Origin of the sequence: Flavobacterium sp., assembly GCF_031422135.1 — a bacterium.
In the GTDB taxonomy this organism is placed as follows: Bacteria; Bacteroidota; Bacteroidia; order Flavobacteriales; family Flavobacteriaceae; genus Flavobacterium.
Genome location: NZ_JANOQD010000006.1, coordinates 1 through 46144 on the forward strand (window position 1 = coordinate 1; position 46144 = coordinate 46144).

The following is a 46144-nucleotide window of genomic DNA, read 5'->3' on the forward strand; positions in this document are numbered from 1 at the left end:
AATAATAAAAAAGAATTTGTTGGAACAAAAGCCGGATTGATAGATATTGAACCAGCTAAATTTCAAGAAAAAATATACGGAGCAAGATTTGGTTTACCAATACTAAAAAATAAATTATTCTTTTTTGGAAATTTTGAAACAATTGACAACATTAGACCAGCTACAACTTGGACCACTAAAGATTCTAATGGGGCTCAAGTTTCAGATCCTACAACTGCTCAAATGCAGGGTTTATCAAACTTTTTGAGAGATGAATTTAAATACGTAACAGGTCCTTGGCAAAATTACGATGCTGTTGCGGAATCTAAAAAATTCTTAGCTAGATTGGACTGGAATATAAACGACAATCATAGATTAACGGCACGTTACATTCACCATGATTCTAATTCTGATGAGTTGATTTCTAATTCAGCTTCACTGGGTTTTGGTAACAGAAGAACTAACGAAAGATCATTGTCTTATAAAAATAGTGGATATGTAATTCAAGATAATTCAAGATCAATAGTTTTAGAAGTAGATAGTAAGTTTTCTGAAAAATGGCACAATAACTTTATTGCTGGTTATGATCTTCAAAACGAAGATAGAGCTTTGCAAGAAGGTTCAAAATTGTTTCCGACAATTGATATAAAAAATGGAATGGAAACATTTCCAGGTTCAGGATTGTACACAGTAAGTAATAATAGTTTTATTTCTGCTGGTTTGGATCCTTTTACTAACGGAAATAAATTAGACTATTCTACATTACACTTCACAGATAATGTAACAGGATATTTTGGTAAACACACCTTAGTTTTGGGAGCAAACTATGAGCGTTTTGTTTCAAACAACTCATTCTTCCCAGGATCTAATGGAGTTTTTACTTTCAATTCTCTTGATGAATTTTATGCGGCCGCGGATTCATCTATTACTAATGGAGGAGCACCATCAACAACTGCTTTGCCAATAAGAACACAGTTTAGATATTCTGCTTTAGCAGGTGGTGCAGAACCATTACAAGTTTTAAAAACACACAAATTTGATTTGTATGCTCAAGACGAATACAAAGCATCGGATAATTTGAAATTGACATTTGGTTTACGAGCTACAAGAGTTTCTCTTGAAGATACTGCATTAGAAAACACTGCAGTTACGGGTTTAACTTTTGCAAAAGGTCAAAAATTTAACACAGGCGATATGCCAGATACTCAATATCTTTTTGAGCCTAGATTTGGTTTTAATCTTGATGTAACAGGAGATTCAAGAACACAGGTGCGTGGTGGAACTGGAATATTCTCAGGAAGACCTCCAGCAGTTTTTCTATCAAATGCAATTGGAGGAAACGGAGTTTTAACTGGTTTTGATGATAAAAGTGGTGATGATTTAGTAAATGGTGGTTATGGATTTACAGCTAATCCAGCACAATATTTTATACCAAGCACACCTACATTACCTACTTCATTTGATTTAGCATTTACTGCGAAAGACTTTAAGTTTCCACAAGTTTGGAAAACTACGGTTGCAATAGATCAAAAATTACCATTTGGATTCATAGGTACTTTAGAAGGAATTTTTAGCAAAAATATCAATGCAATTAATTACTACAATGCAAATTTAGCAACTTCAGTTGGAACACTAAACGGTTCTGTTAGCGGAGATAATAGACCATTGTATGCTGGAAATGATAATGGTATTCGTATTAACAATAACGTATCTAATGCTATTGTATTGTCAAATACAAATCAAGGCTATTTTCATTCTACAACAGTTAAGTTAGAATATCCATACAAAAACGGTTTGTGGGGATCTGTAGCGTACACCCGTTCTGAAGCATTTGATTTAATGTCTGCTGGTAGTATTGCTGCAGGATCATGGACAGGAGCGAGATCTGTAAATGGAAATAATGATTTACCACTATCCGTTTCAAATAATAACACACCACATAGAGTAGTTGGTATCTTAGGATACAAAATTAATTATGGTAAAAATGCTGGAGGATCAACTACGATTAATTTAGGATACATTGGTGAACAATCAGGAGCCTTCTCTTATACCTACGCTGGTAATTTGAACGGAGACGGAGTTCAAGGAAACGACTTACTATATGTTCCTATCAAAGCTACGGATTTAAGTTTTGCTCCTATAACTCAAAATTTTGGTGGTACAACCACAGTGCTTTATAGTGAAGCGCAACAACAGGAAGCTTTTGATAAATATATTGATCAAGACGAGTATTTAAGAACACGTAGAGGTAAATATGCGGAGAGAAATAGTAATATCTTACCAATGTTGCATAAAATTGATTTGTCAGTAACTCAGGATTTTTATATTAAAATTTATGGTAAAAAGAACAGTTTTCAGTTTAGAGCTGATATCTTAAACTTTACAAACTTATTAAATAAAGATTGGGGAATTTCACAAAGACAATCAGTTGGTAATGTACTATCAGTTTCTCAAGCTCCTACAAGTGCAAATAATTTTACGCCAGTTTATGTAATGAATATTCAAACGGAAGCTAATGGTAAAAGAGTATTAGCAAAAGATACTTTCCAAAAAAATGCTTCTGTATTTGATGTTTGGCAAGCGCAGTTTACTCTAAGATATACCTTTGGTGGTAAATAATAATTAAACATTTTACAATACTAATTCTAAATAAAAATATTATGAAAATTAAAAATCAAATCTTAAGTTTTATATTTATAGCTTCAATTGCTTTAATAACCTTTTCTTGCTCTCAAGATGATGAGCCACAAGTTGTAAAACTAAAAAACATAGTAGAAATTGCAAGTGCAAATGCTGATTTAAGTATTTTAGTAGCTGCATTGAAAAAAACAAGCTTAGATGTAACGTTAAAAACTGCAGGTTCATACACTGTATTTGCACCTACAAATACAGCTTTTACAACAGCTGGTTACACAGAAGCTGGAATTGTTGCTTTAGATCCTTTAGTACCAGCAGATGTAACAACTATTAATACTTTGAAAAAAGTATTGCAATACCATGTATTGTCTATTGGAACTAGATCTAGTGACTTATTAGAAGTGGGGTATTCTAAAACTTTTGCTGCTGGTATTTCAACAGCAACAAACGGTTCATTGAGTATGTTTGTGAACAAAGTAGGTACAGATGTATTAATCAATGGCGGTTCAACAAATGGCGGTTCAAAAGTTGAAACAGCAGATATTGATGCTAGCAATGGTGTTATTCACATTATAAATAATGTTTTAGCATTGCCTAAAATTGTAAATCACGTAATAGCAAATCCAAAACTTTCAACTCTTTTAACAACAGTAACTAGTACTCCTCAAGCTTCAGTTTTAGCAGTTTTAAATGGTGCAGGAACAACAACTACAACTGCTATAACAGTTTATGCTCCAAGCAATGATGCATTTACAGCGGCTTCATTTATTGTTGGTGCATCAGATGCTAATGTAACAAAAGTGTTGCAGTATCATCTTGAAACAGGAAACAGAATTCCTGTTGTTGCTGGAACATCTTTTGCAACTACTGACATATTAGTATCTACAAGATTAGTTTCACCTACTCTACAAAGATTTACTATTGCTAAATCTACTGTTAAATTAGTAGACCAAGCTTTGAATGCAAGTTTTATAAAAAACATTAATGTTCAAGGAACAAATGGTGTTGTACATATTATTGACAAAGTATTAGTACCAGTTTTGTAATTTCTAAATCACAAATACAAAGCGCTTCAAAAGTAATTTTGAAGCGCTTTTTTTATTATATTTGTTTTTATAAAATCAAACAAAATGTATACAATTTTACAAAAAGCACATTCTGGCTGGGCGTATTTAGCTTTATTTTTATTGGTAATAGCAGTCATACTATCCGTAGCGGGGTATCTTTCAAAAAAGAGTTTACTTCAGGAAATAGAAAAATCGCCTTGTTTGCTTTAATAGCCGTTCACATTCAATTAGTAATAGGAATGTTTTTATATTTTCAATCACCAATTGGTTATGCAATGTTAGGCGAAATGAAAGATAAAGCATTACGACTAACATCTCTGGAACACCCGCTGATTAATATAATAGCTATAATCTTAATAACAATAGGTTGGTCAAAACATAAAAAGGGACTAGATAGTAATGCAAAGTTCAAATCAATAGCCTTGTTTTATTCCCTAGGATTGGTTTTAATACTAAGTAGAATTCCTTGGTCATTATGGTTTTAAAATAGTAAAAGCTTCTTCTAAGGAGCTTTTACTGTTTTAAAATTATATCCGTTTTATACAAAAAGAAAAAATAGTTGTTTGATTAAACGGTTTTAAAATCACTTTTGTCGAATTTATAAAGAATGTGGTATACTATTTGAATTTCAATGATAGAATGAGGTACTCTTACAGTCCATTCTCTTAAATAATATAAATTATGAAACAAAAAATAGGTTTATTAGCATTAGTGTCATTAATGTGTGTGATGCTTTTTAGTTTTTCCTTCCGCACTTTTGAAAAACAAAATTTCGAACAATACAACACAATACCAGACACCGTAAAAGTAGATTCTTTGGCATTAATTGACAGTTTAGCCATTGAGAAAAGCTACAATTACAAACTCTACAAACGCAACGCGCATGCATCGTATTATGCAAATAAATTCAACGGCAAAAAAACTGCTTCAGGGGCCCGTTTCGATAATAATAAACTTACAGCGGCTCATAAAAAATTTGCCTTTGGAACAAAACTTCGTATTACAAACGAACGCAACGGAAAATCAGTCATTGTAACTATAAACGATCGAGGTCCATTTGTTCGAGGGCGTGAAATCGATTTGTCAAGAAAAGCCTTTATGAGTGTCACTTCCAACAAAGGAGGGGGAGTAACAATGGTCAAAATTGAAGTCCAACAAAAAAAATAATTACCAATTCTTAAAAGGCCTATTGCTCAAATAAGCATTGTAATATTTCACATTACCAGTAACCTCTTTACCCAACCAGCTAGGTTTTTCAAAAGCCTCATTTTCTGAATTCAGTTCAATTTCAGCAATAACCAGCCCAAAGTTTTCACCCTCGAAAACATCCACTTCATACGTGTGCTTTCCTGAAGGAATTTCAAATCGTACTTTATCAATCACGCCACTTTCACATAGCGACAATAACTGTTCGGCTTCAGCAACAGGAATTTCACTTTCCCATTCCAGTCGTGTTGTTCCAGAATCGCTTCCTTTGCCTTTTATTGTCAAAAACCCTTTGTCTCCCTTTATTCTCACACGAACCGTTCGCTCCGGATTCGAGTTCAAATAGCCTTGCACAATTCTGTTTTTGGCAACAGCTACTGCTTCAAAATCGGTATTCAAAACCAAAAATTTACGTTCAATTTCTATCATTTTCTTTGGAGCTTTTTCCAGCTATCCGTTTCAATCTTGTGGTTTTTTAAAGAAAAAAACCACAAGGATTTCCACTACTATCTGGGCTATGGAGTTCGTACATTCAAAGATACATTTTTTTAAAATTAAACCTCAAAGTATCTCGGCTACTTGTTAGTGTCATTAGTCAAATAATTTTAAATTTGTACTATGTCTGAAAAACAAACACCCTTGCAACGTAAAATCATCCACGTCGATATGGATGCATTCTATGCATCGGTAGAACAAATGGATAATCCATCATTACAAGGCAAACCACTTGCCGTTGGCGGAAGCGAAGTGCGAGGTGTAGTTTCGGCCGCTAGCTACGAAGCAAGAAAATTTGGAGTTCGCAGCGCAATGAGTGGAGTGCAAGCCAAGCGGAATTGTCCCGATTTACTATTTGTACCGCCACGATTTGACCGTTACAAAGAAATATCTCAAAAAATTAGAAAAATTTTCTATGATTATACGGATTTAGTTGAGCCGCTATCGCTCGACGAAGCCTACCTTGATGTGACTCAAAACAAGAAAGGGAATCCAAGTGCTTCGCTCCTAGCCCAAGAAATCAGGAAACGTATTTTTGACGAAGTAGGATTAACCGCTTCAGCAGGCATTTCGGTCAATAAGTTTGTGGCTAAAATAGCTTCCGATTATAACAAACCCAACGGACAAAAAACCATCAATCCAGAAGAAGTCGAATCGTTTTTAGAAAATCTAGACATCAAAAAATTTTATGGAATAGGAAAAGTCACCACCGAAAAAATGTACCAACAAGGCATTTTTACGGGTAAAGATTTAAAATCAAGATCGCTAGAATATTTGGAACTGCATTTTGGAAAAAGCGGCACACACTATTATTATATTGTTCGTGGCATTCACAATAGTGAAGTCAAACCCGACAGAATAACTAAATCAGTAGCTGCTGAGCATACTTTTGACACCAACTTAACTTCCGAAATTTTTATGGAAGAGCGTCTAGAACAAATAGCCGCCGAATTGTCCCGAAGATTGCTAAAGCACAAAATATCCGGAAAAACAATCACATTAAAAATAAAATTTAGCGATTTCACACAACAAACCAGAAGCAAAACACTGCCCTATTTCATTTCAGACAAAGCCCTTATTTTTTCGAGTATCAAAGAACTTTTGTACCAAGAAAAAATGAAAGATTCGGTGCGACTTTTAGGGATTTCGCTTTCTAATTTGAATACCGAAATCAAGAAGGCAATTGTGGTACAATTGAAATTTGAGTTTTAAAAAAAATCCGTCTTATTTTAAAAAACAAAACGGATTTAAAGTATATGCTAACTTTTTTATTCTATTTCTGAAACTCTCAACGTATTGACCATTCCTTTTTCAGTGACTGGCATTGCAGCTAGATTGATAAGGAAATCCCCTTTGTCCACAAATCCTTTTTCACGAGCTATTTCATTGACATCTGTTACAGTATCATCAGTGCTAACAAATTTGTCATAGTAAAACGATTTGACACCCCAAAGTAAATTGAGTTGTGTCAAAATTCTCCGGTTGGATGTAAATACTAAAATATGTGCCGATGGTCTCCAAGCCGAGATTTGAAAAGCCGTGTAACCACTATTAGTCAAAGTACAAATAGCTTTTGCTTTAATGGTGTTTGCCATCATTGCGGCGTGGTGACAAATGGATTTGGTGATAAAACGCTTGGTGCGCACTTGTGGTGTGTTTTGTGGTACTTGAATAAGCGGAGAATCTTCCACTGCTTCGATAATCTGGGTCATTTTTTCAATAACTTGAACAGGATAATTTCCAACAGAAGTTTCCCCTGAAAGCATTACAGCATCAGCGCCATCCATAACAGAATTGGCAACATCATTCACTTCGGCACGAGTAGGTGTTAAACTTGTAATCATTGTTTCCATCATTTGAGTTGCAATAATTACAGGAATACGAGCTGTTTTGGCTCTGTTTACAAGTTTTTTCTGAATCAATGGCACTTCGTGCGCAGGAACTTCTACACCTAGATCACCACGAGCAACCATTAAACCATCGCAATACGCTACAATTTTATCAATGTTTTCGACACCTTCAGGTTTTTCTATTTTGGCAATAATTGGAATTTTATGATCGGAATGTTTTGAAATCAAGTCTTGCAATTCCATTAAATCCTCAGCTGTACGCACAAAAGATAGCGCTATCCAATCTACTTTTTGTTCAATAGCAAAAATGGCATCTTTAATGTCTTTTTTGGTCAATGCAGGAAGTGAAACCTTAGTGTTTGGTAAGTTTACTCCTTTTTTAGATTTTAAAGGACCTCCTTGAATTACTTTACAAACGACTTCAGTACTTCCGTTGGTTGAAATGGCTTCAAACATTAATTTTCCGTCGTCCAAAAGTATTTTTTCACCTGGATTTACATCTCTAGGAAACTCTTTGTAGTTCATATAAACTCTTTCAGCAGTTCCAGGAACATCTTCGGCAGTTTGAAATGTGATAATATCTCCAGGATTTACCACGACATCTTCTTTCATAACTCCTACACGAAGCTTTGGACCTTGCAAGTCGCCAAGAATGGCTGTGGTATATCCAAATTCCTCATTTAGACTGCGAATCATATGAATTTTTGATTTCACATCGTCGTAATCTGCATGCGAAAAGTTAACTCTAAAAACGTTAACTCCAGCTTTAATCATATCGTTCAATACTTCTCTTGTGCTACAGGCAGGACCAAGTGTGGCTACAATTTTAGTTTTCTTGTTTGTTGGCATTTTTTTTAAAAAATTAAATTGTTTTTAGATTTGATTTTATCGGTATTTATCTCGTAAACAGCACTTATCGAATCTATTTTATTAATGTTGTCTACTATATCGGTTATTTTGCATTGCGAATTGTATTCTATTTTCAAGAAATAATCTACTTTTTTAAGTTCAGAAACTAGAGCAACGCGTCTGGTTATGTTTTTATTTTCGAATAAATTCACTGTCGAAGTTTGTACAGGAAGTTGAATTTCTTGTTTGTTTTGAATGAGATCCCAAACCATCATTTTTTCTTCATCTTCAAAAGTAAAACGAGAAAAATAAGCTACTTTTTCTTGTACTTCAATGGGAATTTCAATACTGTTTTTAGAAAGTAGAATGTCTAAATTTTGATTTAATTTAAAAGCCAACTTGTAATCTTCGAGTGAAGAATATATGGCAATCAAATTGTAATCTATTTCATCAAAATCTTCTAAATGTAATTTATGAATTGCCATTTGAAACTATAATAAGTTGTAAATATAGTATTTCTAAGTCATACAAAATACCAAAAAATAAGTAGATTTTATTAAATTATTAACGATAACGTTATCGTTTTGTAAAAAAAACATTATTTGCCATCAATTATTGATTGAAAAACAAAATAGCCTCTTTTGGAAGCAATTTCTTCTGCTTTCTTTTTTGAGGTTGCTCTGGCTTTTGCAACAATTTTCCCATCAATACTTAATTTTACACCAAAATATTTTAATTTCCCAGCATCATCATCTTCATAAATATCAAAATGAAATTGTTTTTTTTCTTTTTGACACCATTCAATCAAAAGGCTTTTGTAACTTATCACTTTGCCTTCTAACCTATCAATATCAACATACGGTTTGATAACTTTTTTGTGGATGAATTTTTCGCAATATCCGAAACCACGATCCAAATAAATGGCACCAATAAAAGCTTCAAAAAGGTTACCATGGATATTTTCACCAAAATTTTGAACGGTAACTTTACTTTCCAAGAATTGAATCAAATTCAAATCTTTACCCAATTCGTTCAGATGATCACGACTCACAATTTTGGAGCGCATTTTAGTCAAATACCCTTCATCACCAGTAGGTACTTGATTGAACAAATGAGCAGCAATAACACTTCCTAGCATTGCATCGCCAAGAAACTCTAGCCTTTCGTAATTTAAGGCATTCCCTTTTTCATCAATTCTATTCATTGATCGATGTGTGAATGCTTTACGGAAATTAAGTAAATTGGTAGGTTTGAATCCTAAAATTCTTTCAATTTTATCAAAAAAAATCCCGTCTTCTGGAGAACGGGAATTGGAAAATATTTTTTTTATTATACTCATAAAATTATTATGAATCCATTTTTTTGAATAAAACACAAGCATTATGACCACCAAAACCAAAAGTGTTGCTCATTGCTACTTTGATGTCTCTTTTTTGTGCTTTGTTTAAAGTCAAATTTAAAGAAGGATCAATATTTTCATCTACGGTTTCGTGATTTATTGTTGGTGGAACAATTCCGTTTTCCATAGCTAGAATCACAGCAATGGCTTCAATTGCTCCAGCAGCACCAAGTAAATGGCCTGTCATCGATTTTGTGGAATTTATATTAATGTTTCTAGCGTGTGCGCCAAAAACGGCACTTATTGCTTTTAGTTCTGCCACGTCGCCAAGAGGAGTTGATGTTCCGTGTGTGTTAATATGATCTACATCTTCTGGTTGCATACCTGCATCACGAAGTGTGTTGTTCATTACTGCAATCACACCTATTCCTTCAGGGTGTGGAGCCGTTAAATGGTAGGCATCAGACGACATTCCGCCACCTCCAACTTCACAATATATTTTTGCACCACGTGCTTTTGCGTGTTCGTATTCCTCCAACACCAATGCACCCGCTCCTTCGCCCAAAACAAATCCATCACGATTAGCATCAAATGGTCTTGAAGCAGTTTCAGGACTCTCGTTTCTAGTGGATAAAGCTTGCATCGAATTAAATCCGCCCATGCCAGCAATAGTTACTGCGGCCTCTGATCCTCCAGTAATTATGACATCGCACATTCCCAATCGAATGTAATTGAATGCATCAATCATAGCATTTGCAGACGAAGCACAAGCAGAAACTGTAGTATAGTTTGGCCCCATAAATCCGTTTCGCATCGAAATGTGAGCCGGAGCAATGTCAGCAATCATTTTTGGAATAAAGAAAGGGTTGAAACGGGGTGTTCCATCACCTTTAGCGTAACTTAAAACTTCTTCTTGAAAGGTTTCTAATCCGCCAATTCCAGCACCCCAAATAACCCCAACTCTTTGTTTATCAACATTGGTCTGGGTTATTCCAGCATCTTTTATGGCTTCTTCACTTGCAGCAATGGCATATTGGGCAAATTTATCCATTCTGCGAGCTTCTTTGCGATCAATAAATTCTTCCACATTGAAGTTTTTTACTTCACAAGCAAACTTTGTTTTATGCTTTTCGGTGTCATAATAAGTTATGGGAGCAGCACCACTTTTTCCGCTTATTAAAGCATCCCAATATTCTTGAATGTTATTTCCAATTGGGGTTAATGCTCCTAATCCCGTTACTACTACTCGCTTTAATTGCATAAATTTTGGTTTTGTTTAATATGAAAAAACCCAAAGTACTTTTAATTATTACTAAAAGAAACATTGGGTATTACATAAATATTTTTATGATTGTAATACAATCAGTGTTTTTACAAATCTACAAAAGATTTTGAAAAGTACATAAAAAATAAAAAACATCTGCAAATTTGACTTTACAGATGTTTGAGAGTATTATTTTTTAGCTCCTTCGATATAAGAAATAGCTTGACCTACAGTAGCAATGTTTTCAGCTTGGTCGTCTGGAATTTGAATGTCAAATTCTTTTTCGAACTCCATAATTAGCTCAACAGTGTCTAATGAATCAGCTCCTAAATCGTTTGTGAAGCTTGCTTCTGTTACAACTTCGTTCTCGTCAACGCCTAATTTGTCTACGATAATCGCTTTTACTCTTGATGCAATGTCTGACATAATCTTTAATTTTAATTTTTAATTTGTTGGCAAAAGTAAAAAACTTTATCTTAAAACAACAATTTAGTTAATAAATATGAATACGAATTTAAAAAATTAATTTCATAAAGACCAATTATTTTTATTTATTATCATTTATTATTCTTTTTTTTGTGCAATACTAATTACAGGATAAATGAAAAGGATCGTAATATTTGCTTCTGGGTCGGGATCTAATGCCGAAAAAATTATATTACAATATAAAAACAACAGTCAAGGAAACGTATTCGGAATCTTTACTAACAATCCTAATGCCAAAGTTTTAGAAAAAGCAAAGAAGCATAACATTGAAAGTGTAATTTTCAGTAAAGACGACCTTTCCAATGGATTTGTTTTAGAAAAAATAAATGAAATAAAACCCGACTTAATTGTATTGGCAGGTTTTCTTTTGAAATTTCCAAAAGCAATTATCGAAAAATACCCTAATAAAATAATCAATATTCATCCTGCACTTTTACCAAAATATGGTGGAAAAGGAATGTACGGAATCAATGTTCATAAAGCAGTTTTAGAAAATAAGGAAACCGAAACTGGAATTACAATTCATTATGTCAACGAAAACTACGATGAGGGAGCTTTTATTTTCCAAAAAAGTGTTACTATTGAAAAATGTCATTCAGCAGAAGAAATTGCCGAAAAAGTATTGGAACTAGAACACCTATATTTCCCTCAAATTATTAAAGAAATCCTAAACTCTAAAATTTAAAAATTGAATCACGAAGTCCACATATATACTGATGGCGCAGCAAAAGGCAATCCTGGAAACGGAGGTTACGGAGTTGTTATGGAATTAGTTGGCACTACTTTCAAAAAAGAATTCTATGAAGGGTTTCGGCATACCACCAACAACCGTATGGAACTTTTGGCAGTAATTGTTGGATTAGAAAAGCTAAAAAATACAAATACAAAAGTTTTGGTAGTTTCCGATTCTAAATATGTAGTGGATTCTGTGGAAAAAAAATGGGTTTTTGGTTGGGAGAAAAAAGGATTTAAAGACAGGAAAAATTCAGATTTATGGAAGCGTTTTTTGATTATTTACAGAAAACACGAAGTCGATTTCAAATGGATAAAAGGACACAACAACCACAAACAAAATGAACGTTGTGATGAATTGGCAGTATATGCATCTGGTTTAAAAGAACTTTCAATTGATGCTTTTTATGAAAAAGAAGTTGATAAATTATTTTAAAAACTTTGCGACGCTGAAATTTTGCAACTCTGCGACTTAAAACTTATCTTTGCACTTTAATTTGAAATTCAAAAAATGAACAAACTTTTAATCGTAGGAACAGTTGCTTTCGATGCTATTGAAACACCATTCGGAAAAACTGACAAAATTTTAGGAGGCGCAGGAACCTATATTGGTTTGTCTGCCGCAAATTTTAATTTACAATCTGCAATAGTTTCAATAGTTGGAGATGATTTTCCACAAGAATATCTAGATTTGTTAACTTCAAGAAACATTGACATATCAGGGATCGAAGTAGTTAAAGGCGGAAAAACATTTTTTTGGAGTGGCAAATACCACAACGATATGAATTCTCGCGATACTTTGGTAACAGAATTAAATGTTTTGGCAGATTTCAACCCAGTTGTTCCTCAAAACTTTAAAGATGCTGATGTTGTTATGCTTGGAAACTTACATCCAATGGTGCAAAGCAGTGTTTTGGATCAAATGACAAGTAAACCAAAATTGGTAGTTTTAGATACGATGAATTTTTGGATGGATTGTGCTTTAGAAGATTTATTGAATGTAATTAAACGTGTCGATGTGATTACAATCAACGACGAAGAAGCACGTCAATTGTCAGGAGAATATTCTCTAGTCAAAGCTGCTGCCAAAATTCAAACAATGGGACCAAAATATGTCGTGATTAAAAAAGGAGAACACGGAGCACTTATCTTTCATAAAAATGAAGTTTTCTTTGCACCAGCATTGCCACTTGAAGAAGTTTTTGATCCAACTGGAGCAGGAGACACTTTCGCAGGAGGATTTGCAGGTTATTTAACCCAAACCGATAATATTACCTTCGAGAACATGAAAAATGCGATTATTCATGGCTCCAATTTAGCTTCATTCTGTGTGGAAAAATTTGGAACCGAAAGAATGCTAACACTAACAAAAGAAGAAGTAGTGTCGAGATTGAAACAATTCAAATCCTTAACACAATACGATATATCCTTATAACAAACAAAATACGCCTCGAAATTCGGGGCGTTTTTTATAACTCAAATACATAATTCGAAACCAAATATTACAATGAGCGACGCTATCAAACACGAATGTGGAATTGCATTTCTTAGACTTTTAAAACCGCTTGAATTCTATAAAGAAAAATACGGTTCAGCTTTCTATGGTATACAGAAAATGTATTTGCTTATGGAAAAACAACACAATCGTGGGCAAGACGGAGCTGGTTTTGCTTCCATAAAATTAGATGTTGAGCCAGGCGAAAGATACATTTCAAGAGTTCGCTCGAACGACGCACAACCCATTCAAGATGTTTTTGCACAAATCAATGCAAGAATAAACGAAGAAATGACTTCACATCCTGAATATGCTAATGATGTTGAAGCACAAAAAGCAAATATTCCGTATGTAGGCGAATTGTTTTTAGGTCACGTTCGATACGGTACTTTTGGGAAAAACAGTATAGAAAGTGTGCACCCCTTTTTGCGTCAAAACAATTGGATGCACAGAAATTTACTTTTGGCAGGCAATTTCAATATGACAAATGTTACGGAATTGTTTAATGGTTTAATTGAGCTTGGACAACATCCAAAAGAAATGGCGGATACGGTTACGGTAATGGAAAAAATAGGCCATTTTCTAGATGATGCCGTAACAGATTTGTACCAAGAATGCAAAAACGAAGGATTCTCTAAAAGAGAAGCCTCCCCAGTTATTGGAGAAAGATTAGATTTGGTTAAAATTCTTAAAAAAGCATCGAAAAATCTCGATGGTGGTTATGCAATGGCCGGATTGTTAGGTCACGGTGACGGATTTGTATTTCGAGATCCAGCAGGAATTCGACCAGCATTTTACTATCAAGATGATGAAATTGTAGTGGTTGCCTCCGAAAGACCTGTAATTCAAACTGTTTTTAATGTCGATTTTGAAAAAGTACAAGAACTACAACCAGGAAATGCTTTAATTATAAAGAAAAACGGAACGATATCTGAAGAGAATATTCTTCCTCCAACTATAAAGAAAGCGTGTTCCTTTGAACGAATATATTTTTCTCGTGGAAGCGATGCCGAAATTTATCAAGAACGAAAAACATTAGGAAAATTAATACTTCCAGCGGTTTTAGATGCCATTGATGACGATACAGATAACACCGTTTTTTCGTACATTCCAAACACTGCCGAAACGTCTTTTTATGGAATGGTAGAAGCAGCACAAGATTTTTTAAATCAAAGAAAAATTGCAGCAATCCTAGAAAACAAGGCAACATTAAGTGCTGAAAAATTACAAGAATTACTTTCTGTAAAAATCCGTACCGAAAAAGTAGCCATCAAAGATGCAAAACTTAGAACTTTTATTACCGAAGACAGCAGTCGTGACGATTTAGTGGCGCACGTTTATGACGTGACTTATGGCGTAATTAAACCAACAGATAATTTAGTAATCATTGATGATAGTATTGTGCGAGGAACTACTTTAAAAATGAGTATCATTAAAATGATGGATCGTTTAAAGCCTAAAAGTATTGTAATTGTATCATCAGCACCACAAATTCGATATCCAGATTGTTACGGTATTGATATGGCAAAACTAGAAGGATTAGTCGCTTTTAAAGCCGCTTTGGAACTATTGAAAGAGAGAAATCTTTATCACATTGTAGACGAGGTTTATACCAAGTGCAGAGCACAAGAAAACCTAAAAGACAACGAGGTAGTTAATTTTGTAACCGAAATTTACGCACCATTTAAACCGCAAGAAGTTTCAGATAAAATTGCCGAAATGCTCACATCAGAATCCGTAAACGCTCAGGTTAAAATTATTTTTCAAACCGTAGAAAATTTACATATAGCTTGTCCAAAAAATTTAGGAGATTGGTATTTTACAGGCGATTATCCAACACCAGGAGGAAATCGAGTGGTGAACCGAGCTTTTATGAATTTTTACGAAGGCAAAGATGCAAGGGCATACTAAAACATACAATTCAACGAGTATTCTAACAATTCAACGATTTTATTTTTTTATTTATTATCACTCCTGTAGTTTTACCAAACCATTACATAAGTAGGTTAAGTTTATGGTAGATTTGGGGCAAAAAAGGTGGAACTAGTACTTCCACCTTTTTTATTGAAAAAAATCGAATAAGTAACTAAATACAGCTATATTACTCATAACTATATTTAGTTAGAGTAATTTTTTTTTGTATAAATCATCGATTTTACTAGCTATTCGACGATTTTATTTGGTAGTTATTCAATCATAATATATTTTTATTAAACCATTACATAAGTAGGTTAGGTTATGGTAAGATTTGGGGCAAAAAAGGTGGAGGTTATACTTCCACCTTTTTTATTGGAATAAAGTATCTTAAATAAAAAAGACGAACAAACCCTAAAGTTTATTCGTCTTTATAATTAGTTTATTGTTTAAAACTATTTTGCTTCTGCAAAACGTTTTGCAACCTCACTCCAATTAATTACATTAAAGAAAGCCTCTATATAATCTGGTCTTCTATTTTGATAGTTCAAGTAATACGCATGTTCCCAAACGTCCATTCCTAAAATTGGAGTTCCGCCACAACCTACTCCAGGCATCAAAGTGTTGTCTTGATTAGGTGTGCCACAAACTTCTAGCTTACCAGCTTTTAAGCACAACCAAGCCCAACCCGAACCAAACTGTGTCGCTCCAGCTTTAGCAAAAGCCACTTTAAACTCTGCAAATGTTCCAAAAGCCGCATCAATAGCCGCAGCTAATTCTCCAGTAGGCAATCCTCCACCATTAGGCGACATTACCGTCCAAAATAAATTATGATTGTAAAAACCACCGCCATTGTTACGAACAGCAGCTTTAGTCAAATCTAGATTCATTAAGATATCTTCAATACTTTTACCTTCAAGATCAGTGCCAGCAATAGCCGCATTCAAGTTTGTAGTATAAGCATTATGATGTTTAGAATGGTGTATCTCCATTGTTCTCGCATCAATATGTGGTTCTAATGCATCGTATGCATAAGGTAATTGTGGTAATTCAAAAGTCATAATATAAATTTTTAAATGATTACTATTTATTCAAATTCAAAATTAATCATTTAACTTTGGAATTAAAATTTCAAGCTGTTATAATTTCATTAAATAATTTTTCAGGAGCTATTTCCCGCTATTCGTTTCAATCTTTTTTATACCTGACAGGTTTTGAAAAAAACCTGTCAGGTATAAAAAAGGATTTCCACTGCTATCGGGGCTAGGGCATTAGTGATAAAACAGATCTTGATTTTTAAATTCAACATTGCGAATTCGTCGAAATTCGTACAATTTGTGGATAAAAAATGAAAACACCCGCATTCTCCATATACAACGCATCGGCCGGTTCGGGTAAAACCTATACTTTGGTCAAAGAATATCTAAAAATCATCTTAACTTCCAAGAAAGACGATGCTTACAAAAATATTTTAGCTATAACCTTTACAAACAAAGCGGTTTTTGAAATGAAAACCAGAATTATCGATAGTTTGTTCGACTTCTCTAAAGACAATCCTTCCGAGAAATCTATTCAATTAATGCAAGATTTAGAACGTGAAATAAACTTGAATCACATCAAAATTAAAACCAAAGCACAATCGATAATTAAAAACATTATCCACAATTATGCCGCTTTTGATATTTCAACCATTGATAAGTTTACACACAAAGTCATTCGATCGTTTGCTTTTGATTTGGGTTTGCCAAACACTTTCGATGTTTCACTAGATACTGAAAATCTTTTGCAAGAAGCTGTTGACGCAATTGTAGCTCAAGCTGGTGAAGATGCCGTTTTGACCAAATTACTTATCGATTTCACTATGGAAAAAACCGATGATGACAAATCGTGGGATGTTTCTAGCGAGATTTTAAATACTGGAAGATTAATTCTTAACGAGAATTATCGCGATGAAATACTATCGTTAAAAGACAAAACCATTCCGGACTTTATCGAACTTAAAAATAAATTGGAAATTATTTGCAAATCGTTAGAAAGTGAAAACATAGATTTTGCAAATCAAGCAATGCTACTTATCGAAAGTCAAGGAATTGATTTGAAATCATTTTCCAGAGAAACATTTCCAAATCATTTGGGTTTTATACAAAGAGGGGAACTCAAACCCACACATAAAAAGTTTAGGAAAGTAGAAGATATTGCTATCAATAAAAGCGCAAAAGACAAAGATATAATCGAGGGAATTGCAGACGAACTCATCTATACATTATATAAGGTTTATAAAAATTATGAAAAGAAAGATTTTTATGAAGCTTTTCTTAAAAACATTACACCACTTTCATTATTAAATACAGTAAGTAACCAATTGTCAAAAATCCAAGAGGAACAAAATATTTTGTCTATTTCCGAATTTAATAAGCTCATCTTCGAACACATTCAAAACCAACCAGCTCCTTTTATTTATGAGCGATTGGGCGAAAAATACAAACACTTTTTTATTGACGAGTTTCAAGACACTTCCGAAATGCAATGGCAAAACCTAATTCCTTTAATAGACAATGCATTGGCAAGCCAAGATTTACAAGGCGTTCAAGGATCATTACTAATTGTGGGAGACCCTAAACAGTCTATTTACCGTTGGCGTGGCGGAAAGGCCGAACAATTTATCGATTTAGCAAAATCTAAAAACCCATTTAGTAATAAAGACAAAAGTGTTTTTAATCTGGAATCTAACTATAGAAGTTTTGATCAAGTAATCGATTTTAACAATGATTTTTTTAAATTTTTATCTCAAAAATTTACTAACGAAGAGTATAAAGATTTGTATGAAAATAAAAGCTTTCAAAAACCAAATCATAAAAAGGGAGGTTATGTCAATATTTCTTTCATTACTGAAATCGAAGAAGAATCCAAATCAGAATTAGAAGAAGAAAATAATGATAAAAATGAAATTTATCTTAAAGCAACCCTAAAAACAATACATAAAGTTTTTAAAGAAGGATTTTCTTTTAATGAAATTGTTATATTGACACGAAATAACAAACACGGTGTTTTATTAGCCAATTTTTTAACAGAAAATAACATCCCAGTTATTTCCTCCGAAAGTTTATTGATTAATGCTTCCTCTGAAGTGAAATTTGTTTTGAATTTGCTTCAGTATTTAAACGATAAAAAAGATATAGAATCATTGGCGAATGCATTATACTATTTGGTTCAAAATTTTGAAAATAAGATTGAAACACACGATTTCATTTTGGAAGGGATTCAATATAAAGAAGAAAAAGAACTTGAAAACTGGCTTTCGACTTTTGGAATACACCTTTCTTTTCAAAACATTAGAAGAAAATCATTGTATGAAGTGGCAGAAATGGTAGTTTCAAAATGTATCAATTCAGAAAAAAACAATGCCTATATACAATACTTTCTTGACATTGTTTTAGAAAGAGAGGTAAAATACCAAATGAATATCGGAGATTTTTTAGATTATTGGGATAAAAACGGACATAAACTAAGCATTCCATCGGCAGAAGGATCCAACGCCATTAGAATTATGACCATTCATAAAGCAAAAGGATTAGAATTTCCAGTGGTAATTTTCCCTTTTGCAGAAGAAGATTTCAGCCGAAATAAGCGAGAGAAAATATGGCTCAACTCTGAGTCAACCGAGTTAGATTTTGATAAATTTCTAATAGACAAATCGAGTAAAGTAGCAGACTATGGCGAAAATGCTTCTGAAGTTTACAATCAAAAAACACAAGAAGATTTGCTTGACAATATCAATGTTTTATATGTTGCACTTACTCGTGCCGAAGAACAATTGCATATTATTTCGAGTGTAAAAAACAGAAATAAAGCGGGTGATTTACCTAATAATCTGGCGTCGTTTTTTATAGGATTTCTTGAAGATTATAAAAATTTTGACGAAAATGCATTGGACTATGAGTTTGGAACATCAAAAAGAATTTCAAAACAAAAACTTATAGAAGCAAAACGTAAAAACATCAAACCAGTAACTTCAGTTATTAATCCAGCCGCAATTAAAATTGCTCAACGAGAAGCTTTAATGTGGGGGACAAATCAGTTGAAAGCTATTGAATTTGGAAATGTGCTACACGAAGTTTTATCATTTGTAAAAACGAAAGCCGACATTTCAACAGCAATAATCAAAGCATTAGAAAACGGATTAATTACTGCAACTCAAAAAGAAGAAGTAGAAAAAACAATTACTGAAATTGTTTTTCATTCGGACTTAGTTGATTTTTTTGATGAAGAATCTATTGTTTTCAATGAACAAAATATTCTTAAAAAAAACACTAAAACAATAAAACCAGATAGAGTAACAATAAAAGGTAGAAATGCTTACTTGTTAGATTATAAAACAGGCAAACACCAACATAAATATGAAAACCAACTAAAAGAATACGAATTAGCATTACAAGAAATGGGTTTTCAAGTTCAAAAAAAAGTACTTCTGTATATAGGAGAAAATATAGAAATAGTACATTTGTCAAATAAACAAATCCACGAATAAACAAATCTACATATTATGTACGGAAAAATTCAACAACACTTACAAAATGAATTAAACACAATCGAGGAAAATGGTATTTTCAAGAAAGAAAGAATCATTACTTCGCCACAAGGAGCAGAAATTACCGTTAATGGAGAAACTGTTTTAAATTTTTGCGCCAACAATTATTTAGGATTGTCATCCCATCCAGAAGTGGTCCAAGCCGCAAAAGACGCTTTGGATTCTCACGGCTTCGGAATGTCGTCCGTTCGTTTCATTTGTGGTACGCAAGACATCCACAAAACATTAGAAAAAAAGATTGCAGATTTCTACGGAACAGAAGACACCATATTGTATGCAGCAGCCTTTGATGCCAATGGTGGTGTTTTCGAACCGTTATTAGGGGAAGAAGATTGCATTATCTCCGATAGTTTGAATCACGCTTCGATTATTGATGGCGTTCGTTTGTGTAAAGCAGCACGTTATCGTTATGAAAATTCCAATATGGAAGATTTAGAACAACAACTTGTTAAAGCCAATCAAGAAAACAGACGTTTCAAACTAATTGTTACCGATGGTGTTTTCTCAATGGATGGATTGGTAGCACCACTAGATAAAATATGCGATTTAGCCGACAAATATGACGCACTAGTTATGGTTGATGAATGCCACGCTGCAGGATTTATAGGCGCCACAGGAAAAGGAACATTAGAAGCAAAAGGCGTAATGGGACGAGTGGATATTATTACAGGAACATTAGGAAAAGCTCTAGGAGGAGCAATGGGTGGCTACACAACAGCGAAAAAAGAAATTATTGAAATATTACGTCAACGCTCACGTCCGTATTTATTCTCAAATTCATTGGCGCCAGCAATTGTAGGAGCATCTATTAAAGTTTTTGAACTATTAGAGAAAGACACTACACTTCGTGATAAACTAGAATGGAATACCAATTATTTCAAAAAAGGATTACGAAAAGCAGGATTGGATTTTATTGATGGTGATTCTGCAATTGTTCCAGTAATGCTTTATGATGCTAAATTATCACAAATAATGGCTGATGAATTACTAAAAAAGGGCATTTATGTAATCGGATTCTTCTTTCCAGTGGTTCCAAAAGAAAAAGCGAGAATAAGAGTGCAACTTTCTGCAGCGCACACAAAAGAGCATTTAGACCATGCTATAACTGCCTTTACAACAGTTGGAATTCAGCTAAATATCATAAAAAAATAATTTTTTTCACTTTTTATTCATTTTTTTTAACAATTCATTTTGTAATTAATTAATTACGACTTACTTTTGTCACAATAACGTAATGTAATCAAATAAAATTAAGTATGAAACATCTTAACAAACTTTTTGTTTCCATGTTGATGATTGCTGGGTTAAGTGCTACTGCACAAGACAGCAACAACCCATGGGCAATATCTTTCGGAGCCAACGCAGTAGACACAAACACTAGTGCTGGTAACAGGGATTTTAATTTAAGCGATCACTTCAATGAGTTTTTCAACTTAGAAGATCAATGGAATATTATTCCTTCAGTGTCTTATCTAAGTGTATCTAAAAATGTTGGAGGTAATTTTTCAGTAGGTCTTACAGGGTCTGTAAATAAGATTACTAAATTTGTAAATTCTAATCCAGTTGGAGGCAATAAAATTATCGTTAATCCTAATTTAATGTATTATTCAGCTGATGCAGCAATCAAATATAGCTTAATGAACTTAATTGGCTCTAAAGTTATTGATCCTTCTATTAATATTGGTGGAGGTTATACTTGGTTGAAAAAAGAAACTTCGGGTACTGCTAACATAGGAGGTGGATTAACTTTTTGGTTTACTGAGCAAGTTGGTTTATCATTAAACTCTACTTACAAAAAAGCATTTACAGACAGAATTGGTTTTGAAGTACCTTCAGTATTTCAACATATGGCTGGTCTTTCTTTCAAATTCGGAGGTAAAGATACTGACGGAGACGGAATCTATGATAGAGATGATGCTTGTCCAGAAGTTGCTGGTTTAAAAGAATTCCAAGGTTGTCCTGATACGGACTCAGATGGTATTCAAGATAAAGAAGACGAATGTCCTGAAGTTGCTGGTACACCAGAAATGAAAGGTTGTCCTGATACTGATGGAGACGGAATTGCTGATAAAAATGATGATTGTCCAGAAGTTGCTGGTTTAGCTAACTTGAATGGTTGTCCTGATTCAGACGGAGATGGTGTTGCTGATGCAAAAGACAAATGTCCTACTGTAGCAGGTCCAAGAGATAACGGTGGTTGTCCATGGCCAGATACTGACGGAGATTCAGTTCTTGACAAAGATGATAAATGTCCAGACGTTAAAGGTACTGTTGCTAACAATGGTTGTCCTGAAGTAAGCGAAGACGTTGTTAAAAAATTAAATGACTATGCTAAAACTATCTTATTTGACACTAGCAAAGCTACATTCCAACAACAAACTTACCCAGTATTACAAGCTATGCTTGCAATCTTGAAAGAATATCCTTCTTCTAACTTTGCTTTAGAAGGTCACACTGACGCTGACGGTAAAGATACTGCTAACCAAACTTTATCTGAAAATAGAGCTGCAGCAGTTAAAAATTACTTGACAGAAAATGGTATTGAAGCTGGAAGATTAACTTCAGCAGGTTTTGGTGAATCAAAACCAATTGCTTCAAACAAAACTAAAGCTGGTAAAGCTTTAAACAGAAGAGTAGAAGTAAAAGTGGTTAAATAATCATTTTCAAAATATTTTCTTAAAACGTCCCGAATTATCGGGACGTTTTTTTATATTTATAAAATGACAAATAATTCTTTTCTTGAAATTTTAGTAACTCAATTACTATCAGATAATAAAAGCAATCTTTCGGAAACTACTATAGTTTTACCAAACAAAAGAGCACGAATTTTTTTACTGGAGGCTTTCAAGAACAATTTAGAAAAAACAACTTTTGCACCAGAAATTATAAGCATAGAAGATTTTGTTCAAGAAATTGCCACAATTCGTTCCATAGACTCCATTGAATTGATTTTTGAATTTTATGAAGTATATTTATCTGTTACCAAAAAAGAAAAACAACAAACATTCGAGCTGTTTTCAAATTGGGCGAAAACCTTGTTGCAAGATTTTAATGAAATAGATCGATATTTACTGGAACCCAATTATGTGTTTTCGTATCTGAAAGATATTGAAGTTATTAAACGCTGGGGAATTGAAGTCGAAGACAAAACAACATTAATTGACAATTATCTTGAATTCTGGAAGTTACTTCCATTATATTATGAAACATTTTATGCGTTTTTAAAAAACAAAGGAATCGGATATCAAGGGTTGATTTATAGAGAAGCGGTTCGCAATATTGAAAAATATACCAAAAATATTTCCAACAAAAAAATTGTATTTGCTGGTTTTAACGCTTTAAATCAAGCCGAAGAAAAAATAGTACAATTTCTAATTTCTGAAAAATTAGCTTTTATTTATTGGGATATAGACCAAATATTTTTAAATGATACTGCACATGATGCGGGCTTGTTTACACGCAAATTTAAAAACACTTGGACACATTATAAATCAAATCCATTTGAATGGATTGCTAACGATTTTTCAAAAAACAAGAACATTCAAATTATTGGGACCTCAAAATCTATTGGTCAAGCCAAAATTGTATCTAGTATAATTGAGAATTTAATATTAGAAGACCCAAGTGCATCTTTGGACAAAGTGGCATTAATTCTTGGAGACGAGAATATGCTTATTCCTATGTTACATTCTCTACCAGCAGCAGTAGAAAGTCTAAATATTACAATGGGTTATTCTAGCAAAAACAACCCCATTCAACTGTTGATTTCTAAACTTTTTAAAATGCATAATAACGCTATGAAGCGTAACGAATCAAGTTATGTTTTTTATTATAAAGATGTTCTAGATGTGCTATCAAATCCAATAATTGAATCTTATATTAATGCTTCGAAACTTGTAAATACTATCAAAAACAACAACTTCACATTTATTACACATCAAAAAATAATTATATTACAGGAAAATTCAAATCCACTTTTTGAGTTATTGTTTCAAAAATGGAATCAACAACCTACAGCAATTTTAGAAATCATTTCTTCCATATTACTTCTAATTAAATCTAATTTAGACAAGACAACAGAAGATGATAAAGTGGTAAAAACGTTCTTGTATTCGATATTTAAGGTTGTCAATAAATTGATTTCGTATTGCTCCAAAAACAAATACATTGATAACATAGACACACTACACGCTATATACAAACAAGTGATTGATCTTGCTGAAGTTTCCTTTGAAGGAGAGCCACTGTCAGGATTACAAATAATGGGTGTACTAGAAAGTCGTGTTTTAGATTTTGAAACCGTTATCATTACCTCATTAAATGAAGGAAGATTCCCAGCAGGAAAAACATTGAATTCATTCATACCGTTTGATGTAAAAAAAGAAATTGGCTTGCCAACTTTTAAAGAAAAAGATGCAATTTACACGTATCATTTCTACCACTTATTACAAAGAGCCAAAAATGTTTATTTGATATATAATACTGAAAACGAAGGTTTAGATGGTGGCGAAAAAAGCCGTTTTATAACCCAATTGGAAGTCGAAAAACTGCCAAATCATAATTTGACTCACGAAATAATACAACCCATTGTTCCCAACATTGCCAGCAACCCGATAACAATTTCAAAATCGGAATTAGTAATGTGTCGTTTGAAAGAAATTGCAACTGGCAAAGGGTTTTCACCTTCGGCTTTGACTACTTATGTTAGAAATCCAATTCAATTTTATTTTCAAAGAGTACTTTCCATTCGTGAAGTAGAAGAAGTCGAAGAAAATATTGCTTTGAACACACTAGGTACTATCATTCATAAAACGTTAGAAGAGTTATACAAACCTTTTATTAATAAGTTTTTGAATATTGATGATGTTACAACCATGTTGACTTTAGCAAACGACGAGGTTCTAAAGCAGTTTAAAGAAATATACAAAGAAGGAGAAGTAAAAAAAGGTAAAAACTTATTGGCTTTTGAAGTCGCCAAACGTAATGTTTTTAATTTTTTGACCGAAGAAAAAAAACAAATTCAGAATGGCGATGCTATTAAAATTATTTCGTTAGAAACATCTTTAGAAAGAATTCTGGAAGATGCTAAACTACAATATCCCATAAAAATTGCTGGGAATGTAGATCGAATCGAAATTAGAAATAACAAAATTAGAATCATAGATTACAAAACGGGTAAAGTTGATAAAAACAATGTTGTTTTGAAAAACTGGGACGGATTGACCTTAGATATTAAAAATGACAAAATCATTCAATTACTTTGTTATGCTTTTATGTATGAACCACAAGCAAATGGGTTAGAAATAGAAGCAGGAATCATTTCATTTAAAAATATGAAAGGTGGTTTTTTGCCATTTGGGATAAAACAAGATAAAGAAATTTTCACAACCGTAACAACAGAAATTTTAGAAAGCTTTAAAGCAGAAATAGTACTTCTAATTAATGAGATTTTAGATGACTCGATTTCTTTTGAAGAGAAAATTTAACATAGCTCTAAAAAACCCAACAAAACCAACTTTAATTCATCACGATTCTCGATATGACTCATGTGACCATCAGGAAAAGAAACTAGTTGTACATTAGTGCCTTCAATTTGTTTGATGTTGTCTTCGTAATTTAGAACACCATCTTTTTTACCAAGTATAAGTAGTTTAGGATAAGAAGTAAGATGTAATAAGTGTTCTTTGTTTTTTCTGAGTTTCATGCCTTCCTGTGCTGCAATATAGCCTTGCAAAGGCGTTTTTAAAGCTTCTTTTTTTACTTGATTTATTTCTGAAATAAAACTTTCCCGATTGTCTATGCTAAATAAATTTGCGATAGAGATTTGTACTAAAGAAGCATATTCCTTATGTGCCATTTTTATAGCGCGATTTCTGTTTATTTTTCGCTCGTGGTCATCAGTATAAGTAGTCGAGTTTAATAAGACAAACCCTTTAGTGTTTTCAGAATATAATTCGGCGAAAGCCAAAGCTACATAACCACCCATCGAATGTCCTACGAAAATAGATTTTCTAATTTTTAAATGTTGCAAAACCGCATTCACCATTTGGGCTTGGTCTTCCATCGTGTGTACATAACCCAAACAGTCTGATTTGCCATGACCTAATAAATCGATGGTAACAACTCGGTATTTTTCGGTAAACGATACCATATAAGAATCCCACATCGTGGCATTTTCTAAAAAACCATGAAGTAAAACTATAGCGGATCCTTTTCCAGAATCGGAATAAGAAACTTTAGTGTTTTTGTAGAGGAAATTATTCATTAATACAAAAGTATGTTTTAGCCACGAATACACGAATTTTTTTTTTGAACACAGATTTGAGAAATTTAAAAAATTTCTTAAATCTGTGTTTTAAAACAAAAACAGCTCACTTTACTGCAAACCGTCTTTTCTTTTTCATCTTGTATCTATTTTCTAATTAAGAATTCATCAAACTCTCAATTTCATCCACTTCAATAGGAATGTTTCTCATCAAATTAAAAGGTTCGCCTTTTTCTTGAACGACAACATCGTCTTCCAATCTAATTCCGAAACCTTCAGAAGGAATATAAATTCCAGGCTCAACAGTAAACACCATATTGGCTTTCATAGGTTCGTGCAACAAGCCATAATCGTGTGTGTCCATTCCTAAATGATGCGAAGTACCGTGCATAAAATATTTTTTGTAAGCTGGCCAATCTGGATTCTCGTTTTGGACATCTGCTTTGTCAATTAATCCCAAACTTAGCAATTCCGAAGTCATTACTTTACCAACTTCAATATGATATTGTTTCCACAATGTTCCTGGAGTTAGCATTTTGGTTGCTTCGTTTTTTACATTCAAAACCGCTTTATAAACCGCTTTTTGTCTGTCAGAAAATCGTCCTGAAACAGGAATCATTCGAGTCATATCACTAGAATAATTAGCGTATTCGGCACCAACATCAAGCAAAACCAAATCGCCAGCGTGGCATTGAAGGTTGTTCTCAATATAATGTAAAACATTGGCACTATTTCCAGAAGCAATAATTGGCGTATACGCAAAACCTTTGGAACGATTTCTTAAAAACTCGTGTGACAATTCGGCTTCGATTTCATATTCCATTACGTTAGGTTTTACGAAGGATAACAATCTTCGGAAGCCTTTTTCGGTAATGTTACAGGCATTTTGAATCAAATCTAATTCTTCACTTTCTTTGATAGAACGAATGCGCTGCAAGATAGGATTCGACTTGGCTACTTGATGCGCTGGATAAGTCTCTTTCCACCATTTTACAAAACGAGCTTCACGGGTTTCGGTTTCGATAACGGCTCGATAATGCTCGTTGGTGTTAATGTACATAGTTTCAGAATACGCCATCACTTCTTTCAAAGTTTTGTGAAAATCTTGCAGCCAAATCACAGATTTAATTCCCGAAACTTCATAAGCTCTGTCTTTGGTTAATTTTTCGCCTTCCCAAATAGCAATGTGTTCATTGGTTTCTTTTAGGAAGAGAATTTCTTTCAAATGTTCATAAGGAGCATCTGGAAAAAGCAGCAAAATACTTTCTTCTTGATCCACGCCTGATAAATAAAGAATGTCACGATGCTGTGCAAATGGCAAATGACTGTCAGCTGAAACGGGATATAAATCGTTTGAATTGAAAACTGCAACACTATTAGGTTTCATCTGTGATGCAAATTTTGCGCGGTTTTTGATGAAAAGTTGTTTGTCTATTTGATGGTATTTCATTTGTTTGATTATTAGATTTTAAAACTGTATCAAAAGTAATCAAAGATTTTTTTTAAGATGTGGCCAAATGGCGTTATTTTTTTATTAACCAATAATTTATTTACTTGAATTAGCAAATTAGCGGTAAAACATCATTTTCCGTTTTTTCGAATTCTACTCATATGTCGTGAAGAAATCCCTAAAAATGAGGCTAGATAATGCAACGGAACTTCCTGTAATAATTTGGGTTCAGTAACTAATAATTTTTGATAGCGTTCTTCGGGTGTGAGCGTTAACAAGTCAATACGATAATCATCTATAAGACAAATTTGTCTTTCAATCAAATTGTAATAGAATTGATGAAAAGCCAAATTGTTTTCAATCAAATCTTTGAAGGTTTCTAAATCAATAACCCATAATTTGCAATCGGCAATGGCTTTGATGCTTTTTCGAGATGGGTTTTTATTCAAAAAACTATCTAATGAAGCAGTCACAGAATTTCGTAAGGCTAAATAAGTAGTTTTTTCACCATCATTTACAACAATCGAATGTTGCAAAACTCCACTTTCAACAAAACAAAAATATTGGCAAATTTCATTTTCTTTGACAAAATATTCATTTTTTTTGAGATATAAAACCTTAAAACTAGTTATAACTTTTTCTGTTAAACTTTCTACATCTTCAATATTGGAATTAAGAAACAGATGTAAATAATCCAAAAAATTAGAGGATGTGTTTTGTAGCGTCATACTACAAAAATATTAAATTTTTTATTAATCAATCCATTTGTAATATCTAGCGCCAAGTAAGTTTGGGTTTTCTTTTTCGATACGATTTAAAACCCATTCATTTTTAGGTAAGTGAACGCTCTGTTTTTGTTCTTTTTTATGCAATTTTTCGTAAGTTTCAAAATCAATCTCGAAGCTTTCTTTTAAAGTTTCAAATAGGGTAACGCTAGAAATTGATGATTTCCAATCCTCTTCTATTGTACCTTCAAATACTTTCGATTTTGATCCGCTTCCATAAGCAAGAAAACCAAATTTTTGCCCCGAAATTTCTTTTTTAGTATCATAATAATGACACAAAGTGGATAACAATCCCATAAAAATAGAACCAGTATACAAATTTCCAATTAATGAAGAAGCTATTTCGGCAGGTTGTAATTTATCAATAACAAATTTTTGATAGGCTTCAGATTTACTAATTTCTTTCAATTTATTTTGATAATCCGAAGCTGATTCTTCGCCAGAAATTATTTTATTTTCTGCATCCAATGCGTAAATTTCTGACAACATACGTCGCCCTTGAAATGAATATGGTAAATGCATCACAATACTTGTCCAAGAGTTATATAAATTTCCAGTTTGATTTTTGAGTTTTTTGAATAAGAAATAAGCACTTCTTATTCTATCCATGTAACATTGGTTAGAATATTGACCATCAAAAACAGGTTGGTCTTTATGTATTTCGATTTCGGCTTCCAAATTGTCAAACCAAGGTTCGTTATTATCATTTCCTGTGATGGATTTTTTAGAAATACTTCTATATGGTTTAAAAAAATCAAAAACCCCTTTGGTGCTAGTCGCCCAAAGGTTTTCAAAAGCCATAATTTTCGGATTGGTAGTAATAAGCATTGCTAGCGCACCTGAACCTTGTGTGTATTCGCCAGTCGAATTCAAATCATATTTGGCGATATCTGTGGTTACAACAATTGCCTTTTTGTTAGTGTTTAATCGAACAAAATCAATACAGTTTTGCAAAGCATCCACACCACCAATACAAGCAAAGGTAAAATCGACTACATCACATTCGGACAAAATGTTTTCGCCAAATTTTTGTTCCATTAAAGAAATTAGAAAAGAAGAAATTGGTTTAGAACTGTCAATGGTGCTTTCCGTTCCTACATAAATTCGAGAAATCTCAGAAAGATTAATTTGATTGTCCAAAATCAATTTCGTCAAAGCATTGGCACCAAAAACCACCACATCTTGATGTGCGTCTGGCAAAGTCATTTTGAGCAATCCCAAACCTTTTTCGAGTTTTTCAGCTTCAATATTTCTGAATGTAGCCAATGTTCTTATAGGCAAATGTATTTTGGCAACATCAAAAGAGATGGCATCAATTCCTGTTTTCATTTCTTGAATTTAAAAATCTAAAATTAAACAGATGCAAGTCACTATTTGTATTTTTTAACAGATAAAAAACGGTTGTCTAACATTTTTGTGAATTTCAAAATAAATGAGAAGTTAAATCTGTAAAGTGATACTTTTACATAACTTTATGCCTTTGATTTTAAATTTTAGTTATGAAATTTTTTATTTTCTCGATTGGCTTATTGTTTAGTTTCTCCTTTTTTGCACAAAACAAAGTACCCTATCAAATTTTTGGTAGAAATGGAAACAAAACCACTTATGAAAAACTTTTAAAAGCATCTGAAAAGACAGAAATAGTTTTGTTTGGCGAACACCACGACAATTCAGTTGTGCATTGGTTGCAAGTGGAACTTACAAAAGATTTATTTTTGAAAACACCACTGGTTTTAGGTGCTGAAATGATAGAATCTGATAATCAAAAACAGTTGAATCAGTATTTGAAAGGAGAAATAAATCAAAAACAATTGGATTCCACAGCGAGACTTTGGCCAAATTACAAAACCGACTACAAACCATTAGTTGATTTTGCTAAAGAAAACAAAATCGATTTTATAGCCACTAATATTCCTCGACGATTTGCTAGTAAAGTTTTTAAAAATGATTTAATTGCATTAGAATCATTAACTGACGAAGAAAAATCTTGGATTGCACCATTACCAATAACTTTTGACTTGAATTTACCAGGATACAAAGCAATGATGACTATGCAAGGTGGCCATGCAGGCGACAAAATGCCAAAAGCACAAGCTATAAAAGACGCCACAATGGCTCATTTTATTTCGAAAAACAAAAAAGAAAATTCGGTTTTTATACATTACAATGGAACTTATCATAGTGATAATTTTGAAGGAATTAATTGGTATTTAAAAAAACACAGCTCAGCCATTAAAATTTTGACCATTGCAACCGTTTCTCAAAAAGACATCGCATCGCTTGAAAAAGAGAATTATAATAAAGCTGATTTTATTATAGTCGTTGATCAAGATGTGACTAAAACATATTGATGTTTTGTTTAACAAAAAAATGTTTTTTTGGTAATTAACTTATTGGCAATCAACAAAAGTTAAACCTACTTTAAACTCATTATAAATTAATATGAAAAGGTTGTAGAAACATTCAAATTGACTTATTTTTGTTTCAATTTTTAAAACCTTACAATCAAATTAATATTATGGCAAAATCTGTACTTTTAAAGTCATCTATCGGTAAGAAATACTGGATGGCTCTTACTGGTTTATTTTTGTGCACGTTTTTAGTGGGGCATTTAGCTGGAAATCTTCAGTTATTGGTTCCTAATAATGCGTTGAATTTCAACAAATATGCATTGTTTATGACTACAAATCCTGCAGTTAAATTACTTTCCTACCTGACTTACATTTCCATTATTTTTCATGCTATTGATGGAATCTTGTTGGCTATTCAAAACAAAAAAGCTAGACCTATTGCATATGCGAAAAACAGTCCTAGCGCAAACAGCTCATTTTCTTCAAGAAATATGGCGGTTTTAGGAACGTTGGTTTTGGTTTTTATTGCAACCCATATGATTAATTTCTGGGCAAAAATGCATTTTGATGAAAAATTCCCGTTACAAAAAACGACTATTGAAGCACAACAAGGAATGAAACAAGATTTTTATTTAACAACCGATGGTGGTTATATTCCTGTAGCAGATCAAAGTTATATTATTAAAAATCAAACTGAATTTTACGATGCTGCTGCAAAAGTAAAAGTGAAAGAAGGATACAAAGACTTGTACAAATTGACATTTGACTTTTTTAGAGATACTAAATACGGTTTGTGGTTCACATTTTTCTATGTTTTATCAATGGCTGTTTTAGGATTCCATTTGTTACACGGTTTTCAAAGTGGATTCCAAACATTAGGAGCTAATCATCCAAAATACACACCATTTATCAAATTGTTTGGAAAATGTTTTGCTATCGGCGTTCCATTATTGTTTGCCATTATTCCTATATATATTCACTTTAGTAAATAATCAACATCAATATACAATATGAAGTTAGATTCAAAAATACCAGAAGGTCCAATAGCTGAAAAATGGACCAATCATAAAAACCACTTAAAACTTGTTGCGCCAAACAACCGCCCTAAAATTGATATTATCGTTGTAGGAACTGGTTTGGCAGGTGCTTCGGCTGCTGCATCGTTAGCAGAAATGGGTTACAATGTAAAAGCTTTTTGTTTCCAAGATTCGCCACGTAGAGCACACTCTATTGCGGCACAAGGAGGAATCAACGCAGCAAAAAATTACCAAAATGATGGTGATTCAACCTACAGATTATTCTATGATACTATAAAAGGTGGCGATTACCGTGCTCGTGAAGCAAACGTGCATCGTTTAGCCGAAGTTTCATCCAATATTATTGATCAATGTGTGGCGCAAGGTGTTCCTTTTGCTCGTGATTATGGTGGAATGCTAGACAATCGTTCGTTTGGTGGAACACAAGTACAACGTACTTTTTATGCCGCTGGACAAACAGGGCAACAATTATTACTAGGTGCTTATTCATCATTATCAAGACAAATTGGTCAAGGTACTGTAGAAATGTTTAACCGTCACGAAATGCTCGATTTAGTAAAAATTGACGGGAAAGCTCGTGGAATTATTGCTCGTAACTTAGTTACTGGAGAAATAGAAAGACATTCGGCTCACGCTGTAATTATTGCTTCTGGAGGATACGGAAATGTTTACTTCTTGTCCACAAATGCAATGGGAAGCAATGTAACTGCTGCTTGGAAAGTACATAAACAAGGTGCCTTATTTGCCAATCCTTGTTTTGTGCAAATTCACCCAACTTGTATTCCAGTGCACGGAACCAATCAAGCAAAACTGACATTAATGTCTGAATCATTGCGTAATTCTGGCCGAATTTGGGTACCAAAAAAGAAAGAAGATGCAGCAGCTATTCGTGAAGGGAAATTAAAGCCAACACAATTAACTGAAGAAGATAGAGATTATTTCTTAGAAAGAAAATATCCAGCTTTTGGAAATTTAGTACCTCGTGACGTGGCTTCTAGAGCAGCAAAAGAAATGTGTGATGCAGGTCATGGAATAGAAGCTAATGATACTAACGAAGGGGTTTATCTTGATTTTTCTACTGAAATTTTAAACAAAGGAAAACAAGCTGCTTTTACACAGGGAGATCAAAATCCTACTGATGAAAAAGCAATTGCTTTAGGAAAAAAATGGATTGAGGAAAAATATGGTAATTTATTTACTATGTATGAAAAAATCACCGACGAAAATCCATACGAAACACCAATGAAAATTTATCCAGCCGTACATTATACAATGGGTGGTGTTTGGGTAGATTATAACTTACAATCAACTATACCAGGTTGTTTCGTTGCAGGAGAAGCTAATTTCTCTGATCACGGAGCCAACAGATTAGGAGCATCTGCTTTAATGCAAGGTTTAGCGGATGGTTATTTTGTATTGCCTTATACCGTTTCAAACTATTTAGCAGATGAAATTAGAACTGGAAAAATTTCTACGGATGCACCAGAATTTGCAGAAGCAGAAAAAAATGTAAAAGACAGTATTTCTAAATTCTTAAATAATAATGGATCTAAAACCGTAGATCATTTCCACAAACGTTTAGGAAATATTATTTGGAATAAAGTAGGAATGGGTCGTAACGAAGCGGGTTTAAAACAGGCCATCGTTGATGTTGCCCAACTAAAAGAAGAATTTTATAAAGATGTTTACGTTCCAGGTAGTGCAGATGAGTACAACCCAGAATTAGACAAAGCACAACGCGTTGCTGATTTGATAGATTTAGGACAACTAATGGCAATGGACGCATTACAAAGAGAAGAATCTTGTGGTGGTCATTTCCGAGAGGAATACCAAGATAGCGAAGGTGAAACTTTACGTGATGACGAAAAATTCTCATTCGTAGGTGCTTGGGAGTATAAAGGTGACGATATTACAAAATCGGAACTTCATAAAGAAGAATTGAAATATGAGTTTATTAAAATAGCAGCACGTAATTACAAATAGAATCATGAGCAAAGCAAAAAACATCAATATAAACCTTAAAATTTGGCGTCAAAAAAATGCTAAAGACAAAGGAAACATAGTAGATTATAAATTAGATAATGTATCTACAGACAGTTCATTCTTGGAAATGTTAGACCAATTGAATGAAGAATTAATTATAAAAAAAGAATCGCCTGTAGCTTTCGATCATGATTGTCGTGAAGGAATTTGTGGTATGTGTTCGCTATTCATAAATGGTAGAGCGCATGGGCCAGATACTGGAAACACAACGTGTCAATTACATATGCGAAAATTTAACGATGGCGATACTATCTTCATTGAACCATGGCGTTCCAAAGCTTTTCCTGTAATCAAAGATTTAGTCGTTGATAGAAGTGCTTTTGATAGAATTCAGCAAGCAGGAGGTTTCGTATCTGTAAATACTTCAGGAAGAACTATTGATGCCAATGCGACTCCAGTTCCAAAAGAAGATGCTGACAAAGCCTTTATGGCAGCTGCTTGTATTGGTTGTGGCGCTTGTGTAGCTAGTTGCAAAAACGGTTCCGCTATGCTTTTTGTAGGCGCCAAAGTATCGCAATATGCTTTATTGCCACAAGGTAAAGTAGAAGCAACACAACGTGTATTAAATATGGTTCGCCAAATGGATGAGGAAGGTTTTGGAAACTGTACCAATACTGGAGCTTGTGAAGTGGAATGTCCAAAAGGAATTTCGTTAGAAAATATTGCAAGAATGAATAGAGAATTTTTGAAGGCCAGTGTGCTTTAAATGTTTACATAAAATGTCTAAAAAACGCATTCAGTAATTTGAATGCGTTTTTACTTTTTATTACTTTTATAAAATGAAAATAGCCATTATTCAATCTTCATTAGTTTGGGAAAACCCAACCGATAATCGGAAAATATTCGAGCAAAAAATCAATTCTACAAACGAAACTATTGATTTATTTGTGCTTCCCGAAATGTTTACATCAGGTTTTACAATGAATCCAAAAAACGTTGCTGAAACAATGCAAGGAGAAACTGTTTCTTGGCTCAAATTGTTAGCAAAGACTAAAAATTGTGCCATAACAGGAAGTTTAGTAATCGAAGAAAATGGAAACTATTTCAACCGATTGGTGTTTGTTTTTCCTTCAGAAGAAGTGCAATATTATAACAAAAAACACTTGTTTTCACTCGCAGGAGAAGACAAAACATATACTTCTGGAGAAGAAAAATTGATTGTAGAATATAAAGGCTTCAAAATTTGTCCATTAATATGTTACGATTTGCGTTTCCCAGTTTTCGCTCGAAATACTGAAGATTATGACATATTGATTTATGTAGCCAACTGGCCAAAACTAAGAATCAATGCTTGGGATGTTTTACTCAAAGCGCGAGCAATTGAAAATATGTGTTACACGATTGGAGTTAATAGAATTGGTCTTGATGCAAACAATCACGAATATATTGGGCATTCGCAAGTAATAGACTATTTAGGGAATAACCTTATTGAACCTCAAGAAAAAGAAGGTGTTTTCATCACCGAATTAGACAAAGACACAATGCTAGAAACTCGTAAAAACCTCAATTTTCTAAATGACAGAGATTTTTTTCAAATTACTTAACTGGCTCTTTTTTCGCTTCGTTTTTCAAGATAGGTTTTAGACTTAAATCAAAGGCTTGATCGACATCCCAATTGGCTCGAACATCAATTTCTGTAGGAAAATGAACCACTTCTTCGGGCTGTGTTTTTTCTAGATAATTTCCTGTATCACGAAGCTTGTTTTTGTTGTTATCATAAACCAAACGCACAGAATATTTTCTAGGTTCAAGTAATGTAAATTCTACAACTGATTTTGTTTCAGAATATTCGGTAGCCAGAATTTTCCCTTTATCGTCTGTTAATTCTACAATTACAGGAAACGATTTTGCGTTTTGCAAATTCAATTTCAAATTGCCATAATCGGTTATATTCTTTGTCGAAAAATTAAAGTTTATACTATCGTTACTATGACCTAAATAGTCTTCAACAGCTTTTGGCAGGAATGATAACGAATATTTTTCAGCAGGTTCTTTAGCAAAGATAATTTCTAAATTTTGATTGAATTCATCATAAGTAGTAGTAAAAACAATTTTTGATGAATCTTTTTTTATCAATGACATTTTAGTTAAGTCAAATTTTTCTAAAGGAATGGAAGTGTTTATTAAAAACCGATCTTTCAAATTTATAATACCTGTTTGTTTCGAGCTCAAACTTAAGGTGTCTTGTTTTTGATTTTTGATTTTTAGAACATACTCTTCTTTATACTTTCCGTTTTCGATATTAAGTTGTAATGAATCCGACTTGATGGGTTTAAACCAAACTTGTAACGAATCTTTTTCTGGAAATTTAGTCATTTTTGTTTTTAAAATAGTCCCTGTAAACTTGGTGTCTATTTTGATGTTTTTAGCATTTCCCTCATAACCAACAACTACTCTATTTGAGGACGCTTGATACGGTTTTTTAGTCTTGAAAACAGCTTGTTCTTTAAATAATTCTAATTCAAAAAGTGATTTGTCTGGGACAGTAATGGTTTGAGTATAAAAAGCTATCTTGTCTTTATTAGGGTCAAATTTATAATTATTACTACTTTCTTTGAGTGCAACTAGTTTGTATTGCCCCGGTTTAATATTTTCAATTTTAAAAGTTTTCAAGCTGTCAAGAGTATTGGTCACATAACGAGGCGTTTGTTTAAAAATCAAAGAATCATTGTATTTTTCATCCACTTCATATAACATCACATTAACAAAATTTTCTGTTGCCTTCTCATAAGAATCTTTTATGAGTCCTTCAACCGAGAGGGAATCAATAAAAGACCCTGTTGAAAAAACATACTTTAATTGTTTAAAAGCATTCCCTTCGTTAAAATCTACAATGCTCTGACCAAAATTAAAACTGTAAGTAGTATTTGCTTTTAGGGTGTCATTAATCTTAATAGTAATTGATTTGCTAGCGCTACCTTGAGGTGAAATGGTCAAAGGTGTTGTCATAGGTGGCGAGACAATCAACTGTTTTTGAACATCTTTTGTTTTTACATACTCGTCAAAAGTTATTTTAATGGTATTTTTATCAAAATTTGTAGTGTAATTTTTAGGGGAACTCATCGTAATTTTTGGAGCCAAAATATCATTATCTCCACCAGTAATCGTTCCTCTTTTGGCACAACTTGCAACTATTAAAAGTACAATAAAACTTAAACTAAGTTTCTTTAATTTTTTCATCAAAATCCAATTTAATCACTACAAAATAACAACTATATTTAGTGTAAACGAAATTTATTAAAATATGTTTAACCTTTTTTAATAAATTTATGACTGAGACATTGCTATAGTTACAATACTTAATTTTGCTCCAGGTATTTTCAACAGATTTTTTCCGCAAGCTTCAAGAGTAGCGCCTGTAGTTAAAACATCATCAACGAGTAAAAAATGCTTGTTGTGATGCAATTCTGAAAAGTAAACTTCAAAAGTGTCTTCTGAAACTGAATTTCTATCTTTAAGGTTTTTCTTGGATTGTGTAATCGAATATTCTTTTCGAAACAGCAACGAATCATTCAATGTTTTGTTTAAACCAATAGAAATAGCAGTGCAAAAAGTGGTTATTTGATTGTATCCCCGTTGAGAAAATCTCTTTTTGTGTAATGGAACGGGTATTATAAAATCGACTGTTTCCAAAACCTTATTGCTTTTTAATTCATCAACATACCAATTTCCTAAAACAGTGCCAATCTCTTGATGGTTTTTGTATTTTAAATTGTGAATAAGCTCTTGTGCTATACCTTTTTTGTGGAAATACATCATTGCAGTAACTGATTTTACTTGGATTCTTCCATAAAATTTATTATTAGCCTCATTCTGAAAACCTAACGTATGATTTGTAAGTGGAATATGATGTCTACAGGATATACAAATGCTATTTTCATTTTCTAAAAGAATTTCTAAACAACCGGAACAGACTTTCGGAAAAAATATTTTTAACAGTTTTTTTAGCATTTAATCGGATATTTTATGTTTATAAGTATAAAAAACATTAAATTTAGTAAAAATTACAAATATCCCCAAATATGACTGTAAGAACATCACTAGCTATGATAAAGCTTACTTCAATATTTTTTGTTTCAACAGCTCTAGTATTTGCTGTGAAATATTTTGAAGTAAAAAATCAAAATCAAAAATTAAAAGAAGCAATTGAGTTAGACAAAAAAACCTATACGAACGATTTAAAAGAAATTTTTGATCGCTACGACGCTGAGTTGCTTAAAAACAAAAAATTAACAGCATCAAAAATAAATCCTAAAAACGAACTTTTAACTTTTAGCAAAACTGGTTTAAATAACAAAAACCCACTTGTAAAAAATTTAAGAATTGATAAAAACCTACTCAAAAAGATTGATTCTTTAAAAATGCTTTTAAAATTAGGTAATCAAGACAATAGTTTGCTCGCAAGCCAAATTAATATTTTAGTTAATAAGAACAAGGATTTAAACAGGGTAAATAATAGAAACGAAAACATTATTGAGCTATCAAAAAGCCTTACTGCAATGAATGTATATGCAAATGGGATAAAAATTGTTTCAAATAATATCATAGAAACCAAACGTTTTAATGCTACTGAACAAATCAAGGTTTGCTTCACGCTTCAAGAAAACAAAGCTACTTTAAAAGGGAATAAAGATATTTTTGTACAAATAATTAATCCAAAGAACAACGTAGTAAGTAAAAACGGAGAAAATTTAGAAATAGGAGATAAATCACTTTTTTATAGCGCAAAGACAAATATTTACTATGACAATGAAGAGTTAGAAGTTTGCGTTTTTGTTGATCCAAACAAATCAGATATTGTTAAAGGAGACTATGAAATTAACATTTTGTCAGGAACTCATATAATTGGGAATACTTTTTTCACTTTAAAATAATTTTTTTTAACTTTATACAAAAGGTGTAGTCTCTTTTCTTATTTTTGCAATACTATGGCAAAACAAGAAGATTTATTTAAGAACGTGATTTCGCACGCAAAAGAATACGGATTTATTTTTCAATCAAGCGAAATTTACGATGGTTTAAGTGCTGTTTATGATTATGCACAAAACGGAGTTGAACTCAAAAAAAACATTCGCGAATACTGGTGGAAGTCGATGGTGCAAATGCACGAAAACATTGTGGGTATCGATGCTGCAATATTAATGCATCCCACGACTTGGAAGGCTTCAGGTCACGTTGATGCTTTCAATGATCCTTTAATAGACAATAAAGATTCCAAAAAAAGATATAGAGCAGATGTTCTCATTGAAGATTATGCCGAAAAATTAAACCAAAAAGCGCAAAAAGAAATCGACAAAGCAAAAGAACGTTTTGGAGATGCCTTCAATGAGCAGGAATTTATAACCACTAATGCTCGTGTGGTTGAGTATCTTTCTAAGAAAAAACAAATTCTAGAACGAATGGCACATTCTCTAGAAACCGAAAATTTAGATGATGTAAAAGTATTAATCGAAGAGCTAGAAATTGCCTGTCCAGATTCAGGGTCTAGAAACTGGACTGAAGTAAAGCAATTCAATTTAATGTTTGGCACAAAAATAGGTGCTTCAGCCGATTCAGCGATGGATTTATATTTGCGTCCAGAAACAGCACAAGGTATTTTTGTCAATTTCTTAAACGTTCAAAAATCTGGACGAATGAAAATTCCTTTTGGTATTGCGCAAACGGGTAAAGCTTTCAGAAACGAAATTGTGGCGAGACAGTTTATATTTCGTATGCGAGAATTTGAACAAATGGAAATGCAATTTTTTGTAAAACCAGGAGAAGAAATGCACTATTATGAGTTTTGGAAAACAACACGTTTAAACTGGCATTTATCACTTGGTTTAGGAAAACAAAATTACCGTTTTCACGATCACGAGAAACTGGCGCATTATGCTAATGCAGCTGCTGATATTGAGTTTAATTTTCCTTTCGGATTTAAAGAATTAGAAGGAATTCACTCCCGCACCGATTTTGATTTAAAAGCACACGAAAAATTTTCGGGCAAAAAACTACAATATTTTGACACGGAAACCAATGCTAATTACACACCTTATGTAGTAGAAACGTCAGTAGGATTGGATAGAATGTTCTTGGCAGTTTTCTCCAATTCCTTAAAAGAAGAAACACTCGAAGACGGTTCAACACGTACTGTTTTGCAATTGCCATCAGTTTTAGCACCAACTAAAGCAGCTGTTTTACCACTGGTCAAAAAAGATGGATTGCCCGAAGTAGCACGAAAAATAATAGAAGATTTAAAATGGGATTTCAATGTGGCTTATGATGAAAAAGACGCTGTAGGACGCCGCTATAGAAGACAAGATGCTTTGGGAACGCCATTCTGTATCACGGTCGATCATCAAACATTGGAAGACGAAACGGTAACCATTCGTCACCGTGATTCTATGAAACAAGATCGTGTGAAAATCATAGAGTTGAGAGAAATAATCAACAATGAAGTTTCGATGCGAAATTGGTTGATGAAAATGTAAAATTCAAAAAATAAATCCCAAATCCCAATAAATATTTGGATTTGGGATTTTTGTTTGTGTTTAAATTTCTTATACTAAAAAAATAAATTTGTTTAACGTTTTCATTATATTTACATTTTACGAATCAAAAAATAACTATTTATGTCAAAAAATCAGGCAAAAGAACAAGAAAACAACACTATAAGTCCACTTGAATCTCAACAAAGATTGGAAGCCATAAAGAATTTAATTTTTGGAGAAAACATAGAACAAATCAATACCGATTTCGATTCTATAAAAGCACTTATTGAAAAACGAAAGGAAGAATTAGAATCGTTTATAGAACAAACCAGCAAAGAGTTAAACACTCTGATAGATAATTTATCTACCGATGTAAACATCAGAATTACTGATTTGGAAGATACTATGAATGATAAAATTGACAATTTGAATCATAAAAAAGTAGATAGAAACACACTCGGAACGATGCTGGTTTCGCTTGGCGAAAAAATAATGAAAGACTAAATTCTTTCTATAATGACTGATACCAATAAATTATCAATATTAAAACAATTATTGCTTGATGAAGACCGAGATTTTGCCAATCAAATTTTGCAAAAACTAGAGTCGCTAGAAAACACGGTCAATATTGAAGATAATTTATCAGAGAAAGTCAATCCTATAATTGATAAAAAAATTGCTGCTTTTGCAGCAGCAGTACCCAAAACATTAGGTCCAGCCATAACCGAAGCATTGGCAGACCAAATAAAAAATTCCAAAGATCAGGTTGTGGAAGCGCTATTTCCAATTATTGGAAAAATGATAAAGAAATACATTCAGCAAGAAATGAAACTTTTGTCAGAATCTATAAACAGTCAAGTGCAAAACACTTTTTCAATAAAAGGGTTGAAACGCAAAATAAAATCTATATTCACAGGTGTTTCAGAAAACGACATTATTATTAGTGAACACTCTAAATCTAAAATTGAGCAAGTTTTTGTAATCGAAAAAGGCTCTGGCTTACTAATGGCTTCGTCATCAAATACCGATAGTGTTGATGATGATATGATTGCTGGAATGCTCACAGCAATTAAGAGTTTTGTCGAAGATGCCTTCTCTAAAAAAGATCAAAGTTTGGAGTTAATACAATATGATTTGTATAATATTCATATCCAAAATTTTTCAGCTTACTATATGGCAGTTGTCGTTTCAGGGATTTTTGATTCAAATTACAAGGAGATTCTAGAGAATCGTCTTTTTGATTTTGCTGAAAAAGTAATAAATAACAATCTTTCGGATGCCGCCGAAATTGCCAAAAGTTTAAATGATTTAACAGACAATGAATAATTCCAAAAAGATAGTTTTAGTGGGGCATTTTGGCGTTGGAAAATCATCCTTGATAAGACGTTTTGTTCACAATGCATTTTCCAATGATTACAAAGTAACTATTGGCGTTCAAATCCTTAAAAAAGAAATTACTATTGAAGGGAAGAACCTTACATTTATTATTTGGGATATTGAAGGAAAAGAAGATATAGAACAAATTAGACCTTCCTATTTATTAGGAACCTCAGGTTTTATTTATGTTATAGATCCCACAAGAAGCTCGACTTATGTGAACCTAAATAATGAGATAGAATATATAAAAACAAATTTTATTGAAGCGTCAATAGTAAGTGTCGCCAACAAGAGTGATTTAATAGACATCAATGAATTTGAACAAGAGTTAAAACAAAACAATTTGTCCATACATTTCTTTTCGAGCGCTAAAACTGGAGAAAATGTGGAGTTTATCTTCGAAAAATTAGGAATTGATTTGCTGAAATAATGAACGAAATAAAAGGTATACATAAATTTTTTTCGAACAAAATTCAAACTATTGAATTGGATAAAGATGGAATTATTTTAAATTCTAACAATCAGTTATTTGTAGTTACACCCAAAGAGAGTATACAGAATTTTCATCCTTTTTTTGAAATTATTTCTACGTTATTCCAAAAAGACAACGATGAGGTTTATTTCAACACCGTTCATCTTGAAGTGGTTGAAAAAACATTTATAGCAGATATTATCATTGATTCTGGCAATAAAATCAAAAACCCAAGCATTTTAATTTTTGACCAATCAGAACATTATAAGGATGTACAAGAGATTACCCAACAACGTAATGAGGTTTTTATCAAAAACTTTTTTGAAAGTCAAAAATTAATAAAAATTGAAGATGAAAGGATAATAAAAAACAAGTTTCTTGCCAGTATAACCAAAGATTTACGAACTCCAATATCATCTGTAGCGGGACTTTTAGGGCTGTTTCAAAAGGGAAGTTTAACTTTCGAGCAAAACGAGTTAATAAAGACTATAAGGTTATCTATGAATCATTTAAATCGACTAGTAAATGATGTTTTAGATTTGTCTAAAGTTGAAATAGGCGAATTAAATTTTGATATAAAACCCTTTTTGTTTGATGATTTAGTAACTAATGTAGAAAACTTATACCAAAATAAATTTTTGCTAAAAGGCATTCATTTTAAAGTTATAAAACCTTCAAAAATTCCTAACAAGCTCTTGGGGGACAAACATAGAGTGCTGCAAGTTATTATCAATTTACTTGAAAATGCGTATCAATTTACCAACACAGGAGAAGTTATTTTCGAAATTAAAATTGATAATATAAGCCCTAGTAAAACAGGTTTGAACTTAATTATAAAAGATACAGGAATTGGTTTTGAAGCTGATAAGATAGAACAATTAAGAAAAAGTTTCAGCAAAGCCCACGACACTACAATTGAGGGTTCAGGTATGGGATTGTCAATTGTAAAAAGCGTTGTCAAACTACTTAATGGAAGCATACGGTTTGAATCAAAAAAAGATATTGGAACTGTATTTAATATTTTTTTACCATTTGAATTGGATGTTAAAAAAACAGAAAAACCAAAAAACATTCAGCCGTTTAAAAAAGTTGAAATTAATAAAAAAATCAATGTTTTGATTGTTGATGATAACGAAATAAACCAATTGGTTTTAATGAAACTTCTTGTAGATCACGCAGGTTTTTATATGGATATTGCAAGCAATGGTAAGGTAGCCGTAGAAATGGTTCAAAAAGAGAATTATGATTTAATTTTTATGGATATGCACATGCCAATTCTTGACGGAATAGGAGCAATTACAATAATTAGAGGTAGTGATAATAAAAAAATAAAAAAAACGCCCATAATAGTTCTAACTGCTGTAGAATCTAGCGATGAAAGAAAAAAATGCAAAGCATTAAAAGTAAATTATTACGTTCTAAAACCTTTTTCAAGTCAAGAGCTTTTCACTTCAATATACACAGTTTTGAAATTAAAATAAGTGCTTTTTTATTGATGTAAATTGTGTAATCTCGCCACATACTTCCCAATAACATCAAATTCTAAATTCACTTTAGTCCCTAGAACAAAAGAATTGAAATTAGTATGCTCATAGGTATAAGGAATTATAGCCACGCTAAATTCGTTTGTTTTGGAATTAACTACCGTCAAACTAACCCCATTTACAGTAACAGAGCCTTTTTCGATGGTAATATTATTCAAAGACGCATCGTATTCAAAAGTAAAATACCAACTCCCATTAGCTTCTTCGATATTTTTACAAACCGCAATTTGATCTACGTGACCTTGTACAATATGTCCATCAAGTCTGTCTCCAAGTTTCATAGCGCGTTCCAGATTAACAATATCACTCGTTTTCCAATCAGAAATAGTAGTTTTATGGATGGTTTCTTGAATTGCTGTAACAGTGTAACTATCATTTTCAATATGCACAACAGTCAAACACACACCATTGTGCGCCACACTTTGGTCTATTTTAAGCTCCTTTGTTATAGCTGATTTAACTGTAATATGAAGATTATCGTTGTCTTTTTTAAGTTCTTGAATACTTCCAAGAGTTTCTATGATTCCTGTGAACATTAGTGGTTTTATTTTAGTAAATTTGCATCAAAATTAGCAATAAATTTATTCAACTGATGACAAAACGACCAGAAAATATAATTGTAGGTATATCTATTGGGGATTTGAACGGAATAGGAAGCGAAGTCATCCTAAAATCGTTCGAAGATCCAAGAATGTTAGAATTGTGCACTCCAATTATTTTTGCAAATGTAAAAATTCTTTCTTTTCTGAAAAAAAACCTAGAATTAACAGCCGCTTTACACGGAATTGACAGATTGGATCAAATGATTATTGGTAAAATAAACGTTTTAAATGTTTGGCGTGAAGGTGTAAATATTGAATACGGAAAAGCAGATCAAGAAGTTGGAAAATATGCTATAAAATCCTTTGTAGCAGCCACCAAAGCATTAAAAGAAGATATGATTGATGTTTTAGTAACAGCACCAATTAGCAAATCAAACATTCAATCCGAAGATTTTAAATTCCCAGGACATACTGATTATTTAGATCAAGAACTAGAAGGTGACGCTTTAATGTTTATGATACAAGACAATTTACGTGTAGGCCTACTTACAGATCACATTCCGTTAAACGAAGTAGCAAAACATTTAACAGAAGAATTAATTCGCAAAAAAATAAAAACAATAAACAAATCGTTAGTTCAAGATTTTGGCATCAGAAAACCAAAAATTGCTGTTTTAGGACTCAATCCACATTCTGGCGACAATGGTGTGATTGGAGATGAAGAAGACAAATTGATAAAGCCAGCATTAAAAAAGATTTTTGAAGGAGGAATAATGGTTTTTGGTCCGTTTTCAGCCGATGGTTTCTTTGGAAGCAATCAATATGAAAAATACGATGCAGTTATCGCAACCTATCACGATCAAGGATTAATACCTTTTAAAACCTTATCTTTTGGAAAAGGCGTTAATTACACAGCAGGCTTAAACAAAGTGAGAACATCGCCAGACCATGGAACCGCTTTTGAAATTGCAGGCAAAGGAATTGCAAATCACAATTCGTTTACAGAAGCAATTTATGCAGCTATTGATATTTTTAAATCAAGAAACGAGTATAAAGAATTAACCGCAAAGCCACTAAAAACAAAAGAAAAGCAGTTATAAACAAAAAAATGTTCATAAGGCTTTTGATTTTGTAAATTATTTATATCTTTGCACTCCCGAATAAAGGGACAAATTGTTATCAAGATGAAAGTTACAAATGAATTTTTAATTCCTTTCGTAGGGTTAAAGCTAGGTAAACATCAATTTGAATATCAAATTAATAAAAAGTTCTTTGATCACTTTGAGTATGACGAATTCGAAACCGCCAACATCAAAGTAAATGTAGTATTAGAAAAGAAAAACACAATGCTTGAAGTAACATTCAAACATTCAGGAACTATAAACGTACCTTGTGATTTAACTAGCGAAGAATTTGATTTGCCAATAAAAGGCAATTTGAATTTAGTAGTTCGATTTGGTGAAGAATTCAATAATGACAATGAGGAATTGCTCATATTGCCAATTGGAGAACATCAAATAGATGTTTCACAGTATATCTATGAAATGATTGTCTTATCAATACCACTAAAAAAAGTGCACCCAGGCGTAAAAGATGGCACATTGCAGTCGGAAGCGCTAGATAAACTGAATCAAATAAAAGTAAAAGATTCAATAGAAGTAAAAGAAATAAAAGAAGAGAATACCGACCCGCGTTGGGACAAATTGAAAACACTATTAACGGATAAATAATTTTGCAAAATGGCACATCCTAAGAGAAAGATCTCCAAAACAAGAAGAGACAAAAGAAGAACTCACTATAAAGCAACTGTTGCTCAAATAGCAACTTGCCCAATAACTGGTGAAGCGCATTTATACCACAGAGCTTACTGGCATGAAGGTAAAATGTACTACAGAGGACAAGTAGTT

At 32.7% G+C, this 46144-nt stretch carries 40 protein-coding genes and 1 pseudogene; 27 read left to right on the forward strand and 14 right to left on the reverse strand.

The window, feature by feature from the left end; genetic code table 11:
- From RMO70_RS01135 to RMO70_RS01150, 4 genes and pseudogenes are all read left to right on the forward strand, one after another.
- The coding region (locus tag RMO70_RS01135; protein WP_310554583.1) for a carboxypeptidase regulatory-like domain-containing protein at positions 1–2598 on the forward strand (2598 nt) is incomplete at its 5' end.
- A gap of 41 nt (positions 2599–2639) precedes the next feature.
- Positions 2640–3662, forward strand: coding sequence for a fasciclin domain-containing protein (locus RMO70_RS01140; RefSeq protein ID WP_310554584.1), 1023 nt, complete (start codon positions 2640–2642; stop codon positions 3660–3662).
- An 84-nt stretch (positions 3663–3746) separates the two neighbouring features.
- Positions 3747–4168 (forward strand): annotated as a pseudogene (locus tag RMO70_RS01145) (hypothetical protein).
- A 196-nt stretch (positions 4169–4364) separates the two neighbouring features.
- Positions 4365–4850, forward strand: a complete 486-nt coding sequence (locus RMO70_RS01150) for a septal ring lytic transglycosylase RlpA family protein (protein WP_310554585.1) — start codon at positions 4365–4367, stop codon at positions 4848–4850.
- Here the strand turns inward: RMO70_RS01150 and RMO70_RS01155 are convergent, their stop codons facing one another.
- The gene (locus RMO70_RS01155) at positions 4851–5318 is read right to left on the reverse strand and encodes a CYTH domain-containing protein (RefSeq protein WP_310554586.1); all 468 of its coding nucleotides are present in this window, start codon (positions 5316–5318) and stop codon (positions 4851–4853) included.
- A gap of 189 nt (positions 5319–5507) precedes the next feature.
- On the opposite strand from RMO70_RS01155, the gene dinB reads away from it, so the two are divergent.
- Positions 5508–6596 carry a DNA polymerase IV gene (gene dinB, locus RMO70_RS01160; RefSeq protein WP_310554587.1) on the forward strand — a complete coding sequence of 363 codons (1089 nt, stop codon included), beginning with the start codon at positions 5508–5510 and terminating at the stop codon, positions 6594–6596.
- Positions 6597–6652: 56 nt separating this feature from the next.
- On the opposite strand, the gene pyk is transcribed toward dinB, so the two are convergent.
- The 5 genes from pyk to RMO70_RS01185 all read right to left on the reverse strand — a co-directional run bounded on the left by pyk (position 6653) and on the right by RMO70_RS01185 (position 11112).
- Positions 6653–8083, reverse strand: a complete 1431-nt coding sequence (gene pyk, locus RMO70_RS01165; protein ID WP_310554588.1) for a pyruvate kinase — start codon at positions 8081–8083, stop codon at positions 6653–6655.
- Positions 8084–8088: 5 nt separating this feature from the next.
- Entirely contained in the window at positions 8089–8568 is a 480-nt protein-coding gene (locus RMO70_RS01170; protein ID WP_310554589.1) for an IPExxxVDY family protein, read from the reverse strand.
- 113 nt (positions 8569–8681) lie between these two features.
- On the reverse strand, positions 8682–9422 hold the full coding sequence (rnc, locus tag RMO70_RS01175; protein WP_310554590.1) for a ribonuclease III: 741 nt from the start codon (positions 9420–9422) through the stop codon (positions 8682–8684).
- A gap of 7 nt (positions 9423–9429) precedes the next feature.
- Positions 9430–10683: a beta-ketoacyl-ACP synthase II gene (fabF, locus tag RMO70_RS01180; protein ID WP_310554591.1), complete on the reverse strand. Its 1254-nt coding sequence runs from the start codon at positions 10681–10683 to the stop codon at positions 9430–9432.
- Positions 10684–10875: 192 nt separating this feature from the next.
- A complete protein-coding gene (locus tag RMO70_RS01185) occupies positions 10876–11112 on the reverse strand; it encodes an acyl carrier protein (RefSeq protein ID WP_310554592.1) in 237 nt (78 codons plus the stop codon).
- 175 nt (positions 11113–11287) lie between these two features.
- Here RMO70_RS01185 and RMO70_RS01190 point away from each other — a divergent pair, with 175 nt between their 5' ends.
- From RMO70_RS01190 to RMO70_RS01205, 4 genes are all read left to right on the forward strand, one after another.
- The gene (locus tag RMO70_RS01190; protein ID WP_310554593.1) at positions 11288–11857 is read left to right on the forward strand and encodes a phosphoribosylglycinamide formyltransferase; all 570 of its coding nucleotides are present in this window, start codon (positions 11288–11290) and stop codon (positions 11855–11857) included.
- Positions 11858–11860: 3 nt separating this feature from the next.
- Positions 11861–12340: a ribonuclease HI gene (rnhA, locus tag RMO70_RS01195; protein ID WP_310554594.1), complete on the forward strand. Its 480-nt coding sequence runs from the start codon at positions 11861–11863 to the stop codon at positions 12338–12340.
- A 75-nt stretch (positions 12341–12415) separates the two neighbouring features.
- Positions 12416–13339 (forward strand): PfkB family carbohydrate kinase, encoded by a 924-nt coding sequence (locus tag RMO70_RS01200; RefSeq protein WP_310554595.1) that lies wholly within the window; start codon positions 12416–12418, stop codon positions 13337–13339.
- Between the two features lie 72 nt (positions 13340–13411).
- A complete protein-coding gene (locus RMO70_RS01205; protein ID WP_310554596.1) occupies positions 13412–15310 on the forward strand; it encodes an amidophosphoribosyltransferase in 1899 nt (632 codons plus the stop codon).
- A gap of 458 nt (positions 15311–15768) precedes the next feature.
- Here the strand turns inward: RMO70_RS01205 and RMO70_RS01210 are convergent, their stop codons facing one another.
- Positions 15769–16374: a superoxide dismutase gene (locus RMO70_RS01210; protein WP_310554597.1), complete on the reverse strand. Its 606-nt coding sequence runs from the start codon at positions 16372–16374 to the stop codon at positions 15769–15771.
- 287 nt (positions 16375–16661) lie between these two features.
- Between RMO70_RS01210 and RMO70_RS01215 the strand changes: the two genes are divergently transcribed.
- The 4 genes from RMO70_RS01215 to RMO70_RS01230 all read left to right on the forward strand — a co-directional run bounded on the left by RMO70_RS01215 (position 16662) and on the right by RMO70_RS01230 (position 25387).
- Complete coding sequence (locus tag RMO70_RS01215; RefSeq protein ID WP_310554598.1) at positions 16662–19841, forward strand: UvrD-helicase domain-containing protein; 3180 nt, start codon at positions 16662–16664, stop codon at positions 19839–19841.
- Positions 19842–19856: 15 nt separating this feature from the next.
- On the forward strand, positions 19857–21053 hold the full coding sequence (gene kbl, locus RMO70_RS01220) for a glycine C-acetyltransferase (RefSeq protein ID WP_310554599.1): 1197 nt from the start codon (positions 19857–19859) through the stop codon (positions 21051–21053).
- 104 nt (positions 21054–21157) lie between these two features.
- Positions 21158–22558 carry an OmpA family protein gene (locus tag RMO70_RS01225; protein ID WP_310554600.1) on the forward strand — a complete coding sequence of 467 codons (1401 nt, stop codon included), beginning with the start codon at positions 21158–21160 and terminating at the stop codon, positions 22556–22558.
- A gap of 63 nt (positions 22559–22621) precedes the next feature.
- Positions 22622–25387 (forward strand): PD-(D/E)XK nuclease family protein, encoded by a 2766-nt coding sequence (locus RMO70_RS01230; protein ID WP_310554601.1) that lies wholly within the window; start codon positions 22622–22624, stop codon positions 25385–25387.
- On the opposite strand, the gene RMO70_RS01235 is transcribed toward RMO70_RS01230, so the two are convergent.
- The 4 genes from RMO70_RS01235 to RMO70_RS01250 all read right to left on the reverse strand — a co-directional run bounded on the left by RMO70_RS01235 (position 25384) and on the right by RMO70_RS01250 (position 29730).
- On the reverse strand, positions 25384–26166 hold the full coding sequence (locus RMO70_RS01235) for an alpha/beta hydrolase (RefSeq protein WP_310554602.1): 783 nt from the start codon (positions 26164–26166) through the stop codon (positions 25384–25386). The two genes, RMO70_RS01230 and RMO70_RS01235, sit on opposite strands and share 4 nt — an antisense overlap.
- A gap of 157 nt (positions 26167–26323) precedes the next feature.
- Positions 26324–27616 (reverse strand): aminopeptidase P family protein, encoded by a 1293-nt coding sequence (locus tag RMO70_RS01240; protein WP_310554603.1) that lies wholly within the window; start codon positions 27614–27616, stop codon positions 26324–26326.
- A 131-nt stretch (positions 27617–27747) separates the two neighbouring features.
- Positions 27748–28344 carry a Crp/Fnr family transcriptional regulator gene (locus RMO70_RS01245; RefSeq protein ID WP_310554604.1) on the reverse strand — a complete coding sequence of 199 codons (597 nt, stop codon included), beginning with the start codon at positions 28342–28344 and terminating at the stop codon, positions 27748–27750.
- 24 nt (positions 28345–28368) lie between these two features.
- A complete protein-coding gene (locus RMO70_RS01250) occupies positions 28369–29730 on the reverse strand; it encodes a hydroxymethylglutaryl-CoA synthase (RefSeq protein ID WP_310554605.1) in 1362 nt (453 codons plus the stop codon).
- Positions 29731–29900: 170 nt separating this feature from the next.
- On the opposite strand from RMO70_RS01250, the gene RMO70_RS01255 reads away from it, so the two are divergent.
- The 5 genes from RMO70_RS01255 to RMO70_RS01275 all read left to right on the forward strand — a co-directional run bounded on the left by RMO70_RS01255 (position 29901) and on the right by RMO70_RS01275 (position 35376).
- The gene (locus RMO70_RS01255; RefSeq protein ID WP_310554606.1) at positions 29901–30752 is read left to right on the forward strand and encodes a ChaN family lipoprotein; all 852 of its coding nucleotides are present in this window, start codon (positions 29901–29903) and stop codon (positions 30750–30752) included.
- Between the two features lie 167 nt (positions 30753–30919).
- Positions 30920–31744: a succinate dehydrogenase cytochrome b subunit gene (locus tag RMO70_RS01260; protein ID WP_310554607.1), complete on the forward strand. Its 825-nt coding sequence runs from the start codon at positions 30920–30922 to the stop codon at positions 31742–31744.
- Between the two features lie 18 nt (positions 31745–31762).
- Complete coding sequence (locus tag RMO70_RS01265; protein ID WP_310554608.1) at positions 31763–33772, forward strand: fumarate reductase/succinate dehydrogenase flavoprotein subunit; 2010 nt, start codon at positions 31763–31765, stop codon at positions 33770–33772.
- A gap of 4 nt (positions 33773–33776) precedes the next feature.
- Complete coding sequence (locus RMO70_RS01270; protein ID WP_310554609.1) at positions 33777–34538, forward strand: succinate dehydrogenase/fumarate reductase iron-sulfur subunit; 762 nt, start codon at positions 33777–33779, stop codon at positions 34536–34538.
- A gap of 73 nt (positions 34539–34611) precedes the next feature.
- Entirely contained in the window at positions 34612–35376 is a 765-nt protein-coding gene (locus RMO70_RS01275; RefSeq protein ID WP_310554610.1) for a nitrilase family protein, read from the forward strand.
- Here RMO70_RS01275 and RMO70_RS01280 read toward each other — a convergent pair.
- Complete coding sequence (locus RMO70_RS01280) at positions 35369–37012, reverse strand: Ig-like domain-containing protein (protein ID WP_310554611.1); 1644 nt, start codon at positions 37010–37012, stop codon at positions 35369–35371. The two genes, RMO70_RS01275 and RMO70_RS01280, sit on opposite strands and share 8 nt — an antisense overlap.
- 87 nt (positions 37013–37099) lie before the next feature.
- On the reverse strand, positions 37100–37783 hold the full coding sequence (locus RMO70_RS01285) for a ComF family protein (protein ID WP_310554612.1): 684 nt from the start codon (positions 37781–37783) through the stop codon (positions 37100–37102).
- Positions 37784–37854: 71 nt separating this feature from the next.
- Between RMO70_RS01285 and RMO70_RS01290 the strand changes: the two genes are divergently transcribed.
- From RMO70_RS01290 to RMO70_RS01315, 6 genes are all read left to right on the forward strand, one after another.
- A complete protein-coding gene (locus RMO70_RS01290) occupies positions 37855–38706 on the forward strand; it encodes a hypothetical protein (protein ID WP_310554613.1) in 852 nt (283 codons plus the stop codon).
- A 54-nt stretch (positions 38707–38760) separates the two neighbouring features.
- The gene (locus RMO70_RS01295; protein ID WP_310554614.1) at positions 38761–40302 is read left to right on the forward strand and encodes a glycine--tRNA ligase; all 1542 of its coding nucleotides are present in this window, start codon (positions 38761–38763) and stop codon (positions 40300–40302) included.
- 141 nt (positions 40303–40443) lie between these two features.
- Positions 40444–40806: a fructose 1,6-bisphosphatase gene (locus RMO70_RS01300; RefSeq protein ID WP_310554615.1), complete on the forward strand. Its 363-nt coding sequence runs from the start codon at positions 40444–40446 to the stop codon at positions 40804–40806.
- Positions 40807–40818: 12 nt separating this feature from the next.
- A complete protein-coding gene (locus RMO70_RS01305; RefSeq protein ID WP_310554616.1) occupies positions 40819–41628 on the forward strand; it encodes a cell envelope biogenesis protein OmpA in 810 nt (269 codons plus the stop codon).
- Positions 41621–42109: a Rab family GTPase gene (locus RMO70_RS01310; protein WP_310554617.1), complete on the forward strand. Its 489-nt coding sequence runs from the start codon at positions 41621–41623 to the stop codon at positions 42107–42109. Before RMO70_RS01305 ends, RMO70_RS01310 begins: the two co-directional genes overlap by 8 nt.
- On the forward strand, positions 42109–43632 hold the full coding sequence (locus RMO70_RS01315) for a response regulator (RefSeq protein ID WP_310554618.1): 1524 nt from the start codon (positions 42109–42111) through the stop codon (positions 43630–43632). The genes RMO70_RS01310 and RMO70_RS01315 overlap by 1 nt, the downstream gene beginning before the upstream one ends.
- 8 nt (positions 43633–43640) lie before the next feature.
- Here RMO70_RS01315 and RMO70_RS01320 read toward each other — a convergent pair whose 3' ends face one another.
- Positions 43641–44231, reverse strand: a complete 591-nt coding sequence (locus tag RMO70_RS01320) for a riboflavin synthase (protein WP_310554619.1) — start codon at positions 44229–44231, stop codon at positions 43641–43643.
- A gap of 56 nt (positions 44232–44287) precedes the next feature.
- Here RMO70_RS01320 and pdxA point away from each other — a divergent pair, with 56 nt between their 5' ends.
- The 3 genes from pdxA to rpmF form a co-directional block, all read left to right on the forward strand.
- Positions 44288–45337: a 4-hydroxythreonine-4-phosphate dehydrogenase PdxA gene (pdxA, locus tag RMO70_RS01325; RefSeq protein WP_310554620.1), complete on the forward strand. Its 1050-nt coding sequence runs from the start codon at positions 44288–44290 to the stop codon at positions 45335–45337.
- An 84-nt stretch (positions 45338–45421) separates the two neighbouring features.
- Complete coding sequence (locus tag RMO70_RS01330) at positions 45422–45967, forward strand: DUF177 domain-containing protein (protein ID WP_310554621.1); 546 nt, start codon at positions 45422–45424, stop codon at positions 45965–45967.
- A 9-nt stretch (positions 45968–45976) separates the two neighbouring features.
- Positions 45977–46144 (forward strand): 50S ribosomal protein L32 (gene rpmF, locus RMO70_RS01335; RefSeq protein ID WP_310554622.1); only part of this gene is annotated, 168 nt, incomplete at its 3' end.

Coding starts and splice junctions, on each gene's coding strand:
- RMO70_RS01140 (WP_310554584.1), top strand. CDS start 2,640: ATGAAAATTAAAAATCAAATCTTAAGTTTTATATTTATAGCTTCAATT.
- RMO70_RS01150 (WP_310554585.1), top strand. CDS start 4,365: ATGAAACAAAAAATAGGTTTATTAGCATTAGTGTCATTAATGTGTGTG.
- RMO70_RS01155 (WP_310554586.1), bottom strand. CDS start 5,318: ATGATAGAAATTGAACGTAAATTTTTGGTTTTGAATACCGATTTTGAA.
- dinB (WP_310554587.1), top strand. CDS start 5,508: ATGTCTGAAAAACAAACACCCTTGCAACGTAAAATCATCCACGTCGAT.
- pyk (WP_310554588.1), bottom strand. CDS start 8,083: ATGCCAACAAACAAGAAAACTAAAATTGTAGCCACACTTGGTCCTGCC.
- RMO70_RS01170 (WP_310554589.1), bottom strand. CDS start 8,568: ATGGCAATTCATAAATTACATTTAGAAGATTTTGATGAAATAGATTAC.
- rnc (WP_310554590.1), bottom strand. CDS start 9,422: ATGAGTATAATAAAAAAAATATTTTCCAATTCCCGTTCTCCAGAAGAC.
- fabF (WP_310554591.1), bottom strand. CDS start 10,683: ATGCAATTAAAGCGAGTAGTAGTAACGGGATTAGGAGCATTAACCCCA.
- RMO70_RS01185 (WP_310554592.1), bottom strand. CDS start 11,112: ATGTCAGACATTGCATCAAGAGTAAAAGCGATTATCGTAGACAAATTA.
- RMO70_RS01190 (WP_310554593.1), top strand. CDS start 11,288: ATGAAAAGGATCGTAATATTTGCTTCTGGGTCGGGATCTAATGCCGAA.
- RMO70_RS01200 (WP_310554595.1), top strand. CDS start 12,416: ATGAACAAACTTTTAATCGTAGGAACAGTTGCTTTCGATGCTATTGAA.
- RMO70_RS01205 (WP_310554596.1), top strand. CDS start 13,412: ATGAGCGACGCTATCAAACACGAATGTGGAATTGCATTTCTTAGACTT.
- RMO70_RS01210 (WP_310554597.1), bottom strand. CDS start 16,374: ATGACTTTTGAATTACCACAATTACCTTATGCATACGATGCATTAGAA.
- RMO70_RS01215 (WP_310554598.1), top strand. CDS start 16,662: ATGAAAACACCCGCATTCTCCATATACAACGCATCGGCCGGTTCGGGT.
- kbl (WP_310554599.1), top strand. CDS start 19,857: ATGTACGGAAAAATTCAACAACACTTACAAAATGAATTAAACACAATC.
- RMO70_RS01225 (WP_310554600.1), top strand. CDS start 21,158: ATGAAACATCTTAACAAACTTTTTGTTTCCATGTTGATGATTGCTGGG.
- RMO70_RS01230 (WP_310554601.1), top strand. CDS start 22,622: ATGACAAATAATTCTTTTCTTGAAATTTTAGTAACTCAATTACTATCA.
- RMO70_RS01235 (WP_310554602.1), bottom strand. CDS start 26,166: ATGAATAATTTCCTCTACAAAAACACTAAAGTTTCTTATTCCGATTCT.
- RMO70_RS01240 (WP_310554603.1), bottom strand. CDS start 27,616: ATGAAATACCATCAAATAGACAAACAACTTTTCATCAAAAACCGCGCA.
- RMO70_RS01245 (WP_310554604.1), bottom strand. CDS start 28,344: ATGACGCTACAAAACACATCCTCTAATTTTTTGGATTATTTACATCTG.
- RMO70_RS01250 (WP_310554605.1), bottom strand. CDS start 29,730: ATGAAAACAGGAATTGATGCCATCTCTTTTGATGTTGCCAAAATACAT.
- RMO70_RS01255 (WP_310554606.1), top strand. CDS start 29,901: ATGAAATTTTTTATTTTCTCGATTGGCTTATTGTTTAGTTTCTCCTTT.
- RMO70_RS01260 (WP_310554607.1), top strand. CDS start 30,920: ATGGCAAAATCTGTACTTTTAAAGTCATCTATCGGTAAGAAATACTGG.
- RMO70_RS01265 (WP_310554608.1), top strand. CDS start 31,763: ATGAAGTTAGATTCAAAAATACCAGAAGGTCCAATAGCTGAAAAATGG.
- RMO70_RS01270 (WP_310554609.1), top strand. CDS start 33,777: ATGAGCAAAGCAAAAAACATCAATATAAACCTTAAAATTTGGCGTCAA.
- RMO70_RS01275 (WP_310554610.1), top strand. CDS start 34,612: ATGAAAATAGCCATTATTCAATCTTCATTAGTTTGGGAAAACCCAACC.
- RMO70_RS01280 (WP_310554611.1), bottom strand. CDS start 37,012: ATGAAAAAATTAAAGAAACTTAGTTTAAGTTTTATTGTACTTTTAATA.
- RMO70_RS01285 (WP_310554612.1), bottom strand. CDS start 37,783: ATGCTAAAAAAACTGTTAAAAATATTTTTTCCGAAAGTCTGTTCCGGT.
- RMO70_RS01290 (WP_310554613.1), top strand. CDS start 37,855: ATGACTGTAAGAACATCACTAGCTATGATAAAGCTTACTTCAATATTT.
- RMO70_RS01295 (WP_310554614.1), top strand. CDS start 38,761: ATGGCAAAACAAGAAGATTTATTTAAGAACGTGATTTCGCACGCAAAA.
- RMO70_RS01300 (WP_310554615.1), top strand. CDS start 40,444: ATGTCAAAAAATCAGGCAAAAGAACAAGAAAACAACACTATAAGTCCA.
- RMO70_RS01305 (WP_310554616.1), top strand. CDS start 40,819: ATGACTGATACCAATAAATTATCAATATTAAAACAATTATTGCTTGAT.
- RMO70_RS01310 (WP_310554617.1), top strand. CDS start 41,621: ATGAATAATTCCAAAAAGATAGTTTTAGTGGGGCATTTTGGCGTTGGA.
- RMO70_RS01315 (WP_310554618.1), top strand. CDS start 42,109: ATGAACGAAATAAAAGGTATACATAAATTTTTTTCGAACAAAATTCAA.
- RMO70_RS01320 (WP_310554619.1), bottom strand. CDS start 44,231: ATGTTCACAGGAATCATAGAAACTCTTGGAAGTATTCAAGAACTTAAA.
- pdxA (WP_310554620.1), top strand. CDS start 44,288: ATGACAAAACGACCAGAAAATATAATTGTAGGTATATCTATTGGGGAT.
- RMO70_RS01330 (WP_310554621.1), top strand. CDS start 45,422: ATGAAAGTTACAAATGAATTTTTAATTCCTTTCGTAGGGTTAAAGCTA.